This window comes from Colwellia chukchiensis, assembly GCF_002104455.1.
GTDB lineage: Bacteria > Pseudomonadota > Gammaproteobacteria > Enterobacterales > Alteromonadaceae > Cognaticolwellia > Cognaticolwellia chukchiensis.
The window spans coordinates 57,672-110,400 of sequence record NZ_NBOC01000012.1; the positions used below are offsets into that span (position 1 = coordinate 57,672).

The 52,729-nt window shown below is 42.5% G+C and carries 46 protein-coding genes and 4 tRNA genes (1 of these 50 running past the window's edge); 32 read left to right on the forward strand and 18 right to left on the reverse strand.

Annotated elements, in window-relative coordinates:
- On the forward strand, nt 1–3,099 hold the 3' portion of the coding sequence (locus tag B6K83_RS13110) for a PAS domain-containing hybrid sensor histidine kinase/response regulator (protein WP_085285382.1). The gene continues 399 nt to the left of window position 1, outside the view; 3,099 of the gene's 3,498 nt are visible here — the last part of the coding sequence; the start codon falls outside the window, past its left edge; its stop codon occupies nt 3,097–3,099.
- 168 nt (nt 3,100–3,267) lie between these two features.
- Complete coding sequence (locus tag B6K83_RS18445; RefSeq protein WP_092251443.1) at nt 3,268–3,444, forward strand: hypothetical protein; 177 nt, start codon at nt 3,268–3,270, stop codon at nt 3,442–3,444.
- Between the two features lie 72 nt (nt 3,445–3,516).
- Here the strand turns inward: B6K83_RS18445 and B6K83_RS13115 are convergent, their stop codons facing one another.
- From B6K83_RS13115 to B6K83_RS13125, 3 genes are all read right to left on the reverse strand, one after another.
- Complete coding sequence (locus tag B6K83_RS13115; RefSeq protein ID WP_085285383.1) at nt 3,517–4,185, reverse strand: response regulator transcription factor; 669 nt, start codon at nt 4,183–4,185, stop codon at nt 3,517–3,519.
- A 105-nt stretch (nt 4,186–4,290) separates the two neighbouring features.
- Nucleotides 4,291–6,570 (reverse strand): TonB-dependent receptor, encoded by a 2,280-nt coding sequence (locus B6K83_RS13120; protein ID WP_085285384.1) that lies wholly within the window; start codon nt 6,568–6,570, stop codon nt 4,291–4,293.
- 205 nt (nt 6,571–6,775) lie between these two features.
- Complete coding sequence (locus tag B6K83_RS13125; RefSeq protein WP_085285385.1) at nt 6,776–7,696, reverse strand: extracellular catalytic domain type 1 short-chain-length polyhydroxyalkanoate depolymerase; 921 nt, start codon at nt 7,694–7,696, stop codon at nt 6,776–6,778.
- A 246-nt stretch (nt 7,697–7,942) separates the two neighbouring features.
- Between B6K83_RS13125 and B6K83_RS13130 the strand changes: the two genes are divergently transcribed.
- Nucleotides 7,943–8,284: a hypothetical protein gene (locus B6K83_RS13130; protein ID WP_085285386.1), complete on the forward strand. Its 342-nt coding sequence runs from the start codon at nt 7,943–7,945 to the stop codon at nt 8,282–8,284.
- 93 nt (nt 8,285–8,377) lie between these two features.
- On the opposite strand, the gene fur is transcribed toward B6K83_RS13130, so the two are convergent.
- A complete protein-coding gene (gene fur, locus B6K83_RS13135) occupies nt 8,378–8,821 on the reverse strand; it encodes a ferric iron uptake transcriptional regulator (RefSeq protein ID WP_085285387.1) in 444 nt (147 codons plus the stop codon).
- 309 nt (nt 8,822–9,130) lie between these two features.
- On the opposite strand from fur, the gene B6K83_RS13140 reads away from it, so the two are divergent.
- Nucleotides 9,131–9,586 carry a DUF4442 domain-containing protein gene (locus B6K83_RS13140; protein ID WP_085285388.1) on the forward strand — a complete coding sequence of 152 codons (456 nt, stop codon included), beginning with the start codon at nt 9,131–9,133 and terminating at the stop codon, nt 9,584–9,586.
- Nucleotides 9,587–9,635: 49 nt separating this feature from the next.
- On the opposite strand, the gene B6K83_RS13145 is transcribed toward B6K83_RS13140, so the two are convergent.
- The 7 genes from B6K83_RS13145 to B6K83_RS13175 all read right to left on the reverse strand — a co-directional run bounded on the left by B6K83_RS13145 (nt 9,636) and on the right by B6K83_RS13175 (nt 16,568).
- A complete protein-coding gene (locus tag B6K83_RS13145; protein ID WP_085285389.1) occupies nt 9,636–10,706 on the reverse strand; it encodes an efflux RND transporter periplasmic adaptor subunit in 1,071 nt (356 codons plus the stop codon).
- A complete protein-coding gene (locus B6K83_RS13150) occupies nt 10,703–14,014 on the reverse strand; it encodes an efflux RND transporter permease subunit (protein WP_085285390.1) in 3,312 nt (1,103 codons plus the stop codon). Before B6K83_RS13150 ends, B6K83_RS13145 begins: the two co-directional genes overlap by 4 nt.
- A 2-nt stretch (nt 14,015–14,016) precedes the next feature.
- Nucleotides 14,017–14,334: an ArsR/SmtB family transcription factor gene (locus B6K83_RS13155; RefSeq protein ID WP_085285391.1), complete on the reverse strand. Its 318-nt coding sequence runs from the start codon at nt 14,332–14,334 to the stop codon at nt 14,017–14,019.
- 266 nt (nt 14,335–14,600) lie between these two features.
- Nucleotides 14,601–15,128, reverse strand: a complete 528-nt coding sequence (fldA, locus tag B6K83_RS13160) for a flavodoxin FldA (protein WP_085285392.1) — start codon at nt 15,126–15,128, stop codon at nt 14,601–14,603.
- Between the two features lie 22 nt (nt 15,129–15,150).
- The gene (gene ybfE, locus B6K83_RS13165) at nt 15,151–15,438 is read right to left on the reverse strand and encodes a LexA regulated protein (RefSeq protein ID WP_085285393.1); all 288 of its coding nucleotides are present in this window, start codon (nt 15,436–15,438) and stop codon (nt 15,151–15,153) included.
- 8 nt (nt 15,439–15,446) lie between these two features.
- Nucleotides 15,447–15,668 carry a DUF2788 domain-containing protein gene (locus B6K83_RS13170; protein WP_085285394.1) on the reverse strand — a complete coding sequence of 74 codons (222 nt, stop codon included), beginning with the start codon at nt 15,666–15,668 and terminating at the stop codon, nt 15,447–15,449.
- A gap of 129 nt (nt 15,669–15,797) precedes the next feature.
- Nucleotides 15,798–16,568 carry an alpha/beta fold hydrolase gene (locus B6K83_RS13175; protein WP_085285395.1) on the reverse strand — a complete coding sequence of 257 codons (771 nt, stop codon included), beginning with the start codon at nt 16,566–16,568 and terminating at the stop codon, nt 15,798–15,800.
- Between the two features lie 252 nt (nt 16,569–16,820).
- Here B6K83_RS13175 and seqA point away from each other — a divergent pair, with 252 nt between their 5' ends.
- Both seqA and pgm read left to right on the forward strand, forming a co-directional pair.
- Nucleotides 16,821–17,387 (forward strand): replication initiation negative regulator SeqA, encoded by a 567-nt coding sequence (seqA, locus tag B6K83_RS13180; RefSeq protein WP_085285396.1) that lies wholly within the window; start codon nt 16,821–16,823, stop codon nt 17,385–17,387.
- 66 nt (nt 17,388–17,453) lie between these two features.
- Entirely contained in the window at nt 17,454–19,100 is a 1,647-nt protein-coding gene (pgm, locus tag B6K83_RS13185; protein ID WP_085285397.1) for a phosphoglucomutase (alpha-D-glucose-1,6-bisphosphate-dependent), read from the forward strand.
- 140 nt (nt 19,101–19,240) lie between these two features.
- Here pgm and B6K83_RS13190 read toward each other — a convergent pair whose 3' ends face one another.
- The 3 genes from B6K83_RS13190 to ahpC all read right to left on the reverse strand — a co-directional run bounded on the left by B6K83_RS13190 (nt 19,241) and on the right by ahpC (nt 23,056).
- Nucleotides 19,241–20,689: a catalase gene (locus tag B6K83_RS13190; protein ID WP_085285398.1), complete on the reverse strand. Its 1,449-nt coding sequence runs from the start codon at nt 20,687–20,689 to the stop codon at nt 19,241–19,243.
- Nucleotides 20,690–20,794: 105 nt separating this feature from the next.
- Nucleotides 20,795–22,360, reverse strand: coding sequence for an alkyl hydroperoxide reductase subunit F (gene ahpF, locus B6K83_RS13195; RefSeq protein WP_085285399.1), 1,566 nt, complete (start codon nt 22,358–22,360; stop codon nt 20,795–20,797).
- 132 nt (nt 22,361–22,492) lie between these two features.
- Nucleotides 22,493–23,056 carry an alkyl hydroperoxide reductase subunit C gene (gene ahpC / locus B6K83_RS13200; protein WP_198951691.1) on the reverse strand — a complete coding sequence of 188 codons (564 nt, stop codon included), beginning with the start codon at nt 23,054–23,056 and terminating at the stop codon, nt 22,493–22,495.
- Nucleotides 23,057–23,345: 289 nt separating this feature from the next.
- Here ahpC and B6K83_RS13205 point away from each other — a divergent pair, with 289 nt between their 5' ends.
- From B6K83_RS13205 to B6K83_RS13245, 9 genes are all read left to right on the forward strand, one after another.
- Entirely contained in the window at nt 23,346–24,251 is a 906-nt protein-coding gene (locus tag B6K83_RS13205; RefSeq protein WP_085285401.1) for a hydrogen peroxide-inducible genes activator, read from the forward strand.
- A gap of 39 nt (nt 24,252–24,290) precedes the next feature.
- Complete coding sequence (locus B6K83_RS13210; RefSeq protein ID WP_085285402.1) at nt 24,291–24,794, forward strand: regulatory protein RecX; 504 nt, start codon at nt 24,291–24,293, stop codon at nt 24,792–24,794.
- 25 nt (nt 24,795–24,819) lie between these two features.
- Nucleotides 24,820–25,014 carry a hypothetical protein gene (locus B6K83_RS13215; RefSeq protein ID WP_092251442.1) on the forward strand — a complete coding sequence of 65 codons (195 nt, stop codon included), beginning with the start codon at nt 24,820–24,822 and terminating at the stop codon, nt 25,012–25,014.
- 292 nt (nt 25,015–25,306) lie between these two features.
- Nucleotides 25,307–26,416 (forward strand): succinylglutamate desuccinylase, encoded by a 1,110-nt coding sequence (gene astE, locus B6K83_RS13220; RefSeq protein ID WP_269844018.1) that lies wholly within the window; start codon nt 25,307–25,309, stop codon nt 26,414–26,416.
- 356 nt (nt 26,417–26,772) lie between these two features.
- The gene (locus tag B6K83_RS13225) at nt 26,773–27,957 is read left to right on the forward strand and encodes a thiamine pyrophosphate-dependent dehydrogenase E1 component subunit alpha (protein WP_085285404.1); all 1,185 of its coding nucleotides are present in this window, start codon (nt 26,773–26,775) and stop codon (nt 27,955–27,957) included.
- Nucleotides 27,957–28,934 carry an alpha-ketoacid dehydrogenase subunit beta gene (locus B6K83_RS13230; RefSeq protein ID WP_085285405.1) on the forward strand — a complete coding sequence of 326 codons (978 nt, stop codon included), beginning with the start codon at nt 27,957–27,959 and terminating at the stop codon, nt 28,932–28,934. The genes B6K83_RS13225 and B6K83_RS13230 overlap by 1 nt, the downstream gene beginning before the upstream one ends.
- A gap of 10 nt (nt 28,935–28,944) precedes the next feature.
- The gene (locus B6K83_RS13235) at nt 28,945–30,534 is read left to right on the forward strand and encodes a dihydrolipoyllysine-residue acetyltransferase (RefSeq protein WP_085285406.1); all 1,590 of its coding nucleotides are present in this window, start codon (nt 28,945–28,947) and stop codon (nt 30,532–30,534) included.
- Between the two features lie 126 nt (nt 30,535–30,660).
- Nucleotides 30,661–32,508 carry a serine/threonine protein kinase gene (locus B6K83_RS13240; RefSeq protein ID WP_085285407.1) on the forward strand — a complete coding sequence of 616 codons (1,848 nt, stop codon included), beginning with the start codon at nt 30,661–30,663 and terminating at the stop codon, nt 32,506–32,508.
- Nucleotides 32,495–32,884 (forward strand): VOC family protein, encoded by a 390-nt coding sequence (locus B6K83_RS13245; RefSeq protein ID WP_085285408.1) that lies wholly within the window; start codon nt 32,495–32,497, stop codon nt 32,882–32,884. Before B6K83_RS13240 ends, B6K83_RS13245 begins: the two co-directional genes overlap by 14 nt.
- A gap of 13 nt (nt 32,885–32,897) precedes the next feature.
- Here the strand turns inward: B6K83_RS13245 and B6K83_RS13250 are convergent, their stop codons facing one another.
- The 4 genes from B6K83_RS13250 to cmoA form a co-directional block, all read right to left on the reverse strand.
- Nucleotides 32,898–33,329 (reverse strand): bacteriohemerythrin, encoded by a 432-nt coding sequence (locus B6K83_RS13250; RefSeq protein WP_085285409.1) that lies wholly within the window; start codon nt 33,327–33,329, stop codon nt 32,898–32,900.
- 96 nt (nt 33,330–33,425) lie between these two features.
- Nucleotides 33,426–34,772, reverse strand: coding sequence for an anti-phage deoxyguanosine triphosphatase (locus tag B6K83_RS13255; RefSeq protein WP_085285410.1), 1,347 nt, complete (start codon nt 34,770–34,772; stop codon nt 33,426–33,428).
- Between the two features lie 242 nt (nt 34,773–35,014).
- Nucleotides 35,015–35,980 carry a tRNA 5-methoxyuridine(34)/uridine 5-oxyacetic acid(34) synthase CmoB gene (gene cmoB, locus B6K83_RS13260; RefSeq protein ID WP_085285411.1) on the reverse strand — a complete coding sequence of 322 codons (966 nt, stop codon included), beginning with the start codon at nt 35,978–35,980 and terminating at the stop codon, nt 35,015–35,017.
- A gap of 4 nt (nt 35,981–35,984) precedes the next feature.
- Entirely contained in the window at nt 35,985–36,719 is a 735-nt protein-coding gene (gene cmoA, locus B6K83_RS13265) for a carboxy-S-adenosyl-L-methionine synthase CmoA (protein ID WP_085285412.1), read from the reverse strand.
- Nucleotides 36,720–36,876: 157 nt separating this feature from the next.
- Between cmoA and B6K83_RS13270 the strand changes: the two genes are divergently transcribed.
- From B6K83_RS13270 to B6K83_RS13350, 17 genes are all read left to right on the forward strand, one after another.
- On the forward strand, nt 36,877–39,708 hold the full coding sequence (locus B6K83_RS13270; RefSeq protein ID WP_085285413.1) for a transporter substrate-binding domain-containing protein: 2,832 nt from the start codon (nt 36,877–36,879) through the stop codon (nt 39,706–39,708).
- 178 nt (nt 39,709–39,886) lie between these two features.
- Complete coding sequence (aspS, locus tag B6K83_RS13275; RefSeq protein ID WP_085285414.1) at nt 39,887–41,662, forward strand: aspartate--tRNA ligase; 1,776 nt, start codon at nt 39,887–39,889, stop codon at nt 41,660–41,662.
- Nucleotides 41,663–41,800: 138 nt separating this feature from the next.
- Nucleotides 41,801–42,331 (forward strand): crossover junction endodeoxyribonuclease RuvC, encoded by a 531-nt coding sequence (gene ruvC / locus B6K83_RS13280; protein ID WP_085285429.1) that lies wholly within the window; start codon nt 41,801–41,803, stop codon nt 42,329–42,331.
- A gap of 87 nt (nt 42,332–42,418) precedes the next feature.
- Nucleotides 42,419–43,036 (forward strand): Holliday junction branch migration protein RuvA, encoded by a 618-nt coding sequence (ruvA, locus tag B6K83_RS13285; protein ID WP_085285415.1) that lies wholly within the window; start codon nt 42,419–42,421, stop codon nt 43,034–43,036.
- A gap of 134 nt (nt 43,037–43,170) precedes the next feature.
- Nucleotides 43,171–44,175 (forward strand): Holliday junction branch migration DNA helicase RuvB, encoded by a 1,005-nt coding sequence (gene ruvB / locus B6K83_RS13290; RefSeq protein WP_085285416.1) that lies wholly within the window; start codon nt 43,171–43,173, stop codon nt 44,173–44,175.
- A 664-nt stretch (nt 44,176–44,839) separates the two neighbouring features.
- Nucleotides 44,840–45,250, forward strand: coding sequence for a tol-pal system-associated acyl-CoA thioesterase (ybgC, locus tag B6K83_RS13295; RefSeq protein WP_085285417.1), 411 nt, complete (start codon nt 44,840–44,842; stop codon nt 45,248–45,250).
- Nucleotides 45,240–45,923: a protein TolQ gene (tolQ, locus tag B6K83_RS13300; protein WP_085285418.1), complete on the forward strand. Its 684-nt coding sequence runs from the start codon at nt 45,240–45,242 to the stop codon at nt 45,921–45,923. The genes ybgC and tolQ overlap by 11 nt, the downstream gene beginning before the upstream one ends.
- A gap of 14 nt (nt 45,924–45,937) precedes the next feature.
- Nucleotides 45,938–46,366 (forward strand): protein TolR, encoded by a 429-nt coding sequence (tolR, locus tag B6K83_RS13305; RefSeq protein ID WP_085285419.1) that lies wholly within the window; start codon nt 45,938–45,940, stop codon nt 46,364–46,366.
- On the forward strand, nt 46,366–47,268 hold the full coding sequence (gene tolA, locus B6K83_RS13310; protein ID WP_085285420.1) for a cell envelope integrity protein TolA: 903 nt from the start codon (nt 46,366–46,368) through the stop codon (nt 47,266–47,268). The genes tolR and tolA overlap by 1 nt, the downstream gene beginning before the upstream one ends.
- A 31-nt stretch (nt 47,269–47,299) precedes the next feature.
- Nucleotides 47,300–48,646, forward strand: a complete 1,347-nt coding sequence (gene tolB / locus B6K83_RS13315; protein ID WP_085285421.1) for a Tol-Pal system beta propeller repeat protein TolB — start codon at nt 47,300–47,302, stop codon at nt 48,644–48,646.
- Between the two features lie 43 nt (nt 48,647–48,689).
- Complete coding sequence (gene pal / locus B6K83_RS13320) at nt 48,690–49,244, forward strand: peptidoglycan-associated lipoprotein Pal (protein ID WP_085285422.1); 555 nt, start codon at nt 48,690–48,692, stop codon at nt 49,242–49,244.
- Nucleotides 49,245–49,256: 12 nt separating this feature from the next.
- Nucleotides 49,257–50,048: a tol-pal system protein YbgF gene (gene ybgF, locus B6K83_RS13325; RefSeq protein ID WP_085285423.1), complete on the forward strand. Its 792-nt coding sequence runs from the start codon at nt 49,257–49,259 to the stop codon at nt 50,046–50,048.
- Between the two features lie 146 nt (nt 50,049–50,194).
- Nucleotides 50,195–50,270 (forward strand) — tRNA-Lys (locus B6K83_RS13330).
- A gap of 45 nt (nt 50,271–50,315) precedes the next feature.
- Nucleotides 50,316–50,391, forward strand: a tRNA-Lys gene (locus B6K83_RS13335).
- A 62-nt stretch (nt 50,392–50,453) separates the two neighbouring features.
- A tRNA-Lys gene (locus B6K83_RS13340) sits at nt 50,454–50,529 on the forward strand.
- Nucleotides 50,530–50,682: 153 nt separating this feature from the next.
- Complete coding sequence (nadA, locus tag B6K83_RS13345; RefSeq protein ID WP_085285430.1) at nt 50,683–51,729, forward strand: quinolinate synthase NadA; 1,047 nt, start codon at nt 50,683–50,685, stop codon at nt 51,727–51,729.
- A gap of 135 nt (nt 51,730–51,864) precedes the next feature.
- Nucleotides 51,865–51,952 (forward strand) — tRNA-Ser (locus B6K83_RS13350).
- The last annotated feature ends 777 nt before the right edge of the window (nt 51,953–52,729 follow it).

The following is a 52,729-nucleotide window of genomic DNA, read 5'->3' on the forward strand; positions in this document are numbered from 1 at the left end:
TACATCGCTTTGCAATTACGCGCCATCAGTACCAGTTTTGACTTGCTTACCGGCACTTATCAATCGGGTATTAGCACGGCATTTGTGGTGACTGTGGTTTTGATCGTATTTAGTATCTTTTTTGGTACCCGACAAATTGCCGCTAGCAAACAAAACCAAGGCCTAGTATTGGCGATTGCGTTTAGCTCAGTGGTGAAATTATTAGCGTTAACCGCTGTTGGCATTTTTGCGACATTTTTTGTTTTTGACGGCTTTGCTGACCTCGCCTCGCAGCAGCAAAGTCGCGCCTTATTTAGCGAGCAAAACGCCAGCTACCTTGGCATAGCGCAGGCGATTTTAGGGGCAATTACCATTTTTGTTTTACCGCAGCAATTTCATATGATGATGATAGAAAATCATCACCCCAATGAATTAAAAACTGCTCGTTGGTTGTTTCCTCTGTACTTTATTTTGATCAATATTTTTGTTTTACCCATAGCAATTGCAGGCTTGATCACCTTTCCTGGGGGCAGCGTTGATGCCGACACTTATGTGCTGACCTTGCCGTTATTTTTTAATCAAGCTTGGTTAGGGATCATTGTCTATATTGGTGGCTTAGCCGCGGCGAGTAGCATGGTCATTGTTTCGGCTATCGTGCTCAGTACAATGATAGCAACGGAAGTGATCACGCCATTAACCCTCAAATTTAAACTGTTTGGCAAAAGTAACTCAGCACAGTTTTCCGGCTTATTATTAAAACAGCGTCGTTTGGCGATTGCAGCCATACTATTATGTGGCTTTGCCTTTGAGCGCAGCATTAATCAGCAAAGTCATTTGGCCAGTATCGGCTTATTGTCGTTTGTTTTATTATCACAATTTGCCCCAGCAATTATCGGTGCCTTGTATTGGCGAAAAGCCAATGGTAAAGGGGCGTTAACCGGCTTAATTGTTGGCAGTTTGGTGTGGTTTTATACTTTATTTTTGCCCATGATTGCCCCTAATATTGCGTGGCTGGAAACTGGCGCCTTTGGTATCTATTGGTTAAAGCCAACGGCCTTGTTAGGGCTCGACTTTTTAGATGTAACCAGCCATGGTGTGTTTTACAGCTTGCTCAGCAATATTATCTGCTTTGTGTTGGTGTCACTGTTAACGCATCGCAGTGTCGGGGAAAAACTGCAAGCTGATATTTTCATCAGCCGCAGCCAACGAGATATCGCCCGTAACCTCAGCACGCAAGACTTGTATAGCTTATTACTCAGGTTTATTAATAAAGAGGCCGCCGATAGCTTATTGCACTTGGCCAAGTCGCAAGCACAAAACGGCGTTGAACAAGCAAATAATTTAGTCGAATATACCCGTTTACAACTGTCTGGCGTACTCGGCTCTGCGTCTACGCGTATGGTAATGAAAGCCGCCTCCACCTCAGAAACGTTTCCGTTTGAAGACGTGGTGAGTATTGTTGACGAAGCCAATCAAATGTTTCGCTTTAATCGTGAGTTATTGCAATCAGGCGTGGAAAACATCGAGCAAGGCATTAGTGTGGTTGATGCCGATATGCGCTTAGTGGCGTGGAACCAGCGTTATATTGAGCTATTGGATTACCCAGAAGGCTTTGTTCAAGCAGGCCTGCCGGTGGAAACCTTACTTAAATTTAATATCAATCGCGGTATTATTGCTAAAACTGCTGACAGCGCGCAGATGATAGACAAACGTATTGCCCATATGAAAAACGGCGACAGCCATCACTTTCAGCGTACCATGCCAAACGGTATGGTGTTGGAAATTCGCGGGCAATCTATGCCAGGTGGTGGTTTTGTCAGTACCTTTTCCGATATTACTGCCCACATCGAAGCAGAAAAAGCCTTACAAAAAGCCAATGAAAACCTCGAAAAACGCGTGGCAAGCCGCACGCAAGAATTAGCGAATGCCAAGGCCGAAGCAGAGTCTGCTAATAGCAGTAAAAGCCGGTTTCTAGCGGCAGCCAGCCATGACTTGATGCAACCCTTTAACGCCCTGTCTTTGTTTACCTCGATGTTAAAAAAGAAAGTGCAAGGAGCGGAGTTGACGGCATTAGCGCAGCAAATAGATGACTCATTAAACGTGGTTGAGGCGTTACTCTCAGATTTAGTTGAAATATCACGCTTAGATAACAGCTCAGAAAAAATAGAAAAAAGTCACTTTGCCCTTAATGAGTTATTAGCGCCGCTAAAAAACGAATTTATTGTCTTAGCCGCACAAGCAAATATCGAGTTTTCTTATCAATTAAGTCAGTGCTTGGTTTATTCTGACAAACGTCTGCTCAGGCGGATCATTCAAAACTTTTTATCCAATGCCATTCATTATTGTGACGATAAACGGGGGGCAAAAGCGGGTATTGCCAATCGTATACTCTTGGGGGTACGGCGCAACAAGGACACTATTCGCATAGAAGTGTGGGATAATGGTCCCGGCATCGCATTAGCGCAACAAGCCGCTATATTTCGTGAATTTGAGCGTTTAGCGCAAAATAGAGAAATACCTGGACTGGGCTTAGGTTTGGCGATTTCTGAGCGCATTGCAAAATTACTTGGCTTGGCTATATCGGTTAAATCAGAGCTGGGTCAGGGCACCTGTTTTAGTATTGAAGTACCAAGGGTGAGTGCAAGTCGTGCCGAATTAGCACCGACGTTGCAACGAGCGGTGAGTCAAGCTGAGTTAAGTAATAATGCCTCAACCTCTCGCTCAGCAAAAGAGCAGCCAGAGCGTGCATTTGAGCATGTTGTGGTTTTGTTAATCGATAATGACGAGTTGATGTTATCGGCGTTAGCGTCACAACTTGGTGATTGGGGATGTCAGGTGTTAACAGCCCATGACCATGACTCCGCTGCTAAAGTTTTAGCCACAGGTGAAATGGTACCTGATGTTATTTTGGCAGATTATCACTTAGATGATGGCGAAAATGGCGTAGCTATTGTGCAAGCTTTGCAAAAAACCTGGCATTGGCAGCAGCCAACGATAATATGCAGCGCTGACCCATCTGAACGCGTGCGTCAACACACCAGTGATGCTGAGTTTTTGTTCTTGCGCAAACCGGTTAAGTCTTTAGCGTTAAAGCGCCTGATGCGTCAGTTACTAGGCTAGGGTTGGAGTACTCGCAAAGGTGTTAATGAGCGACTTAAAGTCAATAGCCGCTAGTGGGTCTTGAAATGCAGCTTGCTAAATTCACCTTTTGTTACAAAGCCGCTTGGCGCTGATCTTAAATACGTTGTACTTTATTACTAGCAAACTTTTATTAATATAAAGGGCATAATGACAATGTTAAAAAAATGCTTAATGCTAGGTGCTTTACTAGTGGCGGCTTTTATCGCCTACGGTTATGGCTTTTCGCATGGCCTGTTGCTGTTTATTGTGTTTGGCATGGTGTTAGAGCTTACGTTTTGGTTTGCAATTTTTACCCAGAAAAACGCTAACAGCCCTAACAGGTAAAGCGTGCGGTAGCCGCCGTGAGCGCTGAGTTATTATGCCTTTGCGGTGCGACAATAATCTGGTGATGAACGCTTAAGAGACGTTTAAATGTTGAGATGGGCTAAGCATCAGTTGTTGGTAGGCTAAACCGGCTAGGGTACGGTTGTTTACTTCGAGCTTCAGTAATATCGCTGAAACATGTTTCTTGACTGTGGTTTCTTTAATATCAAGATCATAGGCAATTTGTTTGTTTAATTGTCCGTCGGCGATGCGTGTTAGTACTATGTATTGTTGTGGCGTTAGTTGGCTTAACTGCTTGGCAAGTTTTTGATGGTTGATATCGGTTTGTTGATCGGCATTAAACTCGATATCTTTGGGCAGCCAAATATCTCCTGCTAATACCGTATCGATTGCTTGTGCTATAGTGCTTAAGTCGGCGGACTTAGGAATAAAGGCAGCGGCGCCAAAATTAATGGCTTTTTGCATGGTTTCAGAGTTATCGTCTGACGACACCATGATCACCACAATATCAGGGAAGTGATTCTGTAATTGCGTTAAACCGGTAAAGCCGTTATTACCTGGCATATGTAGGTCAAGAAAAACCAGCTCTAAACTACTGTTATGACTAACTTCTTTAAGTAAATCATGAAAGTTATCCACTTCTAAGGTTTCATCATCATCAATACACTCCACAATCGCTTGTTTTAACGCGGTGCGAAATAAAGGATGGTCATCGGCAATAATAACTTTGGCGCTTGACATAGTTCACTCCAGTAATTGATTTAACGACACAACAGTTGTAATGAAAAAGAGCTGGGTTTGCCAGCTCTTTTTTTACCTTACGGCTTAGCACAATAACATAGTTAGCTAAAATTGGTATCCAAGGGTTAGTGAAACGGTTCTTGGGTCACCAAAATAGCCAATCAGGGTGTTATCGCCACCAAGGCCTGGTGCATAACCACCATCATCTAACGGTGCAACAAACTGATAACCCCCTATCATGTATTCTTCATCGGTTAAGTTTTTCACATGTAAGCCGGCATTCCAATGACCGTCATCACTGTACCAAACCACACTCATGTTCGCGATGCCGTAACCTTCTTGTGTTAATAAGCTGTTTTCTTCAAATAACACATAATCGTCACGATAGTAGTAACTGGCATTGACAATAAAGTCACCGACACTTGACTCGATCGTGTAGTTTGCCCCTAAGTTAAAGGTGTACTCTGGCGTATTTGAAATAGAGAAGGTATCAGACTTATCAAAGGGTAAGCCGGTATCTGGGTCTGTATCTATGACTTCTTTGAAATCGCTATCAATATAGCCAAAGCTTGCCGATAGCATAAGATCTGGCGTCGCTAAATAGGTAAATTCAGCTTCAATACCATTGGCATCTGAGCTACCGATATTACCTAAGCGTTGGTTAAGTACGCTGGCATCGGCACTGGGCAGTACCGAAATATATTGACGGTCTTTGTGATCCAGTGAGAACAAGGTAACGTTGGCGCGTAAACGGTTCTCTAACCACTCACTTTTCATACCTATTTCAAACGAGTCAACATCTTCTGGGTTGGCTGCTGGCTCAGGGCCGGTGGCGCGTGGGTTAAAAGTACCGGATTTAAAGCCTTGTGAAAAGCTGGTAAAAAACATTAAATCATCATTGGCTTGATACTCAACACCCAAGCGCGGGGTAAACTTAGACCATTGCTCGCGGTCATCAAGCACCACAGGCACTAACTCGCCATCGGGGCGCACATAACCGTCAATCCAGCCCGATTCAGGGTAAACGGTGTCAAACACTAAGCCATTACGAACAATGGCTTCTTTTTTATCTTTGGTGTAACGCGCACCGGCGGTAACCGACCATTTATCGCTTAAATCATAACTTAATTGTGCATAGGCAGCGGTACTTTTTGAATTACTACAACCACTGACTTCACGGGTTAAGCCAGGTAAACCAATGGATTGACCAAGGACTTCTAAAATGGCTTCAAATTGACCACAAGACTCACCGTCATAGTAATATAAACCGGAAACAAATTTAGACCTGTCGCCGATAACATTCATCTGAATTTCATGGGTTCTTTGGTTATCATCGTAGATAGCCGGTACATCAAAAATTCTTAATGAGGTATTGTCAAAGTCGATATTGGTTGGTGAGTAACTATCACGTTTTGAAAACACATATTTTAATGATGTAGCATCACTGAGTGTCCATTTCGCGGTAAAGCTAATGCCCTCAAGCTCAACCTCATTCCATGTTGGTAAACTGGTATAAGAGTCGTAAACCTCATCAGGTACTGGTGCATCTGTTAGTATGCTCGGCAATAAGCGATAGCCGCCTTTGGCGTTTGAGTCGTCTTTTGTTTTGTCCCAGTTAAAGCTTAACAGTAAGTCATCACTCGCATGGTACTCTAAACTAATGCGACTCGCCGTTAAGTCTTTGTTGTAGTTTTCTTTATCTTGGTTGGCTAAGTCGGAAGTTAAAAACTCACCAAAACCATCACGTTGCATATTGGCTAAGCCAAAGCCAATATAAAGCTTATCAGCTATCAGTGGGTATTGACCGGTTAATTTAATATCCTTTTGATTATATTGACCAATGGTACCTTGAATTTTTAACTCCGCGTCACCTGACATTTCTTTAGTGACATATTTAATGGCACCACCTATGGTGTTTTTACCATACAGTGTGCCTTGTGGGCCACGCAGTACTTCGACTCGCTCGACATCAAGTAAGTCAAGTACAGCGCCTTGTGGCCTAGCGATGTATACATCATCGATATAAATACCAACACCCGCTTCATAACCCCATAATGGATCTTGCTGACCAACACCACGAATAAACGCTGTGATAGTTGAGTTAGTACCACGGCTGCGCTGTAGGGTAGTGTTTGGGGAAAACTGTTGCACTTCGGTAATTAACTCTATACCTCGCTCTGACATTTCATCAGCGCTAAGAGAGGTCATAGTTACCGGTACTTCTTGTAGACTTTCAACTGACTTTCGTGCGGTGACCTCAATGCGCTCTAGCGCTGGATCAACCTTAACTGAGTTATCGTTTTCAGCAGCAATAATACTCTGACTTGAGAGTGCTGCTGAAATAGTCATGGCTAAAATACTCAGCCTTCCGGTGTAACGCTTCATAATTTTTCCCCGTGTTTTATCTCGAATAATTGATTTGTATAACGCACTTTATTTTTTTCATTAGTGTATTTAAGACTCTATAGTAAATTTGCAATTATTGAATTTGTACTATAGTAGTATGCCGTATCTTTATTTTCTTAACTTATTGTTATTTATTAACATATTCTTATTTTTGTTGTGAGTTATAGCTAATCTAGCTAAGGTTTTACAATTGCCAGTGATTAAGTAAATGTAAACTGGTACTGATGGCTGAATTAATCACAAACGGTGCTGCGCTGCTGCCATCACCAAGCGCTGGCGCGATCGCAATGCCGTGGTCCATATCCAAAACTTCAATCAACTCAACCGTTATGGCGTGATTTTGATCTTGCCATTGACTGACTTTATAGCCAGCGTGTTGGGTGACGGTGGGTAGCGTGCTTGCCTGCGTTAATTGTGCCCAATGTAGTGCTAAGTGTTGGGCATTTTTAGGATTAACCACCTTGTCTTGCAGCCCAGTCCATATTGATAAGCGTGGCCATTGTTTAACTGCTGGTTGCATGGTTTTTACCAAAGCGGTTAATTGTGTTGGCTCTTGCGACGGACCACTGCGCATACAAGCTATCGCGGTAATTAAGTTATCCGCACAGGGGTAGGGAATGCCAGCAATGATGGCACCGGCACTAAATAGCTCAGGGTAATGTACCAACATTGAGCTAGCCATAGCGCCACCAGCAGATAAGCCTATGATATAGATGTTTTTAAAGTTTTGCTGGGCATTAAGCGTTGTGATCATGTTCTTAATTGATAAACTCTCACCTTGGTTTTTTTCAATATCTTGTGTAGAAAACCAATTAAAACAGCCCTTGATGTTATTGGTACTACTTTGTTGTGGGATCAGCAATGCAAAGCCCTTATTTTTGGCCAAGCTTAGCAAGCCGCTTTGTTGTGCCAGTGCTTGCCCTTGTTGTACGCAACCATGTAGTAAAACCAATAAATTGTCATTGCTATCGCTTGCCGGCAGGTAACTTGCGCTCAGTTCGCCAGGGTTGTCGCCAAATTCTGTCAATGCAGTGAATTGGGCATAGCCTTTGACACTAAACAGGGCACTGGTAATAACAACAAGGGTAGCTAAATATTTATACATGATAGATGTCCGTAATGGTGGTGCGCAGCTGATAAAGGTTAAGCGTAATGCCAGCTAAGGTGTCTATTTTGTTGATTCAGCATGGCCTATATTATAAATTTATTGAATGGTACTTTAGTTGCAGTGCAATAGCTAAGCGATTACTTTTATGAAAAAAATTAGTTTATTAATGCCTGTAGTACGGCACACTTGCTTAATTTCAGCGCCTAAGGCTAGGTGTTGGCTTAAGCGTTATGAGGTGAGCAGATGCAGAAAAAAAGTCGAATACAAGGTGTATTTATCTTCAGGCCGTTGCTTCATCTTTTGTTTGTTGTCGCAATGATTTTTATTGCTTATTTAATGTTACATGGTTCTATTGCGGCACAAAATCGTTACGCGGTTGCTAGCTTATTAGTCGCAACTTGGAGCTTACTGTTGAGCGCTTTGATAGGTTTTCACCATCAAGCGCCAAACAAAAGTAATACAGCGCTAGGGGGGATGTCCGGTTTAAAATACAGTATCAAGCAAGCAATTTTTAAAGTGGTGGCTTTGCTTTTTGCCGTGCTCAGTATCGCATTGCTCTATGTCAGTATAAAACTGTTGATATAGTAAGTTGTGGCGTGAAATTGAACACTGAATTTAATAAAAAAAAGCCCTAGTAACTTGCATCACTAGGGCTTAGGTTTATTCGTTTAACTGTGACTATAGCTGTGATTTACGGTATTGCTCACAAGCCACTTCGTCTTCACATTCACCGTATAGATATAGGCTGTGATTAGTCAATTTAACGTTGTGTAATTTGGCGATAGCTTCTTGTCTTTCTTCAATCACCTCATCTTCAAACTCTACAACTTTACCACACTTAAGGCACACTAAATGATCATGGTGTGGCTTTTGACTTAATTCAAATACTGACTTGCCGCCTTCAAAATGATGACGGGTAACTATACCAGCATCATCAAATTGGTTTAATACCCGGTAGACAGTCGCTAAGCCAATTTCCTCTTGTTGCTCAAGCAAGATTTTATATACGTCCTCAGCACTGATATGTTGGTTATCAGGGTTTTTTAAAATAGCTAAAATCTTGATTCGCGGTAAGGTGATTTTTAAACCAGCTCTTTTTAACTCTTTATTTTGTTCGGGCATTAATCTAAATCTCTACATCAGCTTTCAATTTGTGAAAAATTATAGGAGGTTATGCGCTAGGTTGAAAGAGCTAGTTATGGCACTTTATATATGTCATTGTTTTTCATTGCTTTATACAGCATAATAACATTCTGGTCAGATGTGTTGTCAGTGTTAACCCTTAGCAATACTATGGTTATTAGCTGATTACGCACAGAAAGCGAGCGCTTAATTAACAGTGCTTGTTGGAGCTTAGTGTAACTGAGCATGCGTTGTTGCTTTGTCTGTGCCAGTGCGTTCGTTGATCAGTTAATGGGTAAAGGAAAATATATGTTTAAAAAAGCGTGGCACATGAAGTATTTATTAAATATTTGGCCGCCATTCTTATTTAGTGGTATTCGCGTAGTCGATATCTCAGCCGATTTTCGGCGAGCACAAGTGCGCTTAAAGTTAAGCCCTTTTAATAAGAATGCGGTTGGTGTGCATTTTGGTGGTTCCTTGTTCTCGATGACAGATCCGTTTTGCATGTTAATGGTTTTATCGCGTTTGGGTCGTGACTATATTGTTTGGGATAAGTCGGCTGACATCGACTATATTAAGCCGGGAAAGGGGACGGTTACTGCTGATTTTGACATTACAGATGCGTTAATCGACGATATTGTCGCAAAAACTGCAAGCGGCGAAAAATACCTGCCTGAAATTCCCGTTTATGTTAAAGACGCGCAAGGGCAAGTGGTGGCTAAGCTTAATAGAACATTGTACATTCGCCGCAAACGCCGTCGTTAAGAGGGCGCTGTTCAAGTGTTGTCTGCGGCATCACATATTTTACCATTAGTTAACGTTGAACTGGTTTCATGATCTTATCGCCGACGTTTAAGCCAGAAATGATCACCGTTTTATTGTCGGCACCGGCTTTGCCAAGGCGCACAAATCTGCGCTGCACCTGATTATTTTCTAGTAACCAAATAAAGTTCAATTGCCCGAGCGTCTCAATATAATTATTGGGCACTTTTAGTACTTGCTCAGTTTGAGCCGCGAGCAATAATCTGGCATACATACCCGGCATTAACGCGGCGTTGTAGTCAAGGTTGGCTTTAACTAAGAAGCTGCGCGAAGCGGTATTAGCTGTCGGTACAATTTCATCAATGTGTGCCAGTTGCGTTTGGTTAAGCGATGGGATCTCTACCTTAAGCGCTTGCCCTTGCTGTAAGCCCATTGCCAGTTGTTCACGCACGTTCGCTTCGACGCGCAGCGAAATTGGATTGTAAATGGCTAGTAGCTTTTGCCCAGGTTGGGCAGTATCGCCAGGTTCGGCAAATCGATTAACCACTTTGCCATCGATAGGCGCCATAATGCTTGCATAAGCCGCGATTGCTTGTGCTTGTGTAAGTGCTTGCTTAGCTGCTGTTAGCTCAGCTTTGAGGCTTTCAAAACTGGCCTTACTGTTATCAAGTTCCGTGGCGGAAATAAGGTTTTCAACAAATAGTTTTTTCGCGCGTTGCAAGTTGTTTTCAGCTTCACGATAACGTGCGCTGAGTGCATTGATGCGCTCTTGGGCCTGCAAAACTTGCGCGTCTAGCTCGCTACGTTCTAATTCAATTAACAACTCGCCTTTTTTTACCGTATCACCCGCACGCACCGTTATTTTTTCTATACTTGCTAAGATGCGCGACGATATTATAGTGGCTTGTTTAGCTTCAATAGCGCCAGAAATTGGCTCATATATGACTTGCTCACTATAGGACAAGGTATAACTATTATTGTTTGTACTAGCTTGCTGTAAATTATTGTCTAACCCAGGTGCAACTTTTTCATCAAAAGAGCCGGCAAGCCAAGCCACCATGGTCAGTAAAAAAATAATAGCGCTAATTGGCATTAAGCTGTTTTTAATAAGCTTAGTGATCATAATGTTTCCTCGGTTTTAGCCGTGTTGTTAGGCTTATCAAAAATTAATGCGTAAACGATAGGCACCACCAACAAGGTAAATAGGGTTGAAGAAATAATGCCAAAGATAATCGCGATAGCTAAGCCACTAAATACAGGATCAAGGGTAATAATTAAATTACCTAGTAAAGTGGTTCCAGCCGTTAAAAGTACCGGCCGCATTCGGATCGATCCGGCTTGAATTAAGGCTTCCTTGATAGGCGCGCCCGCAGCTCGAGCTTGGGTTATAAACTCTATTAAGATAAGCGAGTTACGAACAACAATGCCGGCTAGGGCTATCATACCTATCATGGCGGTTGCGGTGAAAAGTATCGGCTCAGGCGCGCCGGCTATTTCGCGCTCACCTAGCTGATTGAGCAGCAAAAACCCTGGCATAATGCCAATCACGGTCAACGGAATGGCGGACATAATTATGCCGGATAAAGCTGCCGACTGAGTTTGGATACGCAGCACAATATAAATAGCCAATAGCGCAAACGCAAAAGCTAAGCCCATATCGCGAAATACGCGAATGGTGATACGCCATTCACCTTCGCCGCTCCAACGCATTTTAATGTGCTCGGGTAAAGTCCAGCTTTGACCACCGCCATTACTTAAAAACGTTCTCTCTTGCCAATTGCTTGACTCAATTTTGCCGTTAAAATCAGCGCTGACATCAGCAATTACTTCAGCCGGCGTGCGACCTGAAATATCAGCACTGACATAGACTACAGGTCTTAAGTCTTTGTGGTAGATAGCTTTATCATTAGTTTGCTGAGCAAAGTGGCCTAACTCACCTAAGGCGACTAATGCCTGTGGCGCAAGCTCAATGCCTTGTGGCGTTGTTTGTTGGACAGCACCCAACTGACCTTTGATGGCGATGCGTTGCAAGTCACTGATTGAAGAGCGCTGTGCTATCGGTAATTGCAAAGTGATTGGCAATGGTGTGGCATTGCTATCATGGTGCATAAAGCTGATGATTTTGCCACGGTTGGCGACTTCAAGGGCTTGGTTTATATCTTGCGTCGCAATGCCAGATAGTGCCGCTTTATTTTTATCGGTAATAAAACGCAGCCTTGATTGTTGCGCACCAACACTGGTGTCGACCTCTACCACATGCGGCTCTATTGTTAGCCTGTTTGCTACCCTAGTGGCGGCGTCGCGAAGCTGTTGATACTGGGTAAACTCATCACCGTAGAGCTCCGCCACTAGGGTACTCATAACGGGCGGCCCAGGCGGCACTTCAATCACTTTCAACTTAATACCATCACGGTTTAATGGCGCAAGCAATTCACGCATGCGTAATACCACGCCATGAGATTGATGCTGACGCGCTGACTTATCGATCAGAATCACTCGCATATCGGCCAGATTGGGCTTATGCCTTAAGTAGTACTGTCGTACCATGCCATTAAAGTCGATGGCGGACGGGGCACCAACATAGTTAGCTATTGCTTTAACTTCAGGCAGTTGCTGTAAAATTGTCGATACTTTTTGGGTCATGGCAGCGGTTTGCTCTAAGGTGGCACTTTCCGGCATATCAACAATTATTTGTACTTCATTTTTATTGTCAAAGGGCAGCAACTTTAGCGGCACTAAACGCAGTACTGGCAACATGGCAGCGGCAATAAACAAAGCGAATAATACCCAAAGAGCCGCTTTGCCTTTAGCTCTATGGGTAAGTAAAGGCGTTAAAACTCGACGATAAAGCTGACTAAAGCCTTGATTTGGTGAGCCGGTTTGGGTGTGAAGCTTAGGTTTAATAATTTTTGCCGCTAGCCAAGGAGTGACTAAAAATGCTACTAAGGTACTACTGATAACACTGAGCGGGACATTAAATGCCATCGGCGCCATGTAAGGCCCCATCATACCAGTAATAAAGGCCAGCGGAATAAAGGCTAATACGATCGTTAGCGTTGACATCGCCAGTGGTACGCGAATTTCGCTAATGGCACTGACAATTTTTTCTTTTAAGCTACCTTTGCCTTTTTGTAAGTAACGTTCAATGTTATCAACTCCGGTGATCGGGTCATCGACAAGTAACCCTAACGATAATATTAAGGCAAACAGAGTAACGCGATTAATGGTGTAGCCAAACGCTAAATCTAAAGACAGGGTTATACCATAACAAATCGGCACCGCTAAGCCGACAACAAGCGCCGGGCGCCAGCCAAGAAAAACACCAATAAAGACCACCACAGTAAACACGGCAAATGCCAAGCTAGTGGTTAAACTATTAACTTTTTCATTCGCCGTTTCGCCATAATCCCTGAGTACTTCAACATAAACGCCGTCAGGAAAAATGCTTTGCTGCAACGCGGCTATTTTGTCATGCACAGCTTTGGCAACATTAACGGCATTACTGCCTTGTTGTTTGGCGACACTTATCGTTACCATGGGCTGGTAATTATGTTTTTTAGCTGTTTGTCTGTGTTTGTGATCAAGCCACTGATAAGATGTTTGTTCAGCCGCACCATCGAGAACGGTGGCAATGTCTTTTAAAATGACAGTGCTGCCGTTAACCGCAGAGATTGGCGCTAATGCCAAGTTGGCTTTATCTCTAAACACGTCGCCACTCTCTAAAATAACTGAGCTATTGGCTAAGGTGATTTGCCCGAGATGCTGTAGTTGATTAGACGCTTGAATAGCCTTAATAACATCACTAATGGCGACTTGCCGCGCAGCCATTTGCTCAGGATCAAGTTGAATACGTATTTCGCGTGAGCGACCACCAATGACCTTGACTTCGCTGGTATCTTCAATCGTTTGTAGGTAGGTGCTGACTTCTTCGGCGAGTTGTCTTAAGGCAAAGTCGTCAACTTGGTTTGCTACCTTACTCCACAGACCGAGCATAAGAATCGGTACGTCATCAACCTCAACCGGACTGACCCGCCAATCACTAACAATCGCCGGTATTTGATCAATATTAGAATGCAGCTTGTTATAAGTATTAAGAAGTGCGTTTTCTCTGTTTTCACCGACATGAAACCTAAGGGTTACCACAACTTGGCCGTTGTTACTGACAGAATAAACGTGCTCAACACCGCGAATTTGTGCCAGTAATTTTTCCAGCGGCGTTGTGACAAGTCGTGCCGCTTGTTGTGCGTTGACGCCAGGTGCTGTCACTATGATGTCAATCATAGGCACAACAATTTGTGGCTCTTCTTCTCGAGGCGTATATTTTAGTGCAATAACACCTGACAAGATTGATAGCACAAGTAAAAACAAGGGTAATTTGCTGTTAAGTACCCAAGCAACGACTTTTTCTGTGATGCCTTGTTGTCGTGACATGATTAAGGCTTCCCAGCTGGGTTATGACAAAACTGTTGTTGCAAGTAATAGAGTAAAGCTTTCACTTTTTCATTCTTGATACGGTAGTAAATGGTTTGTGAAGAACGTCGTGTCGCCACTAAATCACTAGCTCTTAACTTTGTTAAGTGCTGTGATAGTGCCGACTGTGATAAATCGACCTGCTTATTTAGCTCGCCTACCGTCAGTTCGCTATCAGCAAGACAACATAAGATCATTAGTCGATAGTGATTGGAAAGCAGTTTAAGTAATGCGGCGACCTCTTGGGCATTTTTAGACAATTCATCTGGTTTTAAATTCATATCTACTTATTACGCGGCAATTAAAATAGCGTATGCCATACTAGCGCATTTTTTAATATTAGCAAAGGTTAATTAAGTACTTGCTAATATAGCTATAGCTAAAATAATAGCAGAGGCAAGTTGCCAGCAATAAGGGTAAGGTGATTTCGCGGTGAAGACTTTTACTGGCCGTATTACTCAAGGGGGAGCAGTATTACAAATTTAAAATGAAAAAAGCCAGCGAGTGGCTGGCTTCTTTTGGCTTTGACGAGTCTATTTAGGCAGATTTAATCTTCTAATTCTGCTAAACATAGCTCGTCATATATTTGTTTAACCCAAGCATCAACGCGTGCTTCAGTCAGTTCAGGTTGACGGTCTTCATCAATACATAAGCCGATAAAGGTGTTTTCATCAACTAAACCTTTAGATGCTTCAAATTCGTAACCTTCGGTTGGCCAGTTGCCAACGATAATCGCGCCTTTTGATTCAACAATATCACGCAACGGTTCCATAGCATCACAGAAGTATTCAGCATAGTCTTCTTGATCACCCAAACCATAAATAGCCACTAATTTGTCGGTAAAGTCAATTTCTTCTAACTCAGGTAAAAAGTCATCCCAGTCACACTGGTTTTCACCGTAATACCAAGTTGGGATACCTAAGATCAATAAATCGAACTCGGCTATTTCTTCCTTGGTACTTTTCGCTATATCTTTAACATCGACTAGCTTTTTCCCCAATTTCTTTTGGATCATTTTGCCTACGGCTTCGGTGTTTCCTGTATCGCTTCCGAAAAATAAACCTACAATTGCCATCAATCTAACCTTTTATATCTAACTAAACTTTAATATTGTCGGGTGCAAGTGATTGAGTTAATAATAACTCTATTAATTCACTGCGACTCATACCTTTATCTTTTGCTAACGCTTCTAGTCGCTCAAAGACGCTGGTATGTACTTTAAACTCGACACGCTTTAAACCATTGCTTTTATCGCGTTTGACTTGATTACGTTTATTTATTTTTACCTGTACGCTGCGCGAGTGCGGGTTGGTTTTCGGCCGCCCAGGTCGCTTTTCGTCGCTAAATAAATCAATGGTTGTTAAATCTGCTACTTCTTTTGCCATTTTCTTACTTAACCAACACCTTGGCTTTCCCAAACATACTGAATAATGCCTTTTGCAATAAAGCCAGCACACCCTAAAAACAGTACAAAATAAACAACAAAACGACCCATTTTGGGGACATCGTTTTTTTTCATCACATCATTGATTGACAAACCAATGAAAACAAAGATAAAAGCAAAAAATAAATTCAGCCCTATGGCTTCAATTAATTCAAAGTGTTCTGCTAACATAATTCACCCTAAAATTTTCACGGCGCACTATAGCATATCACTGCTTTTAAACACATTAATTTTCTTATGCAGAATTGCTAAGATTATACAAATTTTGCCTCGACATGCTTAGAGCCAGATCAAGCTTAGTTACCGCGCTGTCAAAAAGTTAATAATGCTGCGATTAAACGCTTGAGTTTTTTCCGCGTGCAGCCAGTGTCCCGCTCCTTGAATAATACGGGCACGACTATTGGGAAATAAGCGCACAATGTTGCTTCTGTGTTCGGGTAAAATATAGTCAGAGTTTGCACCTTTAATAAATAAGGTTGTGCCTAGGTATTGGTTGTCGCCTTGATAAGCTTGCATGATATTGGCGTAGTTTTTTTCAATATAGTCTATATTGCATTTAAAACTGAAGTTGCCGTTTTCATTCGTTAAGTTACCTAATAAAAACTGTCGAACACTGAGACTATCAACATAGTGTGCCAGTTGTTTGTCGGCATCTTGGCGACGTTTCATAGTACTAAAATTAAGCGCTTGTAAGCCGGCAATAATTTTGTTGTGATGCGCAGGGTATTGCACGGGAGCAATATCAGCAACAATTAGCTTTTGTACTTTTTCTGGGCAGTTTAGCGCTAACTCCATGGCGATTTTACCGCCCATAGAATGACCCAGTACCACGGCACTCTCTATTGCTAGATGTTGCATAAGCTCAACGATATCTTGCGCCATGGTGGTATAATCCATCACGCTATCATGAAACGAGTCACCATGGTTGCGAACGTCAACACTGGTGACACGATACTGTTCGGCCAATGCTTTGGCCACCATATTAAGGTTTTCTAAGCGGCCAAATAAGCCGTGGATTAAGATAATATCTTTACCTTGTCCGAGTTGTTGGTAGTTAAGTAGCTTTGTCATATTTTGCTCATTTGCGCTGCGCAGATATTAATTGCCAAGATTAGGTGTAAATTGTGCGGGTTTTAAGTTTGGCATGCAATGCTCTATAGCATTAATTTTGGCGCATTAAGGGTTTACGCTAATGGGCATTGTGCGATGTGAGTACTTAACAATTAAAAAATTTTTCAGGCATTTGTCAATCCACTATAGAGACTTGCAATTAACGTAAGTATAATCTTGCCGCGATCTATAATAATTTCCTTAGGGTCATCAATGAAAAACATCGAAATAGATGAAGAGCTTTATCAGTATATTGCTTCCAATACACAGTATATTGGCGAAAGTGCTTCGTCGATACTACGTCGGCTAATTAACTTACCCAATGACAACCGCACTGAAGTTGCTGCAGAGGCTGAAACGGTTGTGAGCCAAGAAGCATTTGCCAGTCAAGAAACAACGCAACAGCCAGAGCGGGCCATCGAAACAGCAACTTTTGCTAGCACTGGTTCGGTATTTAACTATATTAATCGCGAAGAACTAGCGATGCAGCGTGGTGCCGTTGGTCGGTTTTTACTTATTTTAGCGGCACTGTACCGTGTCCATAACCAACAATTTGCTGCTGTTTGTGAGATACGTGGTCGTGACCGTTTATATTTTGCCGCCAGCGAAGAAGCATTAGCGGCCAGTGGTAGTAGCACTAAACCTAGACAAATTCCTGACAGCCCATATTGGGTGATCACAAACTCTAACACCACACGCAAAAAGATGATGCTGACCGAAGTCGGTCGCACCTTAGGTTATAACGAACAAGATATCGAAAAAATTAGAGACCTACTCTAGCAGTTTTTTTGCAAAGGGTTTTGGCAGGGGTTAAGGCACAAGCCTTAGAATAAATAAGGAATTTTAATGACAATTCATCACCATGCTGGCAAGCCAGCACGACCAGAAGATAGAATTAATGTTGCGCGATTGGTCTGTGACTATTACTTACAAACGCCAGATATAACAATTGCTGAGCAGCAAGTCAGTTTTGGTACCTCAGGTCATCGTGGCAATGCCAGTAAAGTTAGCTTTAATCAGCAGCATATTGAAGCCATTTGTCAGGCGGTCGCTGAGTATCGACAAGCACAAGGCTTAAAAGGTCCCTTATTTTTAGGTAAAGACACCCATGCGCTTTCTGAGCCCGCATTTGCAACGGCAATTTCGGTGTTAATTGCAAATAAAGTACCGGTTGTTGTGCAAAGCGATGATGGCTTTACGCCCACACCGGTAATTTCACGCTTGATCATAGTGCATAATAAAAGCCATGCTGAGCAAGCCGATGGTTTGATCATTACACCGTCGCATAATCCACCCAGTGACGGCGGTATTAAATATAACCCTCCCCATGGTGGGCCTGCCGAGGGCGAGATCACTGGCCTCATTGAACAAAGAGCTAATCAAATAATCGCCAATCACCTAACTGAGGTGCAGCGCCTTGATTATCACCAAGCCCTTACGTCACCCTTGTTAACGCGTCAAGACTTTATCAGCTTTTATGTTGAGCAGTTAAGCCAAGTTATAGATATGCAAGCAATTGCCAAAGCGGGTGTCCATATCGGGGTTGACCCACTTGGTGGCTCAGGCATAGCTTATTGGCCAGTCATTGCGAAAAAATATGGCTTAAAGCTAGATGTGGTTAACCCTGTGGTTGATGCCAGTTTTGCTTTTATGCCGTTAGATAAAGACGGTAAAATTCGCATGGATTGCTCATCACCTTACGCCATGGCGGGATTAATCGCGTTAAAAGATACCTTTGATGTCGCCGTTGGCAATGATCCTGACTTTGATCGCCATGGTATTGTTACTAAATCTGGCGGCTTGATGAACCCTAACCATTATTTAGCCGTGGCTATCCACTATTTAATGACCCACAGAAACTGGCCCGCAAGCAGTAAAATTGGCAAAACTTTAGTTTCAAGCTCATTGATTGACCGCGTTGCCCATTTGCTCGATCGCCCGTTGTCGGAAGTGCCGGTCGGCTTTAAGTGGTTTGTCGACGGTTTACAAGATGGCAGTTACGCCTTTGGTGGTGAAGAAAGTGCCGGCGCCTCATTTATCGCTCGTGATGGCAGTTGTTGGACCACAGATAAAGACGGTTTTATCATGACCTTGTTAGCGGCAGAAATGCTGGCGGTAACGGGTAAAGACCCTTACCAGCTATATCTCGATTTAGCGCAACAACTTGGTCAGCCAAGTTACGGCCGCGTAGAAGCTGTTGCTAATCTCAAGCAAAAGCAAGTATTAAGCGCGTTAACCCCAGACGCTATTAGCACTGAGACTTTGGCAGGGGAAAAAATCATTCAAGTATTATCCCATGCCCCTGGTAATAATGCCGCCATTGGCGGTATTAAAGTGTGTACGAAAAACGGCTGGTTTGCCGCGCGGCCCTCAGGCACAGAAGATATTTATAAAATATATGCGGAAAGCTTTATTGATGATGCGCACCTAAAATTAATTATTAGCGAAGCAGAGCAACTGGTCAGCGGCGCATTTAGCGCGGCAGGTTTGTAATGTAAAGCATTTTTAACCAGCAGTACCACTTAAATAAAAAACCAGATGAGAGATCATCTGGTTTTTTCATTTTGCTAATTCCGCGATACCTTTTAAGTTAATCAGCTTAAGCTATTCATAGGCCTGTCAAGGCAAATGAATTAGGTATATTCACTGGTCGATATGTTGAGCAGTTTTGCGATACCTTGCGCATAAGCCGGGTCGGCTTGATGACAATGTGTTAAATGACGCAGCTGAATGGCTTTTGGCACACCCGCTAAATCATTGGCGGTATTTTCAAATAATAGCGTTTGTTTTTCAGCACTCATTAAGCGAAACAGTGCCCCAGGCTGAGAGTAATAATCTTCATCTTCTCGATGATCCCAATGATCGGCATCACCGTCTAATGCTAATGGCGGCTCTGCAAACTCGGCTTGCTCGGCCCACTGGGCTTGGTCATTAGGCTCATAACCGAGCGTACTACCAAAATTACCGTCCACACGCATCGCGCCATCTCTATGGTAACTATGGGCAGGGCAGCGTGGCGCATTCACGGGAATATGCTGGTGGTTAACCCCTAAGCGGTAACGTTGGGCATCACCATAAGAAAATAACCGTCCCTGTAGCATTTTATCAGGTGAAAATCCGATACCTGGTACCACGTTCGCTGGGTTAAATGCTGCTTGCTCTACTTCAGCAAAATAGTTTTCTGGGTTGCGGTTTAGTTCAAATTCGCCGACTTCAATTAACGGGTAGTCTTTATGTGGCCACACTTTAGTTAAATCAAATGGGTTGTAGGCTAGCGTTGCGGCATCGGCCTCAGGCATCACTTGCACTTTTAAGGTCCATTTTGGAAAGTCACCATTATCTATGCTGGTTAATAAATCCTGTTGGTGGCTTTCGCGATCGCGACCAATTAAGGCTTCAGCTTCACTATTACTTAAGTTTTTTATGCCCTGTTGGCAGATAAAATGAAATTTGACCCAGAAACGTTGATTATCATGATTGATAAAACTAAAGGTATGGCTACCAAAACCATGCATATGACGATAACTGGCCGGAATACCACGATCGCTCATCACAATCGTAATTTGGTGTAAGGCTTCGGGCAATGAGGTCCAAAAGTCCCAATTGTTTTTGCCACTGCGTAGATTGGTGCGTGGGTCGCGTTTTACCGCGTGATTTAAGTCAGGAAATTTCAACGGATCACGCAAAAAGAAAACTGGGGTGTTATTACCCACTAAATCCCAATTACCTTGCTCGGTATAAAATTTAACGGCAAAGCCACGAATATCGCGCTCGGCATCGGCAGCGCCGCGTTCACCTGCAACGGTGGAAAAGCGCACGAAAATTTCAGTTTTTTTGCCGATTTCAGCAAATAGTTTTGCCTTGGTGTACTGGCTAATATCATGAGTAACAGTAAAGGTGCCGTAGGCAGCCGAGCCTTTTGCATGCATGCGGCGCTCAGGAATAACTTCGCGGTCAAAATGTGCCAGCTTTTCTAAAAACCAAACATCTTGTAACAACTGCGGGCCGCGTTTACCTGCAGTGGCCACGTTTTGATTGTGCGCTACCGGGCAGCCTGCCGCCGTGGTTAATTTTTTAGGCATATGAAAGTCCTTCTATGTCAGTTTTTTAAGTTGTGCTGCAATTTTCAATAAATGAAAGCTGAACTATTAAGCGTAGCCTAGTTAGTTCAGCTTGCTAACTTATCACTAACTTGTTGCCAATAAATGATCAAAGGCGGCGAGCGAAGCTTTAGCACCTTCCCCCATGGCGATGACAATTTGCTTGTAAGGTACGGTTGTAACATCGCCAGCGGCAAATATGCCGGTGGCTGAGGTTCGACATTTTTCATCAATAATTACTTCGCCGTGCTGCGTAACAGCCACTTGCTCAGGTAAAAATTGACTGTTAGGTACTAAGCCTATTTGCACAAACACCCCTGATAACGACTGGCGTTTAACTTCACCTGTTACTCTATCTTCGTATCTAAGCGCTACCACTTTGCCATTGTCGGCGATAATTTCTTTAGTGGCGGCATTTTTAATAATGGTTATTTTTTCGTGTGCTTGGGCTTTGTCGATCAATACCTGATCGGCTTTTAGCTCAGGTAAAAATTCAAATACCGTGACATGGTTAACCATGCCAGCTAAATCAAGTGCAGCTTCAATACCTGAGTTGCCACCGCCAACTACGGCAACGTCTTTGCCTTTAAAGAAAGGTCCATCACAATGCGGACAATAAGCGACACCTGCGCCCACGTTTTCTTTTTCACCGGGGATGCCAAGCTCTCGCCATTTTGCGCCGGTGGCAACAATCACGGTTTTTGACTTGATAAGTTCGCCGTTTGATAACTGCAATTGTTTGGCTGCTACACTATTGTCAGCACTGGTTGCTATGTTTTCAACTCGGACAAATTCTCGTTTGTTGATCGGGTAGTCGTTTAAATGGCCGAGTAAATTACTGGTTAACGCTGTGCCTGTGGTTTTGCTCACTGAAATTAAGTTTTCAATGCCAACGGTATCTTTTACTTGACCACCAATGCGATCGGCAATCATGGTGACTTTTAAACCTTTACGCGCCGCATAAATGGCAGCAGCAACGCCCGCTGGACCACCACCAATCACAGTCACGTCTTGTTGTGGTAGTTGCTCAGTTTCGTCGGCTTTGGCAATTTCAGGATAGCGTGCAATTAACTTGTCAACCAGTTGTGCGGTATCGATTTTACCATTGGCAAAGCGCTCACCGTTAACATAAACACTGGGCACACCTTGGATATTGCGTTGTTCGATGAGCTCAGGAAATAGCGCGCCATCGATCATTTCGCTAGAAATATGCTCGTTTAGTAAGGCAAATTGATTCAGTGCTTGCACAACATCAGGACAGTTGTGACAACTTAACGACACAAACACTTCGAAATGTAATGGTTGGTTAATTTTTTGCACCATAGTTTGTAAGCTTTTATCAAGCTTTAGTTCAGTACCTGCAGCGTTTAATATCGCCAGAATTAACGAGTTAAATTCATGGCCACTGGGTATACCAGAGAAGTGAACACCAGTATTTTTCCCAGCCACTTCTAAGTAAAAGCTGATTGGGCTGGCTAAATTTTCGTTACGCTCTATGAGGCGTAAATTATCGGATACTGACGACAATTGTTGTAAAAAACCGACTAACTCAGCGCGCTTGTCATGTTCGCCGGTTTGTAAAACTAGCGTAACTTGCGTGGTCATTTGTTGAGTGTAGGTTGCTAATGTTTTTAAAATATCTTGGCTTAACATGGAGTCACCTTAATGCAATATGGAGGAGTTTGAATATGTGTCACTTGCGTCAGTGTTCAAAGCGGCCTTAAAGACGGGGCAAGCCCCGTCTAACGCTATACGCTTGTGCTTGCTTTTAGCGCAAGCTGGCGTTTAGATTTTGCCGACTAGGTCTAAACTTGGGGTTAATGTCGCTTCACCTTGTTCCCATGCCGCTGGACATACTTCGCCGTCGTTTTCGCGGACATATTGCGCCGCTTTTACGTTACGCACCATGTCTTTGGCACTGCGACCTATACCACCAGCGTGGATCTGGGCAACTTGAATCACGCCATCAGGATCTACTAAGAAAGTTGCACGGTGCGCCATGTGATCTTCTTCTATCATGACGTCAAAACCGCGGGTAATTTTACCCGTTTGGTCGCCAATCATAGGAAACTGTATTTTGCCAATTGCCTCAGAAGAGTCGTGCCATGCTTTGTGTGAAAAGTGGGTATCGGTTGATACTGCATAAACTTCAACACCTAGCTGTTGTAGCTCTTGATAGTGATTCGCCATATCTTCTAATTCGGTTGGGCAAACAAAGGTAAAGTCTGCAGGGTAAAATAAAAAGATTGACCATTTATTTTTTACGCTGTCACTGCTAACGTCGATAAACTCACCATTGTGGAATGCTTGCGCGTTAAATTCAGGGATTAATTTGCCTATTTGAGCCATGATGTTTTCCTTATTTTGTTATTTATATAAAGCAGGGCAATCATTGATTTATTCTGCTTTGCTTGGTTTTAAAAGCGTGTTTGCTTTCGATGTAGGTATAATAGGGGTAAGCGTTGTATTAATAAATTTGATTAACTTGAAGATTATGTTCTAATAAACTGAACCATGATGCGGCGAGATGCAATTTGTCAAACGGTGCTAACAATATTGGCGTTTGTTGCTAGCTGTGAATCACGGCTTTTCAGGTTATTGGCGAAAAAGTCACGACAGAAATACGGGAAAATGCGCGATGATCTCTTTAAAACAATTACATTATGCCTTGGCAGTGCAGAAAACCTTACACTTTAAAAAGGCGGCTCAAGCTTGTCATATTTCACAGTCAGCATTAAGTACCGCCATTAGTGAACTTGAGCAGCAACTCGATTGCACAATATTTGAGCGTAACAATAAGCAAGTGTTAGTGACCGAGCAGGGCGCTTTGATCTTAGCAAAAGCGAAAAACGTCAAGCTAGCCGTTGATGAATTGCAGCAAGTGGCACAGCTGCATAAACAAGTGTTTAGCAGCGCCATGACCTTAGGGGTTATACCCACCATAGGACCTTATTTACTGCCGAAAGTACTGCCGGCGGTGAGAGAGCAATACCCTAACTTCAAACTAAAAATTGTTGAAGCGCAATCGCAAGCGCTAGTTGAGCAAGTCAGAAGTGGAGAAATTGACGCTGCCATTTTAGCCTTACCCTATCCTCTAGATGGCTTAATGCACTTTGATTTTTGGCAAGAAGACTTTTATTTGGTTTGTCATAAAGATGTATGTCCAAATATTAGCGATAACATCAGTAGTGAAGACGTCGCCATTACCGACTTAATGCTATTAAAAGACGGTCATTGTTTAAAAGATCATGCCTTAGGTGCCTGTAAGTTGCAGCAACAGCAGTCGGTATCAGACTTTGACTCGACAAGTTTACATACCCTGATCCAAATGGTTGCCGGTAGAATGGGCACCACGTTTGTGCCGCATATGGCTTTAGATCAACTGTTGCATAATGAATCTGAGCTCAGAGCCATTCACTTGAATGAACCTGGCCCACACCGAACGATTGCTATCATCATCAGACCCAACTACGTTAGAGCACAAGAGATCACACTGTTAATTGATATGTTTCGCCAACAATTACAAGCCACTTATACTGAGTAAATAACGCCAAGCGCTAGCACAATAGGAACGACACTAGTTATGTATCAAAAAAAATCAGCCCCGAAAGCTGAAGATATTTCTTATCAGCGGGTTAAGTCTTATATGCTGTGGCTAATTGAACGTTATGGTGATTACTCGGCAAAAAAGTTGCAGCAAAAAGCAGACTTTTTGTTTAAAGCAGATCGGCAATATAACGAGTCAGCACTTGCTTATCTAATTGAACGCGGCATAGTAAACGATTTGCGTTACGCAAAGCGCTTAACCGAAAGCTTGGCGGAAAAAAATATTGGTGTTAATAAAATCAAAGAAAAACTATACAGTAAAGGTTTTTGTCGGCAAACCATCGCAGCGTGCGTTGGCGCTTTGCCTACTACAGAACAAGATTATTTTGATAAGGCATTAACGCTAAAAGTAAAAAAATTTGGCGCAGAGCCCATCAGTGATATTAAGTTGCAGCAAAAAGCCTTACGACACCTTATTAGCAAAGGTTTTTCTTATGGTATCGCCAAACAAGTGATAAGTCATGTAAGTGAACCCTATTAGCGACCGACTTAAATAAGGAGTAACCGTGGAATACCTTTTTATGTTTACTTTTACCGTGATTATTGCCGTCACCGTAGGGGCAATTTTAGCCGCGATTGTTGCATTATTTAGTAACAAAAATAAAAAACACTATTTTCAACGCACCTTTTGCTACAGCAGTATAGCGGTAGCCATGCTGTTAATACTGCGGATATTAATATCGACTTTTATCGGTAATTAGTTCGCGACATTAGCAAAAAGCAAAAAATAGTCTATTCAAACAGAGCTTAGTCAGCAGCGCTTAAAAGGTGAACTGCGCGGTTACGATATTATAGCGCTATCGACTAGGGGGGGAACGTCAATTTAACAAAAAAGAATCACGGCATAGGCAAGGACGTTGGCGTTGAAATCTTGTATAATAGCGCGCAATAAATTAAGCAAGGCCGTGCGCACGCTATGCGCGCCGCCGCGTGTAACAAGTGTCGATGATAATAATTAATTGTCATGACCGATAATATAATAGGTGAAACTGCGTGAATGACATAGCCAACTCAAGCACATCTTTAGCCACGACTTTACAACAAAGTGCGGACTTTTTAGCCATGACCCGAGCACATGAATGGTCGCTGCCTAGTGGCGGTTTTAGCTTTGAAGTTAGCCACCAAGAGAGCAACACCAGTAGCAAGGTTAGGGTACTAGATACCGGATTAATTACCTTTGAGCCAATCAACCGTGCCACCAGTAAAGATATTATTTTATCGAGTGCAGTGCATGGTAATGAAACCGCGCCCATTGAAATTTGCAATGACATTATTGCCCAGCTTATTCGCGGTGAATTAATGTTAGCGGAGCGGGTGTTATTTATCTTTGGTAACCCAGCAGCGATGAATATTGCGCAGCGTTTTGTTGAAGAAAACATGAATCGATTGTTTTCTGGTGGTCATTCGCAAGACCAAGGTCAGGGGGCGGGCTTAATCAATAAAGAGCGTCACCGCGCATTATTGTTAGAAAATACCGTGCGCGATTTCTACTTAGCCGGAGCTAAGCTGTCCAGTGCCAATGGCCAAGAGCGTCAGCGTTGTCATTATGATTTGCATACCGCAATTCGTGGCTCGAAATGTGATAAATTTGCGGTTTATCCGTTTTTACATGGCGCGCCGCGTAAAAAAAGCCAACTGCAGTTTTTAAACGCTTGTGGTGTTAATACTATTTTATTGTCTCATTCTCCGACCACTACCTTTAGCTATTTTTCCTCCAATGAGTTTGGTGCCGATGCTTTTACCGTTGAACTAGGCAAAGTACGTGCCTTTGGTGAAAATGATATGAGCCAGTTTGTACAGGTTAGAGAAACCCTAACGCGGTTAGTTTCTGGCCAAGATCTAGGCTTAGTCCCGTATCAAGAACAAGACTTTAATTTGTATGAAATATCACAAGTGATTGATCGCCATCATGAAGAGTTTTCACTTACTTTTGCTGATGATGTTGAAAACTTTACTGACTTTCCCAAAGGCCATGTCTTGGCAATAGATGGCGATATTGAAGTAAAAACTCAGCAAGATGGCGAAGCCATTATATTCCCTAATGCCAATGTGGCTATTGGTCAGCGCGCCTTACTGACGGTAGTGCCAACACGCTTAAGCTAGTGGTTTTTGTGTCTTTGCTCACATCTGTAGCTTAGTGCCGGTTAAATGCTTTAACTTAAGCAAAAATAAAGCGGCAAACCGCGGCTAATTAAATCAAGAATTAAGTGCCTTAACAGCGAGCAAAACTGTAAAGATTTATGCTCGTTGTTGCGCCTTTATCAACACTAACTTTTCGCATTTAACTTGTTTTTCAGTTAACGTAAAGGTAAAGTGCCTGCGATTATTACAAGCAAAAATTCATTACAACGACATAAATATTCACCTTATGCTGAAAACTTCTATACTCACATGAGTGAAATGAGCATAGCGAATCATGTCACCTTGCATGCCAAGGTTAATAAAAAAGAGAAAAGGTTATGAACACTGACGTATATAGCGAAAGCCCGGTTGTACATCAACCCGCTTTTATTGATGGTCATTCAGTTGAAATTCCAATCCTTAAGATATTGAAACAAGATGGCAGCATTTATGACAATGCGGTGCTGCCAGAAATAGATCAAGAATTAGCGACAAAAACCTATAAAACGCTCGCTTTTCACCGCGTTTTAGATGAGCGTATGGTGGCGGCACAGCGTCAAGGGCGCATCAGTTTTTATATGGCAGCGCTTGGTGAAGAAGCTGCTAGTGTAGGTGGAGCGGCAGGTTTAAAAGATCAAGACATGATCATGGCGCAATACCGAGAACAAGGAGCGCTAATGTTTCGAGGCTTTAGTCTTGAAAACTTTATGAACCAAATGTTCAGTAATGAAAAAGATTTAGGTAAAGGTCGTCAAATGCCTATTCACTATGGCAGTAACGCATTAAATTATATGACGATTTCATCACCGCTCGGTACGCAAATACCACAAGCGGCAGGCTATGCTTATGGTCAAAAGTTACAAGGCTTAGATGCAGTAACGATTTGTTATTTTGGTGAAGGTGCAGCCTCAGAAGGTGACTTTCATGCAGGGCTAAATATGGCCGCTGTGCATCAAGCGCCGGTAATTTTCTTCTGTCGAAATAACGGCTATGCCATTTCAACACCATCCGATGAGCAATATGTGGGTAACGGCATTGCACCTCGTGGTGTTGGTTATGGCATAAAAACACTGCGTATTGATGGTAATGATATTCTTGCCGTGATATCTGCGGTGCAAGTGGCACGCGAATACGCGATTAAAGAAGGCAAGCCGGTGTTAATTGAAGCTATGTCTTATCGTTTAGGCGCACACTCAACATCTGATGACCCATCTGGTTATCGAACGCGTGAAGAAGAAGCAAAGTGGCAAGAACATGATCCGATTTTGCGCATGAAAAACTGGATGCTAGCTCAAGGTTGGTGGGATGAAACGCAAGAATCTGCGTTACTTGAGAAGCTGCGCGAAGACGTTTTAGCGGCGGTAAAAGTGGCAGAAAAAGTTGCCAAGCCGCCGGTTGAAGACCTAATAACCGATGTTTATGACCAAGCGCCACCGCTGCTGCAACGTCAATTTAACGATCTTAAAGAACATATTAAAAAATATCCCGACGCTTACCCGTTTACCGCAGGGAGAATTAAGTAATGGCGAAAATAAATTTATTGCAAGCGATTAATAGTGCGCTTGATACCGTGATGGCAGAAGACGACAGTGCGGTTTGTTTTGGTGAAGATGTTGGACATTTTGGTGGTGTATTTCGCGCCACCAGTGGCCTACAAGAAAAATATGGCAAGAGCCGCTGCTTTAATACGCCGCTAGTGGAGCAGGGTATTATTGGTTTTGCCAATGGCCTAGCTGCGCAAGGCAGTACTGCCATTGCAGAAATTCAATTTGCTGATTATATATTTCCGGCTTTTGATCAAATCGTCAATGAGTCGGCTAAGTTTCGTTACCGCAGTGGTAATGAGTTTAATGTTGGTAAACTGACCATTCGTACGCCTTATGGTGGCGGTATTGCCGGTGGCTTATATCATAGCCAATCACCTGAAGCATATTTTGCCCATACCCCAGGCCTAAAAATAGTAGTACCTCGCAATCCGTACCAAGCTAAAGGCTTATTGTTAGCATCAATTCGTGATGATAACCCAGTCATATTTTTTGAGCCTAAGCGACTTTATCGCGCCTCTGTAGGTGAAGTGCCAGATGAAGACTATCAGTTACCTTTAGGTAAGGCAGATGTAGTGCAACAAGGTAGTGATATAACTGTGCTTGCTTGGGGCGCTCAAGTTGAAATCGTAGAAAAAGCGGTGGAGCTTGCGGAAAAAGATGGTATTTCTTGTGAAGTCATTGATTTAAGAACCATTTTACCTTGGGATGTGGAAACGGTTGCCAACTCAGTAGTTAAAACTGGACGCTTTGTTATTAGTCAAGAAGCGCCATTAACAGCCGGTTTTGCCAGTGAAATTGCGGCAACCATACAGCAAGAATGCTTTCTGCATTTAGAAGCTCCGATTGCTCGCGTTTGTGGCATGGATACGCCGTATCCGTTAGCGCTTGAAAAAGAATATGCTGCGGATCATTTGAAGATCTATGAAGCAATTAAAAACAGTATGACTTACTAGGATTTAGAGCATGAGCATTGATTTTATATTACCAGATATTGGTGAAGGCATTGTTGAGTGTGAGCTAGTAGAGTGGCTAGTGGCAGAAGGTGATGTTATTGAAGAAGATCAGCCTGTTGCTGATGTAATGACAGATAAAGCATTAGTACAAATACCGGCTATGCATTCAGGGGTAGTTGATAAACTGTATTATGCCAAAGGTGAAATTGCTAAGGTGCATCAACCGCTCTTTGCCATGACCCCAACCGACAACGCCGCGCCGGCAACATCGCAAAGTAGCGAAGCCGTGGTAACGGAGTCGGTGTCGTCGCAAGCACCTGAGGCGAGCGCCAACGGACAAGTTGAAGACTTTATTTTACCCGATATAGGTGAAGGGATTGTTGAGTGTGAATTAGTCGAATGGCTAGTTGCTGAAGGTGATTTAATTGAAGAAGATCAGCCTATTGCCGATGTTATGACTGACAAAGCACTAGTGCAAATACCAGCTATGCACCAAGGTAAAGTGGTTAAGCTATATTATGCCAAAGGCGATATTGCGAAAGTACACGAACCCTTGTTCGCTATCGAAATTGCAGGTAGCGCGGCCGCGCCGACAGCGGCGTCAACGGCAAGCACAAACCAACCAGTGGTTGCTAAAAAACTTGAACAGCCTAAAGAACTTAACGTAAAAGTCGCCACTACAGCACAAGCTGCCACTGAGGTAGTGAATGAAAAAGCCATTGCTAGCCCAGCAGTGCGACGAGTCGCCCGCGAGTTAGATATTAATATTCATCAAGTGCCGGGTAGCGGTAAAAAAGGTCGGGTTTATAAAGAAGATGTTTTAGCATTTAAAAACGCGCCAACAGCGACCGAAAGTCAAACCAGCGCTTCAGCGACAGCACCAGCAATTACAGGTGGTACTCGCGTTGAGCCAATTCGAGGCGTAAAAGCAGCCATGGCGAAAGCTATGGTAAATTCAGTATCGACCATTCCTCACTTTACCTATTGTGAAGAAATCGACATGACTAATTTGATCAAATTGCGCGGCGAGCTAAAAGCTGTGTATGCCAAGCAAGATATTAAGTTGACTATGATGCCATTTTTCATGAAAGCGATGTCGTTAGCACTGAAAGAATTTCCGCTAGTGAATAGTCAAGCGAATGAAGATTGTACGGAATTAACTTACTTTGACGATCATAATATTGGTATGGCGGTTGACTCAAAAGTGGGCCTATTAGTGCCAAATGTTAAGCAAGTGCAAACTAAGTCTATTTTAGACTTGGCCGCAGATATTATCCGTTTAACCAATGATGCCCGCTCAGGTCGAGTACCAGCAGCGGACTTAAAAGGCGGTACTATTACCATTTCAAACATTGGTGCTATTGGTGGTACTGTGGCAACACCTATCATCAACAAACCTGAGTCTGCTATTGTTGCCTTAGGAAAGTTACAAACATTACCCCGCTTTAATGACAACGGCGAAGTGGAAGCGCGTTCCATTATGCAAGTGAGTTGGTCTGGCGATCATCGTATTATTGATGGCGGCACCATAGCGCGTTTTTGTAACCTGTGGAAGTTTTTCCTTGAAGAGCCAAGTAATATGCTAGTGCATATGGCGTAAGCACTATTGAGTTAAACATTGTTTAAAAGCCTGCATTTGCAGGCTTTTTTATGCGCTACGCGCAATCAGGCATATCAATTTCGCTCAATTTCAATGATAATTTATGCATGTGATTAAGGAGAGCTAATGCCAGAAAGAAAGCTGCAACATTTTTATATCGCTGAAGAACAGTCGGTTTATTTACTGAATCATGAAGATGCCACAAAATTAAAACAGTGGGTTGAGCTATGCCAACAGCAATTAACCTTGTTGGGCTACCAAAATATTAGCTTAATCGGCAAAGGGGCTTATGGTTTTGTTTTTGCGGGTGAAGATGAACAAAAACAGCCGCATGTCTTTAAGTTTTCTCGGCTAGATTTACCCTTACATGTGCAAGATCGCTTAGCTGATGAAGCGGAGTTACAAAAACAACTAACGCATAGTCGTATTCCTCAAGTTTATGGATATTATAAAATTAAACGCCAATCAATCGTGCATATGCAACGTGCGCCGGGCATTGACTTAGAGCAGCTTTCCTTTCAAATGGGGCCTTTACCCGCTGAGTTGGTGGTGAAAATAGCGATTCAGCTAACTGAAATCTTGCGGTATTTGCGCGATAGCAAACAACATCAAAAAGCGCGACCCTATGTTCATGGCGATATCAAACCGTCAAATATCGTTTTTAATCCAGAAAACGAAAAAGTCTATTTAATTGATTGGGGCTCGGCGGTGATCGCTCAACTCGATGTTGATGGTCAAACCACCGCCAATAATATTATGGATTTAATGAGTAGCGACTTGCAAAACAGTAATGCGAGGCTAGGTGATGTTTATTTTATTGGTCCAGAGCAAATAAGTGGAGCAATGTCGTCGCCACGCTTTGATGAACAAGGGTTAGCAGCAACGTTATATGCGTTAGCGTCGGGTCAATCTTGTCGCTACGGCAGTAAAGTGATCACGCCCGCATCTTTGGGGTTACCGCGGCTATTGGCGGATATTTTAACTGGCATGCTCAATGGTGATCGAGCGACACGCCATAAGGCCGGAGATTACCTATTTAAACATTTAGCACTATTGAAAAATACCGTACTGGCAAAGCCGCCGTTGGCGCGTGACATTACGCCACTCATTCCAGTGTGGAGTAAAAACTATCAAAAAGATCTCGATACCGTCGTCTATGGCTCGCGGAAATCATTTCTGCGTGAATCATCTGCGCAAGATCAGCTCGATGATATCGACGACGTACAATTAGAGAAATATTTTAAAAACTTTCTCATGGGTATGGGGGATACCGAAAAAGCTTTTATTGCCGCGGTTGGGCGCTTGGCTAACTTTCCGGTTGTGGGAGGCTTGGCGGTACGCTGGGAAAAAGATGGTGTGTATATTGATTCAAACTTATCCTTATTTGACCCAAAATTAAAAACCTCATTTCAAAGCGCGGTCAATAATATGGTGCGCCTTGCGCAAGGCATCTATCGGGTGGGGGTGTTTAAAAGTTGTTTATTTGATGCGCGAGATACATTACACGTTGAGCGCGATAATGAAAATGAACCGTTTCAGGCATTGCCGGGACAAGCTTTAGATTTCGATGTCAGTGAGGTAGCGGTAACTGATGATATTACCAGGCTACACTCCTATTTTGAAGATGGTAAAGACCCAGACGAATATTTATATTTACCCGATGAAATAATGGCAGTGCTAGCGCGTTTAAATCAGATCCATCATACCGGTTGTATTATTTTTGAAGTGTTACCAAAACACCTTAAAATTCACAGTTACTTAATGTTATTAAATCACGATAAACGCGTTGAATTTAAACAATGTCTTACTGAAATATTGCAGTTGCTGCCCAGTATTACTGGTATTGGCATTTCTGGCTTTATGAAGCTACCTTACAAAGACACACGCTTTTTTGAACATATAAATTGCTTGCCAGAAAGTTACTACCCGAAAAACCCAAAACAAAATCAGGAGCAGGAAAATGACAGACAATAAAATAGGAACTATGGCATGGCTTGATTTATCAGTGCCTAACGCTAACGCTAACGCAGTCAAGTCATTCTATCAAGCGGTGATAGGTTGGCAAAGTGAAGGTGTTGCCATGGGGGAATATGAAGATTACGTGATGTTAGCACCTGACAGTGAGGACGCTGTCGCTGGCGTTTGTCATGCACAAGGCGTTAATAAAGACTTACCTCCAGCATGGCTGCCGTATTTTTTGGTGGCCGATATTAATGCTTCTATTGCTTCGGTGCGAGCCAAAGGTGGTGATTTAGTTACCGATATTAAGTCTATGGGCGGAGATAAATATGCGGTTATTAAAGATCCTGCGGGCGCAGTTTGCGCTATTTATCAAAAAGACGCGCAATAGCATGACCATAAATTTATGGTTTTTCTTGTTGCTGTAAATATTTTTTATCCTCAATTTGAATATGATGCAACAGCCAGTCGGTTAAGAAATAAAGTAGCTCCATTGCAGAGCTGCTTTCTGTAGAGTCTTTTAATTGTGTATTTTTCGCGTTGATGCGAGTTGCGATGTTTTCCAGCTCTTCCATAAAGTGCTTGTGTTGTAATTGATGTAATAGGCAGTCGTTTTTATTAAGCTTATAAAAGTAGGCTTCTTCAGCCTCAAAATGATATTTAGTATAAGCAATTAGCTTAGCAAATAGTGAGGGTATTATGGCTTGTTCTTGCTGATTATCAATGGCCCAAGCCAATTGGTTGATATAATCCACTAAGACTTTATGCTGGCGATCAATCGTATCGACACCAACCTCATAAGCTTTGTCCCAAGCTATTAGGTATGCTTTTGTCATACTGTGTTTAACTCTCCAATGTTAGCCAATGTTAGCCAATGTTAGCCAAGGTTAACGCCATTGATAACAATCAGCTGACGCTATTGACCATAGCATTTATTGCTCATATTTGCCAAATCCACTTTGCCCTAGCGGTAAGAATAAGGTTTGGTAAAGTTTAGTGGCGTACTCGTCTGTCATGCCAGCAACATAGTCGGCAATAATTCTATGGTGGTTAAGCTTATGCGCTTTTGCGTGTTGCCAGCGAGCCACGGTATTTTTGGGTAATAATCGCTCGGGATCTGAGCATAAAGCTTGAAATAACTCCATCACGATCTGTTGTCCGCGGTACTCAACCTGTTGTATTGAGGTTTGTTTGATGACGTAATGAAAGACAAAATCTTTAAATATTTGCAATGTTTTTGCCGCCTTGGGCGGGTGTACAGCATTAAAGCGTAATAACGGCTCTTGAAAGTGGGTATGATTACTTTGGTTAATATCTACGAGTGTTACCGCAGTGATCAAGTAATTAACCAAACCGCCAATGGCTTCTTTTTGCTGGTAACGCTTGGCACTAAAGAGTTTTTTAGCGAGTGTTTGGCTATATTCGTGTAGCCATTGATCGTCAATGGTGAGAAGCCTATTTACCACTTGCTCGGTAAAGTCTTGTTGATTGACAACGCCGGTTACTATGGCATCTTCTAAATCGTGAATACCATAAGCAATATCATCCGCCAGCTCCATCATTGAACAATCTAGCGATTTATATCGTGTTTTACTGTGGGCGTTGTGATTACTGCTAAATTGCTGAAACAGCGCTTTATCGTCGGCGGATAATGGTGCTAGTACCCAGTCTAGCATGCCAATATCGTCATGGTATAAACCTTTGGGCGGATGCCACTGTGCTGCTGGTAATTGACGAAAGCTTGCCGGTAACTCTGGCAAAGTCGCTTGTTGCAGGCAGTCTAACGTTTGTGGGTATTTGATAAGTCCGAGTAAAGTTCGGCGCGTTAAATTCATACCATAATGTTCACTAAAGGGCTCTAAATGTGAAACAATTCTGAAAGTTTGGCCATTTCCCTCGAAGCCGCCGTGTTCGCGCATCATGAAGTTTAACGCCACTTCACCGCCATGGCCAAATGGTGGGTGGCCAATATCATGTGCTAAACATAGCGATTCAATTAAACTGTCGTCACTGGGCAGCAACTGCTGACTTTGTTCAGGGTACTTGTGACGAATTTGCGCTATGATGCCACTGCCAATTTGTGCCGCCTCTAATGAGTGCGTTAAGCGGGTACGATGAAAGTCGCTTTCACCACTGCCCATTACTTGAGTTTTCGATTGCAGGCGACGAAATGCGGCAGAGTGAAGGATGCGTGCTCGATCTCGTTGAAAAGGGCTACGGTGATCTTGATGCCTTGTTGCAACGTTTGTTAAGCGTCTTGTTAACCACGGACTGTCCATTTTACCTCTAATCTTTATATCGGTTTAATGACCTTGTTGATTTAAAAGTGACTGAATGACTCGTCATTAGCTAGGCAGTTATAGTGATATTGCTACTGCCTCTTAGTTACATTACCGAACTTACTCCGCAAAGTGCAACTTTAATCCGTATTTTTGTTAGCAGTGAAAGAGTTATGCTTGGAAATTTATTCTTGCAGCGCGCGACAAGCTAGATTCATTAGCAGGCTTGTCGCAAGTATTAGCTATTTATTGGCAATAAATATTGCCCGTTTAGGCGCCGGGTAGCCTTCAATGGTTTTATTGGCATCATTTGGGTCTAAAAAGTCTTGTAATGATTCGGTATCTATCCAGTCGGTTTTACGTTGTTCGTCAATGGCGGTAATGTCAGTATTAACGACACGAATATTGTTAAAGCCACAACGAGCAAGCCAAGCACACATAGCATCACAGCTCGGTAAAAACCACACATTACGCATTTTTGCGTAGCGCTCACCCGGCACTAACACCGTATTTTCATCGCCATCAACCACTAAGGTTTCCAAGACAAGTTCGCCGCCGGGCACTAGCTGTGCTTTTAATTGATAAAGAAAATCAATCGGTGAGCGCCGATGATATAACACCCCCATGGCAAATACGCTATCAAAGGCTTTTAACTCAGGTAATTGCTCAACGCCGAGCGGCAGCAAGTTTACCTGTGGATCTTGAATAAAATGTTGAATGGCTTGAAATTGCGTTAAAAACAACTGGGTTGGATCAATGCCAACCACGAATTTAGCGCCCGCACCGCGCATGCGCCATAAGTGATAACCGCTACCACAACCAATGTCGAGTACGTAGCGGTTACTTAAATCACTTATGTGTGGAGTTAAACGATCCCACTTAAAGTCTGAGCGCCACTCAGTATCGATATGTAAGCCATGAATATGGTACGGACCTTTGCGCCAGGGTTTAAACTTTTTCAGTAAGTTTTCAATGCGTTTGTATTCACCGTCATTAATGTCATTGCGCACGCCAGCCCGAACACAAGTATTGATATCTATACTACTAGCGCTTGTTTTTGGCAGTGCCGCTAAAGTTTTTTGCCACTGTGCGAATTCACCGTGTAAATGCTGCTCTCGCCATTGGGTTAACTGTGCAGGTAAGGTATTAAGCCAATGGCTTAACCGGTTAGTGGCAATGTTTTGATAAAAATTGTTAAATGAAGTCATGACGTTATTTAATAGCAATCAGTGAAAAGAAATTAAAGCATTGAAACCAAGGCGCGCTATGGCGAAAACCGGCTTGCTTTAAGCGGCTTAAGTGGGTGTCTAAGGTATCGGTACGCATGACATTTTCTAGTGCGGTGCGTTTTTGCGCTATTTCTAATTCGCTATAGCCATTTGCGCGTTTAAAGTCATGGTGTAAGTCAATCAATAATTCATTGCAGACACTATCACTATCAGCAATTTTTTCTGACAACAGCAGTAGGCCGCCAGGTTTTAAGCCCGCGGCAATATTGTTTAATAACTGCTGACGCTGCTCAGGCTCGATAAACTGTAAGGTGAAATTAAGCACCACCATAGAGGCGTTTTTAATTTCAATATTGAGAATGTTATCTTCGATAATCTCCACAGGGGTGTTGCCCTTAAAAGCACTGACATGCATTTTACAGCGCTCAACCATAGCACTAGAGCTATCAATGCCTATGATTTTGCAATTTTTCGCGGTAATGGCTTTACGCATTGCTAATGTAGCAGCACCGAGTGAACAACCTAGATCATATATTTGGCTATTATCACAAACGTATTGCTGACTTAGTCGACCTATGGTGTCGATAATAGTACTATAACCGGGTACCGAGCGGCTGATCATGTCAGGAAAAACTTCAACGACCTGAGCGTCAAATGCGAAGTCTTTGATTTTACTTTGCTTATTAGAGAATATTAAGTCGGTATCCGATGGTTGCATGATGTCGATTCTATACTAGTGTTAAAGGGATAGATTTGGCTATTTTACCTGATATTTTTATCGATAAACATTGAAAAGCTTAGATTAACTTGATTATCGATGCTTCTAGCATAGATGCCGACAATAATTATAAACATCAGTGGCAGAAATAATAATAATGAAAATTAATTTGTTTATAAAAAACATAATCTTGTTAGTAACGGGGCTGATGCTATTAGCGATGTCTTTGGCGTCAGCCCAAGGTCAAGAGACGCGAAAAAGCTATAAAATTGCTATTAATAAAACTTCCTATCCTTTTCATTTTCTTGATCAGAACAACCATGCCGACGGTATGATGGTTGAACTTTGGCAGCTGTGGGCACAAAAGCAAAATGTTGATGTTGAATTTGTCGCCTTAAATTGGCAACAAACGATAGCGCAAGTGCGATCAGGGCAGTTAGATATTCATGCAGGCTTATCAAAAAATGCAACGAGAGCAACGTTTTTTGACTTTAGCGACGAACTTGTAACACAAAATCAGCATTTGTTTTTACATCGCTCAATCGCACATATACGCAAAATATCGCAGTTAAGCGCTTATACCATTGGTGTTGTTACCGACTCTAGTCATGACATTAGTTTAACGCAGAATTACCCCGAATTAACATTGCGGCGGTTTGCTAATCGACATGCCTTATACCAAGCGGCCTTACAAAAAGAGGTATTAATAATTGCCGGTGGCGAGAAGCTCTCTAAACATTTTGTTGATTATCAGGTATTAAATGACGCCTATCCGATTTATGCCCGAGTTTCTTATGACAAAGGCAGTTATGGTGTTGCGGTAGCCAAAGGTCAAGCTGCATTGCTGGCATTTATCGAACAGGGCATGAAAAAAATATCGGCAGCAGAAAAATCGGAAATTATCCGAAAATGGCTAGGTATTGATAGGGCTGAAAATGTCATCACCATTTCTTACGTTAATCAGCAAATGCCTTTTTCAGGGTCAAGCGCCAATGGCAATGCGCAAGGCTTTTTTGTCGAGCTTTGGCAGCTATGGGCCAGATTTAGTGATGTTAACGTAGAATTTGTGGTGTTAGATGCAAGTCAGCCACAGTCGATCAGCCAAGTTAGCGCCGATATTCATATTAACAGTTTGGTTGCTGATGACAGCCGAGCGGGGCTGAGCGTGGGGTCATTAATTTATCGTCTCGATTATAGTGTCTTTTTGACCAACCAACATGCCGGTATTAGCCACATTTTAGAGTTAGAAAATAGAAATATAGCAGTAGTCGCCACGCCAGGCTTGCTTGATGACCTAACGCGCAGTGGATTAAAAGCAAACCTGGTTTATTTTCAAGATTATCCGTCATTATTTGCGGCACTAAATGAAAAAGAGTTTGATGCGTTTGTTGGTCAACGTGATGTTATTGAATATTATCTGAGTGAGCAAAACCTGCAAGCGAACTTTTTTAGGTTGCCAAGTTATAAGTATCAGCAGCCAATACATGCAATGTTAAACAACAGTAATCCTGCCTTGAGGCAATTAGTAGTTGATGGTTTCGATGAAGTTTCGTTGCAAAGTTTAGTGGGCTTAGAACAAAAGTGGCATTTAGATCAAAGCGCGGGCTACTTTAAACGCCAACTTACGCAATTAAAGCTTACTGAGCAAGAAGCACTCTGGTTAAAAGATCATTCCAAGATCAGGTTTGGCGTGACGAATAATTGGGTACCGGTCGAGTTTGTCGATAAATTTGGAGAGGTTAAGGGCACTAACCCAGATCTATTTAATATACTGGCGCAGCGACTTGATATCGAAATTGAGTATGTTGTTTATAATGACTTTGAAAACTTATACCAAGCACTATTAGCCGGTGATGTTGACGCGATTGGTAGTTTGACGGCAACGCAGGAGCGGAAAAAGCAGGTGTTATTTACCGAGTCTTATTGGAGCATGCCTTGGGTGATTGTGCATCCGCGTGAGCTAGGTAAGCAATTACATTTAGATAGTTTTAACAACAAAACGTTAGCAATAACGAAGGGCTATTACTTTGCTGCCTTGATACGCCAGCAATACCCAGCGATTACCTTATTACTGGTAGAAAATAGCGAAGAAGGCTTGTTAGCCGTTCAAAAAGGGGTGGTTGACGGTTTTATTGATAGCTTATCGTCAGGTACTGAGTTACTAAAAAAAGAAAGTTTAGTGAGTTTGTCAATGTCGATACTTGATGAAATGGACAAAGACAGCAATCATATCGCCGTCAATAAGTCATTGCCCTTGCTAGCTAATATTTTAAACAAAGCCGTACAGACCTTAAGCGATGAAGACAGTCAAAAAGTTTATGAAAAGTGGTTTGCTATTAGTATTGAAACCGGCTTAGACAAAAGCGTCGTGCTGCGTGTGGCGGCGCAAATTGGGGTTTTGATCATCATAGTTATTGTGATCATTATTATTTGGAATCGGCGTTTATATTCTGAGATTAGAAACCGGAAAGCGTTGGAAAAACAAATGCAGTATATGGCGACCCATGATGATCTCACTGGGCTTGCCAATCGAGTGTTGCTAAAAGATCGCTTAAATACAGCAATACCGTTTCATCAACGACAAAACTTGCTGCTAGCGGTGTTGTTTATTGATTTAGATGGGTTTAAAAATATTAATGATAGCCGTGGTCATGATATAGGTGATGAATTACTCATAGAAGTTGCCAAACGTTTAACCAGCAGTGTGCGAAACTCAGATACTGTTGTGCGTTTTGGCGGTGATGAATTTGTTTTATTACTAACTGGCTTGCACCACAAAAATGAGGCGGCCTATGTGGCTGATAAAGTTTTAAAGCTTATTCAGCAGCCCATTGCGCTAGACAACTCACAAGTGGCTATTGGCTGTAGTATTGGTATTGCCATTTACCCCAATGATGGTGATAGTGGCAATGAGCTGTTAAAAGTTGCTGATGCATTAATGTATAAAGTTAAAGCGGCGGGAAAAAACCACTTTATGTTTAATCAATAATATTATTAGCTCAACTTATGGCGTTGATATTATTACAGCAATGACGGGTGACATTAGCCAACATTGCTTTATAATATCGGCAATTTTTTATCAGAGTAAGTTAACGTATTGCCTCGCCAATCATTGTGTTGTAGCGCTAACTTATTGATAGCTTTTTCGAATTTTTCAAGGTAAATACATGCGTAGTCTTTATTGTGGTGAGGTGAATGAATCTCATGTGGGTCAGGAAGTAACACTTTGTGGTTGGGTTAATCGTCGTCGTGATTTAGGGGCGGTTATTTTTTTAGACCTACGCGATCGTGAGGGGGTAGTGCAAGTGGTTTATGACCCCGACTTGCCGGACGTATTAGAAAAAGCCAATACCTTGCGTAATGAGTTTTGTGTGCAGGTTAAAGGTAAGGTTCGTGCTCGTCCTGAAGGTCAGATCAATAAAGATATGGCGACTGGTGCCATTGAAGTTTTAGGCTTAGAGCTGACCATACTGAATAAAGCTGCGCCTTTGCCGTTAGATTCAAACCAAACCAACTCAGAAGAGCAGCGTCTTAAGTATCGTTACTTAGATTTACGACGCCCAGAAATGACCGAGCGTTTACGTTTTCGTGCCAAAGTTACCTCTGCTGTGCGTGCTTCTTTAGAGTCACAAGGCTTTTTAGATATCGAAACGCCAATACTAACAGCGGCAACACCAGAAGGTGCACGAGACTATTTAGTACCAAGTCGTACCCATAAAGGTCAATTTTTTGCGTTACCACAATCGCCACAACTCTTTAAGCAGTTGTTGATGATGTCAGGCATGGAGCGCTACTACCAAATCGTTAAATGCTTCCGTGATGAAGATTTACGCGCCGATCGCCAGCCAGAGTTTACGCAAATCGATATTGAAACCTCATTTATGAGCTCAGATCAGGTGATGGCAGTTACGGAAACGATGATCCGCGAGTTATTCCAACAGCTACTAAATGTAGACCTTGGCGAGTTCCCGCGTATGCCATATTCAGAAGCCATGGCGCGTTTTGGCTCTGATAAACCTGACTTACGCAACCCCTTGGAAATTGTTGATATCGCCGATATTGCAAAAGATGTCGAGTTTAAGGTCTTTTCAGGTCCGGCGAATGATAAGCAAGGTCGAGTTGCTGTCATTTGTGTTCCCGGTGGCGCGGCAAAGTTTTCCCGCAAAGGAATTGATGAGTTAACCAAGTATGTTGGCATTTATGGTGCTAAAGGTATGCCATGGTTAAAAGTTAACGACATAGAAGCTGGCCTTGAAGGCTTGCAATCACCTATTTTAAAATTCTTAAATCAAGACGCGGTTGATGCGCTATTGGCGCGTACTCAAGCCAAAACCGGCGATATTATATTCTTTGGCGCCGACAGCTACAATGTGGTGAGTGAGTCTTTAGGCGCCCTGCGTTTGAAAGTTGGCGAAGATCTTGAATTATTGCAAGGCGACTGGAAACCATTATGGGTAGTTGACTTTCCAATGTTTGAAGAGGTCGATGGCCAAATGCACGCCATTCATCATCCGTTTACCGCACCCACCAATTTAACGGCTGAGCAATTAGCTGCCAACCCTGCAGGGGCACTATCTGACGCTTATGACATGGTGCTTAATGGTTGCGAGCTAGGTGGTGGTTCAGTGCGTATACATGATCAAGCCATGCAAGCCACTGTGTTTCGCATTCTAGGTATTAGCGATCAAGAAGCACAAGAGAAATTTGGCTTCCTTCTCGAAGCGTTACAATATGGTGCGCCACCGCATGCCGGTTTAGCCTTTGGTTTAGACCGTTTGGTGATGTTAATGACAGGGGCAAGCTCAATCCGTGACGTTATGGCATTTCCAAAAACAACCACTGCTGCTTGTCCACTGACCAATGCACCTGGTCAGGCTAACCCAGCCCAACTGTCTGAGTTAGGTATCGCTTGTTTAGCAACAAAAGCAGAGTCACAAGAATAGTAATTACTTAGTTTTGCTATAAAGCCGTTAAGATAAGCAACGCACTACATTAAGCTATTTTGCTTTATTAGTGCGTTTTTTTTCATTAGCATGCATGATAGTGCAACAGCAGTTATAGATGATAAAAGGCACCTTATAGTGAGTATAATTTTAGGCATAGATCCCGGCTCTCGATTAACTGGCTATGGTGTGATTGAACAACATGGGCGGCATTTTACATACCTTGGCAGTGGCTGCATTAAAGCCATTGCCGCTGGCAATGAGTTAGGCGCTAGGCTGCAAACCATCTTTGCCGGCGTTAGTGAGCTTATTCTTCAGTTCCAACCTGATAGGTTCGCAATTGAGCAGGTATTTATGGCAAAAAATCCTGACTCTGCGTTAAAACTAGGGCAAGCGCGTGGCGCTGCCATTGTTGCCGCCACCAATAATGGTTTAAGCATTGCAGAATACTCAGCGCGCCAGATCAAACAAGCGGTGGCCGGGACGGGGGCGGCTGATAAAACTCAAGTTCAGCACATGGTAAAAACAATCTTGAAATTGCCCGCCACGCCGCAAGCCGATGCCGCTGATGCTTTAGCAGTGGCGTTATGTCACGCTCATAGTCAGGACTCAATTAATAAATTGTCCGGTCAGGCGAGCAAAACCGTGCGTAGGCGTTTACGCATTTAGTTGCATTAACTGAGTCGCTATTCTTTACTGTATAAATATCTAGTGGTATGGTGTTGTCAATTAATAGCTTAGGTAAAAGGTTTAATTTTGATCGGACGTTTACGAGGCATACTGATAGAGAAAGTAGCCCCTGAAATTTTAATAGAATGTCATGGCGTTGGTTATGAAGTGACCATGCCAATGACCAGTATCTATGCACTGGGCGAAGTTAATGAAGAAGCCGTGTTATATACGCACTTTGTCGTGCGAGAGGATGCACAACTGCTATACGGTTTTGCCAATAAAATTGAGCGGAAACTGTTTCGGCTGTTGATTAAAGTAAATGGTGTGGGCCCAAAGCTCGCGTTAGCGATTTTATCAGGGATGTCTGCAGATCAATTTGTGAGTAGCGTGATGCATGACGACATCTCCACCATAGTGAAAATTCCAGGTGTTGGCAAAAAAACCGCAGAGCGATTATTAATTGAAATGCGCGATAGATTAAAAGACTGGCAAGTAGACAGTAGTGTAGCGCTTGCCCATATGCAGTCCTCAGATGACAAGTTAGCAAATAATTTTGTTAATGGCGCTAAAGGTGATGCCATTAACGCCTTGGTTTCATTGGGCTATAGTCAGCCACAAGCAGACAAAGCCGTGAAAGCCGTGTTTGCTAATGGTAACAGTAGTGAAGATTTAATTCGTAAAGCGTTAAAAGCTATGCTGTAGCAGCGATAACGCTTTGCCAATAGCACTATGAATAAGTAAAGCACTTACCATTATGCATTTGCGTGCAGAACCTAACAGCCCAATATTGATGGGTAGTACTGTTTAATAGCACAGATAAGTTTAAAGAGTGATCAATGATAGAAGCCGATCGATTAATTGAGCCGACAGCCAGTCGTGAAGAAGAAACGGTAGACAGAGCCATCAGACCCAAAATGTTGGCGGATTATACGGGGCAGGCGCATGTAAAGTCACAAATGGAGATTTTTATAGCGGCAGCACTGAAAAGGCAAGAGCCGCTAGATCACCTATTAGTTTTTGGGCCACCAGGCTTAGGTAAAACCACCTTGGCAAATATTGTTGCTAATGAAATGGGGGTGAGTATTCGCACCACGTCCGGACCGGTATTAGAAAAAGCTGGTGACTTAGCTGCGATGCTGACGAATTTAGAAGAAAATGACGTGCTATTTATCGATGAAATTCATCGTCTCAGCCCAGTAGTAGAAGAAATACTTTATCCGGCAATGGAAGACTATCAATTAGATATAATGATAGGTGAAGGGCCAGCCGCTCGCTCCATTAAACTCGACTTACCGCCGTTTACGTTAATTGGTGCAACGACGAGGGCAGGCGCGTTAACGTCGCCCTTGCGTGATAGGTTTGGCATAGTGCAACGCTTAGAGTTTTACAATACCCAAGAGTTAACGGATATTGTTATGCGCTCGGCAGATTTTCTTAAGCTTGACATTGATCAGGCTGGCGCTTTTGAAGTGGCAAGACGCTCTCGTGGTACGCCGAGAATCGCTAACCGTTTGTTACGTCGTGTTCGAGACTATGCGGACATTAAAACTCAAGGCTTCGTCAACGAAAGTACGGCAGCCAAAGCGTTAGATATGCTTGAAGTTGATAACCAAGGTTTTGATTTAATGGATAGAAAACTGCTTGAAGCTATCATAGATAAGTTTTCAGGTGGGCCGGTTGGGCTTGACAATATCGCCGCGGCGATTGGCGAAGAGCGAGAAACCATCGAAGATGTCTTAGAGCCTTTTTTGATCCAACAGGGTTTTTTACAGCGTACCCCGCGCGGGCGCATTGCAACCAATCGAGCTTATTTGCATTTTGGCATTGACATACCAAGCTAAAGCCCGTTAGTTATTGGCCATGTAAGCCAAAGCTTCATCATCGATATGTGGCGCAACTTCAGGGTCGCGCTATTAGCTAATCTGATAGCATTAAGCCCGCGGCTAATCAATTATTTACTATTGTTTTTGCCAAACAATTAATTAAATTCAGATAAAAAAAAGCCCACATAAAAGATTATGTGGGCCAACTTAGATTGTAAGTTGTAAGAAGGAAATAAGTTTCCAAAAAATATCAGAGAGGAGGTAACAATAGCTATCACATACAACTAATAAACTATCTAGAATACATATCAGCGAAACAATATTCATCTGTTAACTCAGAAACATGGCTATTTTAATTGCTTGTTTTAGAGCAAGCAAACGAAATAAATTTATTTTTAGCATTAGTTTTTCTAATGTCAAAAGCTATAGCAGCTAAGTAAAGGTTTGCGTGTGGTGAGAATGGCTTAAGTTAGTTATATGTTTGGCTCAAGAATATGCGATGATTGGCATTGATATTGTGGGCACTCGGCTGATTTTTAACCGCAAATGTTTCACTATGTTAATTAAACTCGCTTATTAATGAAAATTGAGTAAAGAAACAGGCTTAACCCTTGTCGGGTGTAAGCGTTATCTATTAAGATAAGTGTTTGCGAAATTTCATAGCATCAGTTGTATAAAATTAATGTCTAATAATCATTATCAGCATAAAGTTCGTGTTTATTACGAAGATACCGACGCCGGCGGCATCGTGTATTATGCTAATTATTTGAAGTTTTTTGAGCGAGCAAGAACAGAATGGTTGCGCTCGCTTGGTATTAAGCAATCAAACTTTTTAGAACAAAGCATAGGTTTTGTGGTCACAAAGGTGGCGATGGAGAACAAAGCCTCAGCTAAGCTTGATGATTTATTGACCATCACAACTCACATAAGTCGATTGAAAGCAGCCAGTGTGATTTTTTCTCAACAGCTTGTGAACCAAGAGGGGTTAACACTCTGTACGGCGGAAATTAAAGTCGCTTGCGTCAACTTGTCAATGGCTAAACCTTGTATTATCCCAGAACGTATTTTAGGAGCATTAAAACGTGTCAGCTGAACTTTCATTTTTTGACTTATTTGTCCAGGCGAGTTTATTAGTTCAACTGGTGATGTTGACCTTGCTTGGTTTTTCAATAGCCTGTTGGACCATGATTTTCCAACGCCGCAAAGTACTCACTGCAGCTCGAGAGCAATTACAAGATTTTGAAGATAAATTTTGGAGCGGTGCCGATTTAAGCAAGCTGTACAGTGAAGTGTCAGCAAAAGAGCAAATAGATGGAATTGAAAACCTATTTGTATCTGGCTTTCGTGAGTTTGCCCGTTTGCGTAAATCACATATCTATGCACCGCAGGTTATCGTAGATGGCACGCACCGTGCGATGCGTGTTGCCATGTCCAGAGAAGTCGACAACTTAGAAACTCACTTACCCTTTATGGCCACCGTCGGCTCAATCAGTCCTTACATCGGATTATTTGGTACCGTTTGGGGGATTATGAATTCATTTATCGCCTTAGGTGCGGTTGAGCAAGCAACGCTTGCTATGGTGGCACCTGGTATTGCTGAGGCACTAATTGCAACCGCCATGGGATTGTTCGCAGCAATTCCTGCTGTAATGGCTTATAACCGCTTTAGTCATAATGTTGAAAAATTAGAAAATAGTTATGGCAACTTCATGGAAGAGTTTTCTAGCATATTACAACGACAAACCGCTGCTGAGCAGAAAGGTTAAGGTAGGCAGTAACTATGTATAATCGAGTTAGGCGCCGCAAGGTGGCCGAGATAAATGTTGTACCTTATATCGATGTTATGTTGGTGTTATTGATTATTTTTATGGTTACTGCGCCGCTCATAACCCAAGGTGTTAAAGTTGACTTACCCCAAGCGGATGCTGAGCCATTAAGTAAAGATATGAAGCCACCTTTAGTGGCATCAGTTGATGTTGACGGTAATTATTACTTGGCGGTTGGCGATAGTCGCAATGAGCCGATGTCGGCAGAAGAGGTGGCGACATTAGTTGCCGCTCATTTAAAGCTAGAGCCAGACACCCCCGTAGTGGTTAATGGAGATGGTGCAGTTTCTTATGATGCGGTAATTCAGCTAATGGTCATGTTACAAAAAATGGCGGGCGTACCTTCGGTTGGCTTAATGACAGATAGTCCGGAGCGTCAGTAGTGTCATCTCAATACTCAGTGCCATTAGCTTTAAGTTTTGCTATCCATTTTGTGTTAGCGGCGGTTTTGTTGTTAGGAGACTTTGCCACGCCGATAAAGCCAACGCCTAGTGCAGTGCCGATGGAGCCTATCCAAGCGGTTGTAATAGAAAAAAGTAAAGTTGATGCACAAGTTAATAAGATAAAAAAGCAAAAAGCCGATGATGCCAAAAAGTTAAAAGAACTTGAGCAGCGTGTTGCAGCGGCCAATGCTAAACGTCTTCAAGAAGAAAAGCGCATTAAAAAGCTAGAGCGTGAACGCCGACAAAAAGAACAAGAGAAAAAAGCCGCCGATCAGGCCGCCAAAAAAGCAAAAGCTAAAGCGAATGCTGCGGACAAACTTCGTAAGCAAAAGGAGTTAGAGCAAAAGCAAGCCGCAGAAGCTGCGGCGAAAGCAAAAGCGCAACGGATAAAAGAAGAGAAAGCGGCGAAAAAAGCTGAGCAGTTACGCAAAAAACAAGAGGCCGAGCGCAAACGTAAAGCCGAAGAGGCACGAGAGCGAGCGGCACAACAAAAGCTCTTAGAGCAGCAAATGGCCGAAGAAATGGCCAGTCGCCAGCAAGCCCGCCGCCAACAAGTGATGACAGAAATAGGCCGTTACACTGCGTTAATTACCCAAACAATCAAACGAAATTTGATCACGGACCGCAGCACAATGGAAGGTAAGTCTTGTAAATTAACCATAAGTCTTGCACCATCAGGTTTTGTGACTAATGTTGTCACAGGCCAAGGTGATAGAATTGTTTGTGAAGCGGCAAAAACTGCGGTTTATAAAGCCGGCACCTTACCGGTGTCGAAAGATCCAGAAATATTTCGACAAATGAAAACCATTAGCTTGACAGTAGCACCTGACAAATTTAATTAAGTTTTTGATAATTAGGAAAGTAATTAGTTTTATGAAAAAAATAGCGTTATTGATACTCCTATGTGCGACTTTGCTATCCAAGCAGGCTTTAGCAACATTAGAAATTGTGATCACAGAAGGGGTAGATAGTGCCCGACCGATTGCCGTTTTGCCCTTTAAATGGTTGGGTAGTGGTGTAATGCCAGAACGATTATCTAAAGTGATCAGTGATGATTTGTTACGCAGTGGCAAGTTTAATCCAATAAAGGTGTCACGCTTTCCACAGTTTCCAAATGATGATAGTGAAATTGATTATGCCGCGTGGGCCAGCGAGGGGGTTGAAGCCATAGTGATTGGCGAAGTTCGTGAAACATCAATCGGTAGATACCAAGTAAAATATCAGCTAATTGATGTGATCCGTGGTCAAATCATAGGTGGTCAAACGCAGATGTTAAGCAATGGTGTCTTGGTGCGCAGCTCAGATCATATTCTTGATGAAAGTACGGTTGAAATAGGTGCCGAGCAATTTCGTCGTTATGCCCACCGTATAAGTGACGTAGTGTACGAAAAGTTAACGGGGATACGCGGTGCTTTCTTAACCAAAATTGCCTATGTGATTGTGCGCGATGAAGGGGAGTACCCTTATCAGCTTGTTATTGCCGATTATGATGGTTTTAATGAGCATGTGTTACTGAGCTCTAGAGAGCCTTTAATGTCACCAGCGTGGCATCCTAATGGTCAACAGTTGGCTTATGTCACCTTTGAAAACCGTCAGGCGCAAATACATACCATAGATATATATACTGGCCAGCGTAATTTAATAAGCTCCTTTGAAGGTATTAATAGTGCGCCGAAATGGTCACCAGATGGTAAAAAGTTAGCAATGGTGCTGTCAAAAGATGGTAACCCTGAAATTTATATTATGACGGTTGCCAGCAAAAAATTGCGTCGAGTCACCCGTCATCGCGCGATTGATACAGAGCCGAGTTGGACACCCGATGGTAATGCTATTGTCTTTAGTTCAGAACGAGGTGGAAAAGCGCAGCTATATCGCGTAAATTTAATCGATGGTAAAGTTAGGCGCTTAACGTTTGACGGCGAAATGAACTTAGGCGGCTCTTTGACACCTGATGGTCGTCAATTAGTGATGGTAAATCGTACGCGTGGCAAGTATCATCTAGCAAAACAAGAGTTTGACACTGGGATATTCCAAGTTTTGACGTCAACCCGCTTGGATGAATCACCAAGTATTGCGCCAAATGGCGGCATGATCATCTATAGTACGTTACACAATAATAGACAGGTGCTAAGTTTAGTGTCTGTCGATGGCAGGTTTAAGGCAAGATTGCCAGCACTAAATGGTGAGGTGAAGTCGCCTTCTTGGTCACCATTTTTATAATAATGACTATTAGTTTAATTTTTAAATAATAAGGATGCATAAAATGCGCTTGAATAAAACAGTAAAAGCCTTAGCAGTTGTTTTACCTATCATGGCTTTATCGGCCTGTAGTTCATCTGACTCAGCTAGCGAAGACGCTAGTGCGATGCAAAAAAATGAAGCAGCAATGGCTGAACAAAAAGCTCGTGAAGAAGCTGAACGCGTAAAAGTTGAAGCAATGCAACGCGCTAACGCAATTGAAGCTAAAAAACGCCAAGAAATGGAAAGATTGCGTTCAGAACATATCGTATATTTTGATTTTGACAAGTCGTCAGTTAGCGGTAACTTTGCGTCAGTATTAGAAGCGCATGCCAAATTCTTGAATGAAAACACCAATGTTAATGTATTGATTGAAGGTCATGCTGATGAGCGTGGTACGCCAGAGTACAATATTGCACTAGGTGAACGCCGCGCTAAAGCAATTGAAACGTATCTACAAAACATGGGTGTTTCAGCATCACAGTTAAGCACAGTTAGCTATGGCGAAGAAAAGCCAATGATCAAAGATCGCTCTGAAGCGGCATTTGCTAAAAACCGTCGTGCAGTATTGGTTTACTAATCAGGTATAGCAATGAAACCCAGTACTATTATTTTAGGGCTGACCTTTGCTGCAACTGCCAATGTGGCAGTTGCAGCAAAACCTGCTCCAGTTATTGAAGTTAATGCCAGTAACGGTATAAGTTCTACGCAATCACTTAGTATCAGTGAGCAGTTAACCAGTTTAGAACGCAAGCTTGATGCCCGTAATCGCGCTCAGGTGAATGTTCAACAACAGTTAGACGAACTGCAAAATGAAGTTAATGAGTTGCGCGGTATTACCGAGCTGCATACTTACCAGTTAAGTCAGGTATTAGAGCGTCAACGCGAGCTTTATCAAGAGTTAGATCGACGTGTTTCAGAAGCATTAAAGCCAGCTAACCAAATACCAGCGGCCATTACTGCGCCTGCAGGTAGTGCTAATCAAGTTAATTATAGTAATAACTTAACTGAAAATGAGGCTTATGATCGCGCAGTAAACATGGTGCTTAAAGACAAGCGTTATGAACAGGCCATACCTGAGTTTGAAGCCTTTAATCGAAAATATCCTAATTCTAGCTATGCGGCTAATGCCCATTATTGGTTAGGGCAGTTATTGTTCAACAAAAATGAACTTGCCAAAGCACGCCAAGAGTTTGAAATTGTTGTGAATCAATATTTAGATTCGAGTAAGCGAAGTGACGCCATGTTAAAGTTAGCTATGGTGGAACAGAAAGAAAACAATCGTGCGAAAGCAATTACCTTATATAAAAAGTTAATTGCAGAGTACCCTAACTCTAGCGCTGCAAAGTTGGCACAACCAAGATTACAGGGTTTAAATCCATAGATAGTGCTGATAACTTGCACGCATTGTTGTTTTTTTATTCGAAAGCGCAATAAAGTTTAAAAAAGCTGAAATTTATTGTTGCACTTGAAAATTTTATAAGTATTATATGCCCCGCGTTGGACGAGAGTACAACGCAGAACAAATGTCGGTCGTTAGCTCAGTTGGTAGAGCAGTTGGCTTTTAACCAATTTGTCGAAGGTTCAAATCCTTCACGACCGACCACTTTTCACCAAATTAGTGTTTGGCATTTGTTTTAAAACTATATATCGGTCGTTAGCTCAGTTGGTAGAGCAGTTGGCTTTTAACCAATTTGTCGAAGGTTCAAATCCTTCACGACCGACCACTTTTTAGCTAAACAGAAAGTGGCGGGCATAGTTTTTATCATATCTATTAAAAGTAGTTTATCGGTCGTTAGCTCAGTTGGTAGAGCAGTTGGCTTTTAACCAATTTGTCGAAGGTTCAAATCCTTCACGACCGACCACTTTTAATAACATTTCTTGCATAATCAATTTGTTGTCATGTCGCTCCTCTTATTTGCCTTAGATTATCAACTCAACTGATGTTTTCTTAGTACACATTTATTCTGCTATGGCTTATAATCCTCGCGATTTTAAGGTACTGATTGAGAATGAATATGACCCACGCAAATTTAGCTGTTAATTTTGACTTTCAATTTCCACAAAAACCAACGTCGTTGACTGTGGTTGAGCGTGAACAATATAAAGCACGTATTAAATCACTGTTGAAAGAAAAAAATGCAGTGCTCATCGCGCACTACTATACCGATCCTGAAATTCAAGCATTAGCAGAAGAAACAGGGGGCTGTGTTGCTGACTCGTTAGAAATGGCAAGGTTTGGCAACAATCATAGTGCTGAAACCTTAATAGTCGCAGGAGTGCGATTTATGGGGGAAACCGCAAAAGTTCTCACCCCAGAGAAAACCGTATTAATGCCAACTTTAGAAGCAACCTGCTCATTAGACTTAGCTTGTCCAATTGAAGAGTTCAATGCGTTTTGCGATCAACACCCAGATAGAACGGTCGTTGTGTATGCCAATACATCAACGGCGGTAAAAGCACGAGCAGATTGGATCGTCACCTCATCTTGTGCGCTGGAAATTGTTGAGCATTTAGATGAGCAAGGGGAGAAAATTCTTTGGGGACCGGATCGCCATCTTGGAGCCTACATTGAAAAGCAAACCGGTGCTGACATGATTATGTGGCAGGGTGCTTGTATTGTTCATGATGAGTTTAAAACTAAAGCCTTGCATGACATGAAAGCCTTACACCCTGATGCGGCGGTATTAGTGCACCCAGAATCACCGGCAGAAATTATTGAACTTGCGGATGCCGTTGGCTCAACGAGTCAGCTAATTAAAGCAGCGCAGGAACTACCTAATCAAAAATTTATTGTCGCTACCGATCGCGGTATTTTCTATAAAATGCAGCAACTTTGTCCAGATAAGGAGTTTTTTGAAGCACCGACAGCTGGCGAAGGCGCAACCTGTCGTAGCTGTGCACATTGTCCTTGGATGGCAATGAATGGTTTAAAGGAAATAGAGCAAGCACTTTTAAATCCTGAAGGCCGAGAGGTATTCGTTGACGCCACAGAGCGCACAGGTGCACTTAAATCTCTTGATCGCATGTTAAGCTTCAATGCTGAAATGACTAAAAATCAATAAGTTTATTATCAGTTGCTTGTTAAATGAGCAGCTGTTTAAACTTTGCTTGAATTAGGTTGCGTTATGAAGATTATTTCCCTAACATAACGCCGCATAACAAGTACGGCTTATAACTTACAGCTTTTAACTTGTATTGGTGAGGTGTCCGAGTGGCCGAAGGAGCACGCCTGGAAAGTGTGTAAGGCGCAAGCCTTCGAGGGTTCGAATCCCTCCCTCACCGCCATAAAATAAGCAATCAACCTATTGTAAACAAAGCCGCTAGTTAGCTAGCGGCTTTTTTGTTGCCGCACGTTTATTAATTTCAAGTAGAAGTTATCACTTGCTGTGATACTAACTTATCACATGAAGTGATATCAAACGCCTATATAATGTAATAATGTATCGCAATTAATTGGGGGCGGTTGATCTTTCAGAGTTAACATTTATTCATTTAAAACGGATTTAACCGGGGAGCAAGCTTTGAACAATAGTTATGCTACTTAAAAAGCGAGCAATAAAGCCTACAAACAAAACCTAAAAACAAAGCGTACATTCGTTTTAAATGAGCCTAAAGGCCGCTTGATTGAAATTTATACGGCGTTATCAGCTGTTCGTTTCGCTAGCTACACGTCACATGCTCTGCCTTACCTAAATACCAAACAAGTCGCTGTAAAAGTAACCTCGAAAGGTTACCTGAGCTAAAGCTAGCGCTAGATGTCTTGAAAGTGATAATTGCAGTTTCTTAATTTTACGTTATATAGCTATGGTTAACTCTAAGCGCCTCCGACCCTAGATGGTCATTTGCCTAGGACTTTAGGTGACCCTTTATCATGACCAAAACACTGCGGAAGCTCTAAAACCACGTTAAATGCTGCCTATTTAGCCATAGTGCGCAAATAAAAAGCAAACGAACACATTTTTGCAATTTAATTGCATTTAGCGGTTGACGCGGGGCGATAAATCTCTAAAATGCGCTCCACTTCTTCGGGACAAGTCGAAGAGGCGGTTTTAATAGGTTATC

Bases quoted from the DNA above. Each gene is read 5' to 3' on its own strand.
- fldA (WP_085285392.1), bottom strand. From the start codon at position 15,128: ATGGCAATTGTAGGTTTATTTTTCGGAAGCGATACAGGAAACACCGAA.
- B6K83_RS13235 (WP_085285406.1), top strand. From the start codon at position 28,945: ATGAGCATTGATTTTATATTACCAGATATTGGTGAAGGCATTGTTGAG.
- B6K83_RS13225 (WP_085285404.1), top strand. From the start codon at position 26,773: ATGAACACTGACGTATATAGCGAAAGCCCGGTTGTACATCAACCCGCT.
- ruvB (WP_085285416.1), top strand. From the start codon at position 43,171: ATGATAGAAGCCGATCGATTAATTGAGCCGACAGCCAGTCGTGAAGAA.
- B6K83_RS13250 (WP_085285409.1), bottom strand. From the start codon at position 33,329: ATGACAAAAGCATACCTAATAGCTTGGGACAAAGCTTATGAGGTTGGT.
- B6K83_RS13170 (WP_085285394.1), bottom strand. From the start codon at position 15,668: ATGTTAGCAGAACACTTTGAATTAATTGAAGCCATAGGGCTGAATTTA.
- B6K83_RS13175 (WP_085285395.1), bottom strand. From the start codon at position 16,568: ATGACAAAGCTACTTAACTACCAACAACTCGGACAAGGTAAAGATATT.
- pgm (WP_085285397.1), top strand. From the start codon at position 17,454: ATGACAATTCATCACCATGCTGGCAAGCCAGCACGACCAGAAGATAGA.
- aspS (WP_085285414.1), top strand. From the start codon at position 39,887: ATGCGTAGTCTTTATTGTGGTGAGGTGAATGAATCTCATGTGGGTCAG.
- B6K83_RS13130 (WP_085285386.1), top strand. From the start codon at position 7,943: ATGCAGAAAAAAAGTCGAATACAAGGTGTATTTATCTTCAGGCCGTTG.
- B6K83_RS13210 (WP_085285402.1), top strand. From the start codon at position 24,291: ATGTATCAAAAAAAATCAGCCCCGAAAGCTGAAGATATTTCTTATCAG.
- cmoA (WP_085285412.1), bottom strand. From the start codon at position 36,719: ATGCAACCATCGGATACCGACTTAATATTCTCTAATAAGCAAAGTAAA.
- tolB (WP_085285421.1), top strand. From the start codon at position 47,300: ATGAAAAAAATAGCGTTATTGATACTCCTATGTGCGACTTTGCTATCC.
- B6K83_RS13115 (WP_085285383.1), bottom strand. From the start codon at position 4,185: ATGTCAAGCGCCAAAGTTATTATTGCCGATGACCATCCTTTATTTCGC.
- ahpC (WP_198951691.1), bottom strand. From the start codon at position 23,056: ATGGCTCAAATAGGCAAATTAATCCCTGAATTTAACGCGCAAGCATTC.
- ybgF (WP_085285423.1), top strand. From the start codon at position 49,257: ATGAAACCCAGTACTATTATTTTAGGGCTGACCTTTGCTGCAACTGCC.
- B6K83_RS13155 (WP_085285391.1), bottom strand. From the start codon at position 14,334: ATGAATTTAAAACCAGATGAATTGTCTAAAAATGCCCAAGAGGTCGCC.
- pal (WP_085285422.1), top strand. From the start codon at position 48,690: ATGCGCTTGAATAAAACAGTAAAAGCCTTAGCAGTTGTTTTACCTATC.
- cmoB (WP_085285411.1), bottom strand. From the start codon at position 35,980: ATGACTTCATTTAACAATTTTTATCAAAACATTGCCACTAACCGGTTA.
- B6K83_RS13150 (WP_085285390.1), bottom strand. From the start codon at position 14,014: ATGTCACGACAACAAGGCATCACAGAAAAAGTCGTTGCTTGGGTACTT.
- nadA (WP_085285430.1), top strand. From the start codon at position 50,683: ATGACCCACGCAAATTTAGCTGTTAATTTTGACTTTCAATTTCCACAA.
- B6K83_RS13255 (WP_085285410.1), bottom strand. From the start codon at position 34,772: ATGGACAGTCCGTGGTTAACAAGACGCTTAACAAACGTTGCAACAAGG.
- B6K83_RS13120 (WP_085285384.1), bottom strand. From the start codon at position 6,570: ATGAAGCGTTACACCGGAAGGCTGAGTATTTTAGCCATGACTATTTCA.
- B6K83_RS13245 (WP_085285408.1), top strand. From the start codon at position 32,495: ATGACAGACAATAAAATAGGAACTATGGCATGGCTTGATTTATCAGTG.
- ybgC (WP_085285417.1), top strand. From the start codon at position 44,840: ATGTCTAATAATCATTATCAGCATAAAGTTCGTGTTTATTACGAAGAT.
- B6K83_RS13125 (WP_085285385.1), bottom strand. From the start codon at position 7,696: ATGTATAAATATTTAGCTACCCTTGTTGTTATTACCAGTGCCCTGTTT.
- ahpF (WP_085285399.1), bottom strand. From the start codon at position 22,360: ATGTTAAGCCAAGATATTTTAAAAACATTAGCAACCTACACTCAACAA.
- fur (WP_085285387.1), bottom strand. From the start codon at position 8,821: ATGCCCGAACAAAATAAAGAGTTAAAAAGAGCTGGTTTAAAAATCACC.
- B6K83_RS13270 (WP_085285413.1), top strand. From the start codon at position 36,877: ATGAAAATTAATTTGTTTATAAAAAACATAATCTTGTTAGTAACGGGG.
- B6K83_RS13205 (WP_085285401.1), top strand. From the start codon at position 23,346: ATGATCTCTTTAAAACAATTACATTATGCCTTGGCAGTGCAGAAAACC.
- ybfE (WP_085285393.1), bottom strand. From the start codon at position 15,438: ATGGCAAAAGAAGTAGCAGATTTAACAACCATTGATTTATTTAGCGAC.
- seqA (WP_085285396.1), top strand. From the start codon at position 16,821: ATGAAAAACATCGAAATAGATGAAGAGCTTTATCAGTATATTGCTTCC.
- B6K83_RS13190 (WP_085285398.1), bottom strand. From the start codon at position 20,689: ATGCCTAAAAAATTAACCACGGCGGCAGGCTGCCCGGTAGCGCACAAT.
- B6K83_RS13145 (WP_085285389.1), bottom strand. From the start codon at position 10,706: ATGATCACTAAGCTTATTAAAAACAGCTTAATGCCAATTAGCGCTATT.
- B6K83_RS13240 (WP_085285407.1), top strand. From the start codon at position 30,661: ATGCCAGAAAGAAAGCTGCAACATTTTTATATCGCTGAAGAACAGTCG.
- tolR (WP_085285419.1), top strand. From the start codon at position 45,938: ATGTATAATCGAGTTAGGCGCCGCAAGGTGGCCGAGATAAATGTTGTA.
- B6K83_RS18445 (WP_092251443.1), top strand. From the start codon at position 3,268: ATGACAATGTTAAAAAAATGCTTAATGCTAGGTGCTTTACTAGTGGCG.
- B6K83_RS13230 (WP_085285405.1), top strand. From the start codon at position 27,957: ATGGCGAAAATAAATTTATTGCAAGCGATTAATAGTGCGCTTGATACC.
- B6K83_RS13140 (WP_085285388.1), top strand. From the start codon at position 9,131: ATGTTTAAAAAAGCGTGGCACATGAAGTATTTATTAAATATTTGGCCG.